The organism is Fictibacillus fluitans, from assembly GCF_030418125.1.
Classification (GTDB): domain Bacteria; phylum Bacillota; class Bacilli; order Bacillales; family Fictibacillaceae; genus Fictibacillus_C; species Fictibacillus_C fluitans.
In genome coordinates this window covers 57672-115342 of sequence record NZ_JAUHTR010000011.1, presented here as the reverse complement: position 1 = coordinate 115342, position 57671 = coordinate 57672, and the positions used below count along the sequence as shown (strand labels likewise).

The window sequence follows — 57671 nt, the reverse complement described above, 5'->3', positions numbered from 1 at the left end:
GCATCTGCAGCTCTTCAACGACCGCCTTTTGTTCGGGGAACTGCTGCATGATGTACTGGTACTCACTGTGCGCCGCTTTTTTGTTGCCGAGTCCTTCAAACGCTGCGGCGATCTGCAGTAAAATGTCCAGGCTCATGGATCCGGGCGGCACGGAAGGTTTTTTCGAAGCCATATACCTTTTATGGCTGTTCATGACGAAGCTTTTCACACTATCGGGAAATGCTTCATACCACTGGGAAAAAGACGGGCATTCTTGCAAGCTATTACTCTTCCAGGCTTGTTCGAACAGCGCCTCACCCTTTTCACCCAGTGTCTTTCCGACAACATCTTTAAGCTTTTTGTAGCGTTCACTCTCACTTTGCATCTCATATGTATCAAAATAACTGAAGTCATCGGCTTTCAGGCTACGTACCTCATCCTCATGCCAGGAGACCATTTCTGCGATCAATACCGCTCCGGCAAAACGGTCGGCTTCCTTTGACCAGATACCGTCCTTCACATAGTTGGCGGCATACCCGGGCGATCCTCCCGGCAGAGCTTTTGGCTCGTCCAGTTCCGGTGCGTACAGCTCCTCGATATCAATCAGTTCAATATCGGCAAAAATGGGCCGGGCACTTTCCTGCAGAAACGGCAGCATCACATTGCTTGACGACAAATCGCAGTGCGCCACCCCAGCCCCCTCCAGCTTTTTTAAAAGGAAAGCCATCATGCAGGCGATGCGGAGACAGGTATCCTTGGACAATGCCTGCTCTTCCATCAGAATATCGGCCCAGGTAGGGCCATCAATCCATGGCATGATCAAGGCGTAACTCAAATCGCCATACTGGCTGACCAATCTAGCATGCTCCTCTTCCTCGATGACCGAGCGCAGGCAGGCAGAGAGCCCGTAAAAGGACGAATAGTTTTTAAGCTGTTCGGAAAGCCGGACTTGATTCTTATTTTTAAAACGGTCCCTGAACACCTTCAGCGCCGCTTTAGTTCTCGTATTCTCTTCTTTAATCTGGTAGACCGTACCCTGGCGCCCTTCCTGTCCGTAAGGAATATCAATTCCCACGACGGCGGGGTGCTTGGGAAACGTATATCTCCTTCCAAACAGGCGAATGCTTTCGCCAACTTCCGGCTGAAAACTCATAATGCCAAACTCCTATCCCTGAGACCATCAGGCTATTGAATTGCCAATGCCGGCAATCATAAACCATGAATCTAGTACTTCATGTATTATTTTACAAAACCCCGGTCCAATAATACACACCTATTTAACGCGTCAGGCAGACCCGCTTATTCCATCGATGGTAAAGCCGAGCAAAAGAAAGAAGATGAATGACACGACAATCATGGCAAGCCTGGCGACAAAGCCGTTCCAGTTGTACACGAAGGCCGCAATATAATAGGCCGGCCCGAACAAAAGGGTGGCTGCAATCGAGACGATGACCGTATAGTCGTTCTCCACACAGCTTTCAAACATCCGTTTAATCCCCCGGAAGCTGAAAATGAAGAGTATGCTGTAAATCAGATTGGCAGTAAGGATAAGTACAAGTACAAATAGCAGTGTAAACAATAGCATCACCTGGTTTATTTATTTACTGCACCAATTCATTACCGGAATTCCATGGTGCTTTGCCTGGCCGCCCTTTTCTGTTCAAGCGGCTCAAGCGCCTGTTCAAAGGCTTCTTTATCCAGAAGTGTCTGATACGTGGGAATGATCACAGGGTTCTTCCGGTGCCGTTTAATCGTAAATCCCTGGATAAGATACGTCCTGACATCTGATGGATTCAAACCATACCGGATATCCTTCACCTCTTCAAAAGGAATGAACAGATCCTTCACCAGAATGCCCTGTTCATTATAGGAAAGGAAGATGGTTTTTCTTGGCTTGCACATAAAAAATAAAAACAGAACAGTCATGATGAGAAAAAACACAAGGGCAATTACGAGGAACGAAGTCCACAGGAGATGAATGAACCGACTCCCATTCCCCCAATCACTGAAAAGAAAAGCGGCGGCCGCCATGGAACACAAAAGAAGGCCTGCAAGCACTTTAAGGAGCAGCGATTTTCTCTGATAGGTTACATGAGTCCATTCCATTTCTCCATCTCCCTGAAGCCCGCTCACTATTCCAGGATTCCTTGATGAAAATATTCTATCGTAATGATGGGCTGCTCCTCATCATGTGTCATCAGCCATGTGTGCTGGCTGCCTTTTAAATACAAATAACTTTTGACACCTTCGTTTTGCTTGTGCTCATTAAATGAAATCATAAAAATGCTTCCAAGAATTCCTTTGCTTGCTGCAAAATCCTTCGCAAGGGCGTTTACCTCATTGTCACTGTCGGATCGCTGCGCCAGCAAGCCTCTTACCCCATCCGCATCTTCTCTTTGGGCATGCTCCAGGATCCGGTCAAATTCCTCTTCGGGAAGCGGGAGCTGGAACAGCGGATTTTCGGTGGGGCGAAAATCAATAAAATCCAAAAGCTCACTTCGCCAGTCAGAAACAGCCTGCAGCTCGTGGGCGAGACCTCCGTAATTGGTTACATGCTTTAAGGTTTGGTTTCCATTGAAATAAAATGCCTGAACCGTCTCCTGTTCATTTTCAATCCAGCTGCTTCTGATAATGCGTCTGCTTTCCGACATGTGATGGAGCAGCTCTTCATATGCTGTGTTTAACTCTCCCTGATTGGGTGCGGTGAGGTGGATGAGGTTCTTGGAAAGGAGCCCGTTGGCAGCGGCATCTAGCCGGACGGAAAACAGCTCCTCCTGTTCTTCGCTGTATAACTGGTCACGGAGCTGTTTGGCTTCGTCCATTTTTTCAGACATAATAAATGAAAAAATCAATTCCTCAGCAGATAGTTGATATACCATGGTTCCTCTCCCTTATCAGAGCCAGCCAAAGACTTTGTCTTTGATGCCGTCCTTAATGTTATTGAACGTTTCTCTCGTTTTCACGGCAGCCTTGCCGGCAAAATCCGATGTATATTTCGCAGCCCAGCCTCCTACAGCATCACCGACCGCAGCTCCGATAAATCCTCCGGCAACGGTACCGATCGGTCCAAGAAGAGAACCTGCCGCCGCCCCGATATAGGCCCCGGCAAGAGCACCGCCGGTTCGCATCGCTACGCGGTTCGTCGCTTCCCCAACCGATCTTGCGTTTTCGACCTGAAGCTTTTCACCGGAATATTTCTTTTCATTTTCGGCAAAAGCCGCTTTCGTGGAGGAGATCTCGCTAATCGTTGTGCCTGTGAGGGTAAGCAATGCATTTCCTTTGGCGAACTTGGAAATGAACGTGCCTTTCTTGATGACCATGTCAGCACCTGTGCTCTTGAATGTTTTTTTCTTCAGCAATTCAGGCAGCGAACGGGCCTGGCTTTTGATCACTTTTGCTTTTATTTTATTTGGGAATCCTCCGTTGACCGATAATGTCTTGGCGTTTAACCGCTGGGCTTTCATCGTACGGTTAAACTTTTGAATGCGTTCCCGCAGCCATCCCGGACCGATTTTCCCTTTAAGAAACTTGCTGACTTTGCGGTTGTATTTGAAGATATAGTGATTTCCCTTTTTGGAGGTGGTGATTTGAAGCAATTTGCTGTAATGGGCTGCCGAAGCAATCCCCAGATTTTTAGCCAAATCCTTGTAATTGATGGTGAATGCATATTTATCCGCATTCTCCACATCACGCGCCTCATCCTCCAGCTCTTCCTGAAGATGGGACAATGAGGTGATAACCTGGTCAACCTGGCTTTTGGCATATTGATAGGTGTCAAGGAATGAATAGTTGGTCAGCCGCGCACCCGATGAGTTAATTAAGGATATCGCTCCGGATACGGATCCGGCTGAGTTGGAAATCGCTTGATTCGCAGTACTTTTTTCATTCTCAATCTTTTTCGAAAACTCCCGTAAACGATCGGGATTTACAAGCATGGCCGCTGCTCCTCTCACTTTCTTTTCTTCTATTTATCCGGTTCCGGTATCACTTTCCCCGGAATGCTGTTTACCTGATTGGCCAATTCCCCGAGCAGGCTCGCCGCATTGCTGATTTGCATTTTGCTTTCTTCAAGGGTCTGAATAAACTTCTGCTTTCTCTTGCTGTCCCACTCATTGCTTGTGCCCTGCAGATATTGGTTCAGGTTATGTGAAATCTTGGCAACCCTCTCGCTGTCCTCTCGTATGGACTGCGCCAGACGGCTGATGGCATATGCATCAATCTGTGGTTTGTTCATGTTTATCCTCCATCCCATCCAAATGACTGTCTAGGAAACTCCGAAAATAAAAGACCAGCCAAAGAATTGACTAGTCTTTCTGGTTTGCTTGAAATCAACAGATTCCTTATTGTGCGTCGACTGTGCGGAATCGGGTTGCGATCTGGCGAAGCTCTTGGTCGATGTTGTCAAGTAACTGTACATAAGCCTCCATATGGCGGCGGGATTGTTCGAATTGGTCGAAGAAGCGTTTTTTCGTTGCTCCATCCCATTTCCCTTCAAGTGATTGAAGTGCCTGGTAAAGCTGTTGTGTTTGCTGGCGGCTGTTGTCGGATCCGCTTCTGAATTTTTGTGCGATAGCTTCTAGTTCTTCTGGTGTTACGAGGATTCTTACTGACATTCCTTTCATCTCCCTTTTTCCATTATGAGGCAAATATACAATACATTTACCCAGTTAGATATATCTGAAACTCTTTTTCATCCTATTTACCTATGCAATTTGGTACACATGTACCTGCGCGGCTGCTCTACATTTCTAGAACTTGGTTTTTATCACGGACTATAGACTCCCATTGGCTCTGTTCTTGTTCGGTAATAAATGGAAGAGCCGCTTTAATCCTCGTATGTTTTCCTTTAATAATATATCCGTTACCCGCCGGCAGCTCCTTATCGGTCTCCGCATGCGGAAGGCGCATATTAAAGAAGTACAAATCGTTGCTTAATGTGGAGCCCAGCAGGAATCCGGCAAACTTCTTCTTGATGTTCATGAACCACGCATCATGCATATAGCTGTTCATGCTCGTAAGCGAGCCGGCCATGATAAAGTGAATGTTCTTCTGCCGTGCTTCCCTTGTCAGCTTTTCCAGGTGATCCTTAATTTCAAAATCCATGTTCATCTGCTGCATGAAGTTCTCAGCGTCATCCATCACAATGACAACCGGAGAGTAGGCATTTTCCTCCTGCCCGCTTCCCCATCCAAAGGAAAGACTGTCGGCCTTGCGCTCGTCCATTTTAGCGGTGATCTCGTTAAACAGTTCCTTCGCCTGCATAAAATCAGTGGCATACCCTTTAACATGCGGGAATCCGGCCATGCTCATGATTCCTTTGGACTGCGGCTCCATCTCAATCAAATAGAGATCGATCTCTTCGGCTCGGTACTGATACATCATCGACAAGGAGAGAGACTGAAGAAGCGATGTTTTGCCCGATTCCACACGCCCCGTTACAAACACATGGTCCGCGTCATCCAGATCCAGCGACTGAATATCAAGATCTTCCACATCAACACCGTATGGCAAAAGCCTGGTATCGGCAGGCGGGAATTCATCAAGCAGCCGGTTGAGCGAAATTTCAGCCGGCAGCATCTGGATCGGCTTGGCACGCTCGTTCTGTGCCGCCTCCATCATCTTTCCGGACAGCTCGCGGATAAAGGACACTTTCTCAAGCTCGCTGCCTCCGTTATAAGGAAGCATTGCCTGAAAAATGTGCGGCGGATTGTGGCCTTTCACAAAGCCCCGGCCCTCCGGCAAATTCACCGCTTCAAAGTTCGGCCGGCCGGCCGCATAGTAATAGTCGGTCGGATCTGCCAGCTCAAACGCCACCATGGATGTGAAATTGCTTCGGTAGCGCTCGTACATGTCATTGGTCTGGTTCGCCGTCACAAATACGAGGATGCCGTAAGTAGCCCCTTCACGCAGGATCGTTTCAAGCTTTTCATTTTCAAACTCAAAGGTAGACCGGAACCGGTGATAGCCATCAATGCAGAGCAGCAGCACCGGCAGCGATTTTTTCGTAATACTGCGATACGTTTCCAGGGAGCTGACGCCTTCATTGGAAAAGAGTTCTTTGCGCACCTGCAGTTCCTTCAGGAAATAACGGAACAGACGCTGCATTTTTTCGGTATCTTCTTCATGCACCACACCGCCCACCTGGGGAAAGCGGGAAAAGTCCTTCATTTGCCGGCTGAAGTCAATAATATAGGTGTACAGATCGTGCGGACCGTGATGATGGAACAGCGACAGCAATATCGACTGCAGGAACGTTGTTTTTCCGGTTCCCGGCATGCCAAATGCCATCAGGTGCCCTTCCTTCAAATCAATGTGCAGCGGATACTGATCCTGATTTTCCACGTCATCAATGATGCCGGCAACGGGTTCCATCCATTTGCCTTCTTCCTTCCATGTATCCTGAGTCCAGTGGTCCGTATCCACCAGACTTGTAATCGGCAGGCTTTCGGGCAGCGGCTGCAGCCAGGGACCAGGAAGCGGACGGACTCCGTTCCTTTCGGCTTCTTCCTTCATATGGCGGATTAGCACCTGAATTTGCTTTTCCGCGGTTATGCTTTCGGTTTTAATTTTCTTCTGCACTTCATCCGTGCCGTCCAGCTTCACTTCGGAAATGGTCACGATGTTGTTTTCTTCATCGCTTTCCGGATAATAGCCGGCGCCGCTCCACGCGGACTGGAAGTATTCGAGCACTTCATTGTTGCCGACCTGAAAATACGCGCGGCCCGGCACATTGATGCTCGAGGCGTTCGGTATCTTGATCATCTCGCGGCTGTCATTGTCATCCTGTACACGAAGGCAGACACGGAACCGCGAGTTGCTCCAGATTTTATCGTCGACCACTCCGGCCGGCTTTTGGGTGGCCAGCAAAAGATGGACCCCAAGCGTACGCCCGATTGCGGCAATGGAAATAAGCTCGTCCATAAATTCCGGCTGGTCCTTTTTCAGCTGGGCAAATTCATCAATAATAATGAACAGGTGAGGCAGAGGTTCTTTCGTCTTCCACTCCGATTTGAAGTATTCATCAATATGCTGGATGTTGCCCGCGCGGTTGAACAGCTTCTGGCGCCGTTCAAGCTCGGCACGAAGCGATATTTTCGCCCGGTTGATTAAGTTCGGATCCTCGAGGTTGGTAATGGTTGCCACCACGTGCGGAAGCCCTTGGAACGTGTTCGACATCCCGCCGCCTTTATAGTCGATCAGCATGAACGCCATGTCATGCGGATGGTAGGTGGCCGCAAGCGAAAGGATCATCGACTGGATGACCTCACTCTTCCCGGATCCCGTTGTACCCGCCATCAATCCATGCGGTCCATGCCCTTTTTTATCGATTTTGTCATGAATGTTCAAATAAACCGGTTTGCGTCCTTCCCTTACCCCGATCGGAACCGGCAGGGTGTCAGGATAGCGGTTTTCTTTCCATTTGTTGATCACATCAAGTTCTTCCACCCGTTTCACACCATACATATCGAGGAAGGAAAGCACCTTGGGAATTACGCCGGCAGAAGACTGCTTCACCCGGAGAGGGGCAATCATCCGTGACATGTTCTGCGCTTCAAGGAGCGAGAAATGATCAATGGCAATTTTTTCAGAGCCTGTAAAATAGACAACTTCATCCTGATCATTCGAGAATGTCTCGTAAAGCTGGGCGACACCATCCCGCACCTCCACAATGAGCTCGCACTCCATCGGAAGAGCTTCCTTCGTTGGCGCCAGCAGCACGGCCGACGCTCCGATCGCATCCCCCTGCTTTAAAATAAGAGGCAGGAGGGAATCATCCTCCAGCAGCGCCAGGCTTGGCAAAAAGAACACATACTCCGGCACGTGGATCACGTCATTGCCGTCTTTCCCCTCCTGCTCGAGCCTCCGGATATTGAGCTTGCTGTAAAGCCGTTCAAACAGCTTTTGGGTCATAAGCTTTCCTTCTGCCACATAGCGGCGTTCGCGGTCATCATTCCATACGTGCGGAAGCCACTTCATCCAGTCCCACTGCTCACTCTCGTTTTCCGTATAGGCGGTTACGAGCTTCACCTCTTCCGGTGACTGATGTGTAACGAGCTGAAGCGCCAGCACGCGGGCCATCTCAAGGATATCTCCGCGATCCCCGACAAGTCCCACCACACGCTTTTCCTGCAGCGGTATGGAGACCGGCACATTCTGAAGCTCCCGGTATTCGTTCTGCAGCTTTTGCGCTTCCGCAATCAATGGGTTCACATCATACCCATCCTGTGCGGGCACCTCAATCTCCATTTGAAAAGGGCGGGATCCGAGGCCAAGCCTCAAATCCATAAAGTCTTCTGAGTTATACGCCCGTTCCCACAGTGAGCTTTTTCTGTCGGCAATCCTGCGCACACAATCCTGGGGATTCGGATCCTTATCCCGCAAAAACTGGGACTGCCTGCTTTTTAAATCTTCAATTTCGGCATGATGCTTCTTGATCTGTTCATAATATTCGTTGTGCAGCTGCTCCACTTCGATACGGTACTTTTTCTTTTTCCTGAAATGGATGATGATCGTCGCAATGTATGAGCCAAGCATCGGAATGCTCATCGCCATCATAAAAATGGCATAGCTCGCGCTGTTGTACATCGTTTTCGAGATGTAGTACATGATCCCGACCGTAGCGAGTGTCAGAAAAATCGGTATAATCATGGACTCGATTGAAAACGTCGGTTCACTCGGTTCTGCTTTCGGACGGTGGACGACCAATCTTCCTGACGGCATCGCCAGCTTCAGCCGCGGTGCCCGTTTAAAATACGGCGATTTTCTCATGCGGTCCCCTCCTATTCAATAATCTTCCATGCGTAGCCGCTTTCGGCCTGTACCTGGGCCTGATCCTCTTCTGTATAATCATCGGCAATAAAATCATCTTCTTTCGGCAATGACGACTGCCCCTCGCGGCAGAACCTCATAAATGCTCCGTCCCAGATGCCTGCATCGCTCAATGATTTCTTTTTCTCCAGCCGAAACCAGTTCTTTTGATTAAACGAATATTCGAGGTCATAGGGCTCTTCTCCCCAGCCCCGTTCAAATCCGAGCCACTCGTGAAGCGCCCCGGCCACTTTTTTACTTTCCAGATGATTGGGCAGGCGCAAATCCCGCTCCTGGTCATTATGTATAAACGTTAAAATAATGTCTTCCATACTTCTTCCTCCCTACCAGGCGATATCCAAAAAGGAAAGATCATCACTTAACGGAGATTGCAGCGACTTTTTCACAAGAATCTGCAGCTGATTGGTCGCAGGCAGCTTTTTCAAGCCGTCGATTGCCGAAAATCCGTCCGAATAGACCGCAACCCGCCGGATGTTATGCTGCATGCTTCCTGTTACGACTTGAATCTCCCCGCCAATAATGCCGTCTTTGGTCGACCAGCGCTTTTTCGTGTCCGGCGTGATGTCCGGATTGGAAATCTCTTCAGCCTCACCCCAGAGCCTGAGCCGCAAATCTCCAGAGGAAGCGAGGAAAACCCGTGCCTCACGCGTAATATGATCGGTCATGTCGATCCGTCCACACAAAAACATCGTCTCGCTGCCTTTTGTCCGCTTCTCCTCAAGCACTTCCCTCAGGATCGGCGGCATGGAACCCGGCAGCCGGTGCCTTCTGATCGCATCAGTCCCTTTGGCTGTCAGCTCCCCGAGGTGTTCTGTCAGTTTTTCTTTGATAAAGGACTCATCCTTTAACTCTTCAGCCGTCTGGCTTCCCAGCCATTGAAGCAGCTCTTCGGATAAAAAGCGTGCCGCCAAATCTCCGCAAAAGGACAGGCTGACCCCGTCGCACACGGCAAACACAAGGCTTCTATCCTTCACTTCAAACGCGAGGAAATCCTGCCCGAAATCGTCCGCTTCCTGTGTTTCATTGGCTCGCGCATAGCCGTATCGAATGGAAAAAGGATCACGGTACAAAGAAGATACCGGTGTTTCTTTCTTTTGGTCACTGTAGAACGTGTACATGAATTCACCTCAAACATGTTGGATTTTTTATCGTACAGGTGTGGCAGCAGACATTTGGAAGCCAAGCGAAACGAGGTCAGCATTCGTGCCCGGCAGCATCATCAGCGCTCCCGGTTCAATTTTATAGCCGGTTTCAATCATCATTTCACGGTAGCTTTCCGGCAGCGGGCTCGACAAACGCTTCAGCTTGTTGCCGTAGTCTTCGTCCAGCACGGTTTCATACATAATGCCCGGCCATTTTTTCGAATTCTCGATAGGCCTGGACAGAATTTCATCCGAGATAAAAATGTTTTCGACCAGCACTTTGCCATCCGACACGGAAAGATTCATGATCCGCTGCACGATCGGCTCTGGGTCCTCCCCTGTATACGCACCATCGGTCATATGGCAAATTAAAGGCGCAGGGCAATCCTTCATCTTATCGAGTTCCTGAAGCAGAATTTTTTCAGCAGCCGAAAATGCCTTGGCCGTATTCGTCAGGCGCTGGGTCTGCACATTATCAAGCGGCTTCATGCGGGCAAGCTCATCAATGCTCTTGATGCCGCCCAGCACATCAAAAACGTTGTCGCTGTACGCCAGGATCGATACTTTATAACGCGGGCTCAGCCGGCTTCCTTTTGTTGACCGGAAGACCATCTGCCGGATCGCCGAATTCAGCGCGCTCGTCACGACATCGATCCGTCTTTTTTCCTGGCCGTTCCCCGCATCCACCAGCTGGTTCATCGAGGCACTGATGTCGAGCAAGTACATAATATACGCAGGTGTCTGTTGTGTTGCTTGAAGGCGATAATCCATTTATTTTCGGTCCCCTAGTTTAAAAGATTTAGTTAGTCCTACACTACATTGTAAGGAAAAAGGCAGTAAAAGTGTAGGTCGGATAAGCAATTCAGCTTACTATGTGACTATTTCCCTATTTCCTGCTTTTTACTGCAGGATTTTCCAGAAGAATTTTGCGTTTTGGCGGTGTTGTGGTGTGTTTAGTTGCGGTACGGGGACATTTAGTTGCGGTTCGACAAGAAATAGTTGCGGCTCAGCGGATTTTACTTGCGGTTCGACACGATTTAGTTGCGCTTCGACAAGAAATACTTGCATATCACGTCATTTTCATAATCGCTATCACTCCGCAAAACAAAAAAGCCCGGACAACTGTCCGGGCTTCTTAATCATCTATCTACTCCACCAGGAAGGCAAAGTAACAAACAAAGATAACAAACAATACATACATGATCGGATGAATTTCTTTGGCGCGCCCTTTCACGAGCATCGTTACCGGGTACATCACAAACCCGAGCGCGATTCCTGTGGCAATGGAGTAAGTGAGCGGCATGGCGATGATCGTCAGGAATGCCGGTACGGCGATCTCAAGCTTTTCCCACTGGATTTTGCCAAGCACACCGACCATGAGTACACCGACTACAATCAAGGCCGGGGCGGTTACCGCCGGAGTTACCACTACTAATAGCGGCGAGAAGAACAACGCTAATAATAGGAACAAACCTGTTACGACAGAGGTAAAACCTGTACGGCCCCCTGCTGCAACACCGGAGGCTGACTCAATGTAAGCCGTAGTGGAAGATGTACCAAGTGTTGCACCAACCACGATCGCTGAGGAATCCGCCAGCAATGCTCGTCCCGCACGCGGAAGCTTGTTTTCTTTCATGATGCCTGCCTGGCTCGCTACCGCCATGATCGTTCCTGCAGTATCAAAGAAATCAACGAAGAAGAATGTTAATACAACGACGATGAGATGCGGCGTAAAAACTTTATCGAAGTTCGTGAACGCTTCGCCAAATGTTGGCGCCAGGCTCGGAACAGAACCGACAATTTTGGAAGGCGCGTCAATCAGGCCGAACATCATGCCGACAACAGCCGTGATGACCATTCCGTAAAAAATACCGCCGCGCACACCGCGGACAACCATCAAAATCGTTACAATGAATCCAAAAATCGCAAGCAGTGTATCCGGTTTGGTCAGATGGCCAAGACCTACAAATGTTGCTTCATTGGAGACAACAATTCCTGCACTCTTCAAACCGATAAAAGCAATAAACAAACCGATTCCGCACGCGGTTGCGTATTTCAGCTCAACCGGAATCGCGTTAATGATCGTTTCACGAATCTTAAAAATGGTAATCGCAATAAAGATAATTCCGGATAACAAAACCCCCGAAAGAGCGGTCTGCCAGGGAATCCCCATGCCAAGCACAACGGAAAACGTAAAGAACGCGTTCAGTCCCATTCCCGGTGCAAGCGCGATCGGGTATTTGGCCACGAGGCCCATGAATAACGTACCGTAAGCCGCAGCAAGAGCTGTTGCGGTAAACACGGCACCCTTGTCCATGCCTGTTTCGCCCAATACGGACGGGTTAATAAAAAGTATATAGGCCATGGACAGGAACGTTGTCAGTCCTGCGATAAATTCTTTGCGGTACGTGGTACCGTGTTTGTCGAAGTCGAAGTAATTCTTCATGTTCATCCCCCTGATTTCTCTAAATATGAAAAGATTGTTTTCGTACCACTGATGTGTTTGAAAGCAGTTGATTTACGTTCCAGGGTGCTCGCTTTCCGCGGGCGGGCGTGAGCCTTACCGGCGTAAACGCCTACTTCCTCGTCGCAAGCTCCTGCGGGGTCTCACCTGACCCGCTTTTCCCGCATGAGTCTCGCCCCTTGCACTCCAACCAACTGAACAAACGAAGAACATGGAAGTATGCAACAATCTTCTATAAAAGCCTATAAAAACAAAAAAGCTCAAGGCGCGTTTCTGCCTTGAGCTAACATACAAAGGGAACGGAAAAAGATATGACAAACCTGCTGCAGCTGCTGCAAATCACATATACAATTCCATGTACCTTCGTAGTCAGGCCATTTACGGCAGCCTGGTAGAAACTTTTGGGCCATATTCCCAAATTTATACGAATGACTTAAGCATCACGGTAAAAGCGGTCTAAAGCTTTGTTCCTGTGACTTTTATACTGTTTACATGGAAATTATACAAATATCTACACGTTTCGTCAATCTATTTCCGAATATTTTTATGGTAAGTTTATCTAACGTTCGTATTTTACTCTTATTCCCACTCGATAGTTGCCGGCGGCTTGGACGTAATGTCATACACCACGCGGTTGATGTGATCCACTTCGTTTACGATGCGGGTGGAAATTTTCTCAAGCACTTCATACGGAATGCGCGCCCAGTCGGATGTCATTCCGTCAATGGATGTTACGGCACGGATACCGATTGTGTAATCGTATGTTCTCATGTCACCCATCACACCGACACTGCGGATGTCCGGAAGAACGGTAAAGTATTGCCATACATCACGCTCAAGACCTGCTTTGGCGATCTCATCACGCAAAATAAAGTCGGATTCACGCACGATTTCAAGCTTCTCATCCGTAATTTCCCCAAGCACACGAATGCCAAGACCCGGTCCCGGGAATGGCTGGCGCCAAACGATGGCATCAGGAATTCCAAGCTCTGTTCCCACTTTTCGGACTTCGTCTTTAAAGAGGGTATTTAATGGCTCGATCAATGTAAACTGCATATCTTCAGGAAGCCCGCCAACGTTATGGTGAGATTTGATCGTTTGTGCCGTAGCTGTTCCGCTTTCCACAATATCAGTGTACAGCGTGCCTTGAGCAAGATAGTCCACACCTTTAAGTTTGCTTGCTTCTTCATCAAATACATAAATGAATTCATTGCCAATGATTTTACGTTTTTTCTCAGGGTCGGAAACACCTTTCAGCTTGCCAAGGAAACGGTCCTGGGCATCGACCTTGATCACATTCATGTGGAAACCTTCGCTGAACGTTTTCATGACACTGTCCGCTTCCCCTTTTCGGAGAAGGCCATGGTCCACAAAAATACAAGTCAGCTGGTCACCGATCGCTTTATGAATCAGCACGGCAACAACAGAAGAATCCACTCCGCCGGAAAGCGCGCAAAGAACACGCTTGTCACCGACAATATCACGGATCTTTTGAAGCTCGTCCTCAATCCAGTTTTCCATCGTCCAGTTGCCCTCGCACTCACAGATCGAGAAGATGAAGTTGCGAAGCAGTTCGTTGCCATATTCACTGTGGCGCACTTCCGGATGGAACTGCACTCCGTAAAGACGGCGGGAAACATCGCTCATCCCGGCTACAGGGCATGATACGCTTGTTACATCGGTAACGAACCCTTGCGGCGGCGCAAGAACAAGGTCGCTGTGGCTCATCCACACGACTTGCTGTTCCGGAAGGTCCTCGTACAGCTTGGACTCATTTACAATCGTAATTTCTGCTTTTCCGTACTCACGGTGATTGGCTCGTTCAACTTTTCCGCCAAAGTGGTGGCTCATCAGCTGCATGCCATAGCAGATCCCAAGAACCGGAATCCCAAGGTCAAAAATGGCTTCATCCGCGGATGGCGAGTTTTCCGCATAAACGCTGTTCGGCCCGCCGGAGAAAATGATTCCCTTCGGATTAAGCTTTTTGATCTCTTCTGCAGTGGTTGTGTGCGGAAGCAGTTCGCTGTAAACGCCAAGATCACGAATACGTCTTGCGATCAGCTGATTGTATTGGCCCCCAAAATCTAAAACGACAATCATCTCACTGGCTAAATTCATTCTGTCAGTCACCCCATCTATTGATCTTTCCGTAGTATTTGCAACAATTACCCCCGCATATCCTTTTGCTATAAAAAAACCGGAATTCCGACTCTGTTTTTTTATAGCAAAAAAAACAAAGGCAGAATTCCGGTTTATGCATCAAGAACCCTGCCTTCATAGTCAGGCCATTTACGGCAGCCCGGTAGAGACTCTCGATCCTTATTATCGAGGATATACGAAGGTGAATCATATATACGGCTTAATATCTTAAGCACATTCTAACAATGGCATGTCGGGCGGTCAACCCCGCAGGCTTTTAATTAAATTTTCCCACAATTTACGGTTGGTATCGTTCCAGTAATCCCTGCTGTCCCGCCTTCCGTATTGCAGCGATTCATACGCGGAAGTGAGCATCTTCATGTCTTTTGTATCCAGTGACCGGTCCACATAGGCGGCATATTCCCTCAGTGTGAAAGCCGGGTCGCGCTTTAAGCCGTACAGCTGAGCCAAATACAATAGGCGGTGATAGGCCTCTGCGAAGGTACCCTCGCCCTTTTCCCTTCGGAACTTCCAGATGTAATACTGACGCAGCCATTTCTTCCGGAATAAAGCGACGGAAAGCACAGCTGCCAACACAATGATCAGCGTTACAAAACCGGCAATGTTCAGCCCGGAGTCGCTTTTCTTTGCCGCTTTATCGGCACTCTTCTCTTTTTGTTCCGGTTTAATTTCGTTCTTCTTCTTGTCTTTTGGAGCAGCAGGAGCAGCAGGAGCGGCAGCGCTTTGAATTTCTTCTTCAAATGTACTCGGATTGGAGAAACCGCGCGTTGGTTCGAACGGCACCCATCCTACACCTGAAAAATATACTTCCGGCCAGGAGTGGGCATTGGCATTGGTGATTTTGTACGTTTTGTAGTCTTTATTTGTTTCCTGGTATTCACCGTACGTGAATCCTTTCACCCAGCGGGCCGGAATGCCGACCGACCTCAGCATCACCACCATGGCGGATGAAAAGTTGTCGCAGTAGCCTTTTTGGGCCTTGAACAAAAATTGGTCCACATAATCCTCATTCTTTTTCGGCGCCCGGACATTGACCGTATCATAGCCGAAGTTATTGAGAGCAAAATAATTCTCCACGGCTTTGGCTTTGTCGTACGGATTATCGAGCTTCGAGGTCACCCTGGAGGCGAGCTGCTTCACGCGTTTTGGCAGTTTCGTCGGCAGCTGCAGGTAAAGGCCCGAAACATATCTTGGATAGTCTCCCCCGCTCTCGCGAAGCTTCTTCTCATCATACTGAGGCAGTTCATAATCCATCTGGTAGCTTTTCAGCTCGGTTGTGCGGTTCTGGCTGAATGTATTGATTTTCCCGGTCTGGGGATGCATCAGAAAATTCACATCATCCCGGGCGCGGAGCGAAGTAATCACACCTGGCGATACGATGAATGGATACCGTTTGGTCATCTTAATGGAGGCTTTTTGCTTTTCCATCTCAGCACCGCCCGGCTCAATCAGGTTGGAGCCCAATGCGTTGTATTCAACATTTTCCCGGTCCAGGAACAACGGTTCATCCCGCTCGGAGGTCTCCCACCCTTTGCCTGTATACGTATCCTTCGTTTCCACCCGCCAGTAATGGCGCTCTTTCACTTTGGCCGTAAACACTTCCTCGTAGTTGAACTTGAACGGGCCGCCGAGCCGGCTGTCATTGGTATCGTAGCCGATGCGGCCAAACGAGTTGCCATCTCCCGGAACGTCTTCTCCCGAGCTGGAAAGTGCAGAAAGAAACGGGACTGGATCCGGCCATTGCGGAGACGCCTTTGGAGCGAGCAATCCGAGTGTGGACGACAAGGCGATCACAACGGTCAGCGGCACCATCCACATTACCGGAAACCGGCCTTTCATCAAGGAAAAGCCTTCCTTCTCCACAATCTTCATGATCCGCAGAATTCCCACAAGGATGAGCCCGATAAATACCGTTCGGACAATCGCCACCTTCGCATCATACGGAGTGAACGTATCAAGCACCGTTATATAGAAAACCGTCATAAACAAGAAAAGGAAAATTCGCTTGGTCTGCATGAGCCAGTAATTCATGAGATAGCTTACAAGCCAGAGCAAAATCAGGAACAGCAGTGACCGGGTAACCGAGGACAAATCGGTCCAGTTCCGGCTCCAGATCATCGCTATGTTGGCCTGGATATCTCCCAGCAGATGCGGAACCCATTGAAAGGAAAGAAACAGATCCGGATAGTAGAGAGAATGGAGTGCATACATAAGGGCAACGAATTTGACCGGAAACGAGATCCACCATGGCCATTGGAAATAGGTGACCAAAAACAAAAACGCGGTAAATACCACAAAGACGTGGGTGTCTTCGGTTGACGAAATCTGGTTCAGCGGCCGTAGCCATTCCCAGAGCAGCATGAAACCCAGAATATAAAGCACAAGAGAGTAAAGAGAATACGATCGTTCTACTTTATATGCTTGCACGATTGGCACCTGCCTTTAACGCCTCATTGAAATAAGGCCCGTAAATGGCTGTGGCCGGGATTAAACCATTGTTTAACCGGTGGATATAGGTTAATTCCTGCGGATGGAGCCTGTCGTTCGGCGACATGTAAAAGAAAACCACGTTCGCCTGGCGGGCCGAAACCATTTCCAGTGTCTTCAGCATGACATCATCCAGCAGCGGGGATATAACCACAACCGTCCGGCTCTCCAGCCGGCCTTCCGTAAATTCATGGCGGAGCCATTCATAAAAAGGCTCCTTTAGACGGGGCTGGACCCCTGCCAGCTCGTGAAAAATCCGCCATTCATGGTCGGTGCCGGAATTCATCGGCACCCTTTGCTTGATTCGGCTGCTGTGAAGGCCGAGTGATGCCCCTTTTTGCACCGTATAATGGGTGATGGAAGCCGCAAATGATACCGCCTTTTCAAACAGCAAACCATTATCTTTATAGCTCGCCGCAGACTGGTCGAGCACGATGACATAATCGTTATTCCGCTGGTGTTCAAACACTTTTGTGACCAGCTTGTTGGAGCGCGCGCTTGCCTTCCAATGCAGCCAGGACAGCCGGTCCCCCTGCACATAATCCCTGACGCTCACGCTTGACGTATAATCGGTCATTGAATTTCTGCCGGACTTTTGAACGCCGTTTTGGAGATGTTTATCCATATCCAGGTGCTCAATCTCCTGATAGCGGGGATAAATAAAAACCTGGTCGCTCAGCCGGACCTTTATTTCCTTTTGGACAAAACCGAATACATCACCAGTGCGAAGCGAAACGCTGTTCAGCTCATATACGCCTCTCGGCACCGGCTTGATCCGGTACAGGTAGACCAGCTTCTTCTTAAACAACGGAAAAAACAGGACACGGGAATGAATCTGGTCCTCCTCCCCGTCATGCAAAGCTTCATTATATAAAGGAGAGGGAATTTCATCGTGAATGATGAGGTAGAACAGCGGAAACGGCGTCTTGCGTTTCAACTCAATCGTTACCACCAGTTCCTCTCCGGCCATCATAAGATCCTTGTTCAGCGTGCGGGTGATTTCAATCTTATGAAGCGGATAGAATACCATGGTGACTGTATAGGCAACGAAAGGAAGCATGCTGTAAAACAAAAACCAGCTTACAAACCCTCCCTGGAACATGGCGTATGAAAAAAGCAGTCCAAGCAGGATCATGATGCCGGCCAGACCAAGTGGAGTTTTGTACTTGCTGCCCAATTTCCACGCTAACCGTTTCATCTGGCGTGCTGGCCTTTCTGGATGGGTACAGGAACACGGTTTAGCAGGTCCATTACAACAGACTCCGCTGATTCTCCTTCAAAGCGCGCTTCCGGTTTTAAAAGGATCCGGTGAGTCAGTACGTACGGCGCAAGATATTTCACATCGTCCGGTACTACAAAATCCCGGTCCATAATAAATGCGAGCGCCTGGGAAGCCTTCATGAGCGCAAGGGATCCCCGCGGGCTTGCTCCCAGGTAAATAGAACGGTGGTTCCGCGTACGGGTGACAAGATCAATAATGTATTTTTTAACGGTATCGTCCACATAGACTTCCGTTACTTTTTGTTTCATCTCCTGCAGCTGCACGTTGGTAACAACGGGCTTCAGGGTATCAATGGGATGATCATGAATCATCAGGCTGAGTATGGACATTTCTTCGTCTGGAGTGGGATAGCCCATGTTGAGTTTCAGGAGAAAACGGTCCAACTGGGCTTCTGGGAGCGGGTAGGTTCCTTCATATTCAATCGGGTTCTGGGTTGCCATCACAAAGAAAGGATTGGGAAGGATATGTGTGTGGCCATCGATGGTAACACTTTTTTCTTCCATGGATTCAAGCAGCGCGGACTGGGTTTTTGGTGAGGTACGGTTTATTTCATCGGCCAGAATTACATTGCCCATCAACGGGCCGGGCCGGAATTCGAAATTCATTTCTTTCTGATTAAAAATGGAAACACCGGTAATATCTGAAGGCAGCAGATCCGGGGTAAACTGAATCCGGTTGAACTGCAAACCGAGGGATTTCGCGATTGCACGCACCATCATCGTCTTGCCGACGCCTGGTACGTCTTCAAGCAACACATGTCCGCCTGCAAGCAGGGCAACAAGGCTGAGCTCGGAAATTTGCTTCTTTCCTACAATTACGTGCTCTATATTCTTAATTACCGCATCAAGTTCAGAACGATAACTGTCATACCTGGCTTTATTGACACTCATTAGAATCCCCCTTCATAATCGGCTACTAGTGGGCATACCATACTCTGGATATTCCCGTACTTTCTGCCTTATAACCCTCATCCCCCAAATTCAGCCTAGGCGATCGGACCTATATTTATAAATTCGGAGACCCTTGTCTTTTCTCCTTTTTTTCGACAAAAAAATTACAAAGGCATCAACCCCAACAAAAAAAGCCGCAGGGAAATCCCCGGCGACTTGTGTTCGGCATCGTGAATGTTTACTTTTTAGCCGATGACTCTATGAAATATTTTACACCGGCCACTGTACCAATGCCAAGTAATGCGTACTTTAATCCCACCAGTGTAGCGTGAGGCGATACGCCTGATTCCCAGAACGAATACAGCACGCCAAGCACAATGGCAACGATCGGAATATAACGGTTTGAAACTCTGGATGTCTGACGGATGGCATACAAAATGACGGCTAACCCAACATACGGAGCGAATTCATTGATGTCCATAGGAGAGCCTCCTTAAAAGTGGAAGATATTTATTTTATTATATTGGTACACTTTCTTTCGTATGACTCTAATCGTTCTTCAAAGGAATTAGCAATGTTATGCATAGATGGCAATGTAAACAACTAGGAGTTTATTCTCTTGTTATATAAAGCCTCCTCCCATTACCATAGAAATATTGTTTTATAAGGAAAGGATGCATGAAATGCCCGAGTTCCTTCTGATTATTTTCATTTTTTTAATTTTAATTGGTACTAGTTCGATACTAAACGTGCTTCTAAAGATGACAGCAAAGAAATATTGGTTCATTTCAGTATTACTAAGTGCTGGTCTTTCGGTTATGATTTTCGCACTATTAAGCTCATAAACCCGGAAATCCTCCGTGTTATTTTGTTTGAATTTGTCTGTAAGGACAAAAAGCTGTAGATATTTCTCGGGAAATGATGAACGAAAATAGCGTAAGAGCATTAAACTTGTGATTTATTTTCATAGGCGTAATATGTTTACCGTATACGTCAAGGAGGCACACCGATGAAACAACTTTCACGAGCACAAACCGCCTTTCTGCTTATGTTCCTTGTGATTTTATGGGGAATCAATTGGCCGTTATCCAAGATGGCACTTAACTACACACCTCCCCTTTTATTTGCAGGAATCAGAACAATATTGGGCGGACTTATCTTACTTATTTTCGCACTTCCACGGTTGAAGAAGCTTCGTTTTAAAGAAACATGGCACTTTTATTCTATTTCCGCATTTTTCAACATCATCCTTTTTTACGGACTCCAAACGTTAGGACTCGGGTACGCCCCGGCCGGATTATTCTCGGCCATTGTTTTCATTGAGCCCGTGCTGCTTGGAATCTTTTGCTGGCTATGGCTCGGGGAATCAATGTACGGGTTAAAAATAATCGGGTTGTTCCTCGGCTTTGCGGGTGTGGCGATCATCAGCGCCAGCGGGTTTACAGGAGATATTTCCGCAATCGGCATTTTGCTCGCGCTTGGTTCCGCTATCGGCTGGGGGCTTGGCACCGTTTATGTGAAAAAGACTGGTGACCGTGTCGACGCCATCTGGATGGTTACCATACAGCTGCTAATCGGGGGAATCTTCCTTTTAGCAGCAGGCACTGAGTTTGAAAGCTGGTCAATGATCAAATGGGAAACACCCTTTATTATTAATCTGGTTTTCATCTCTACCTTTGTCATTGCCTTTGGCTGGCTTGCCTTCTTTACGCTGGTCGGTTCGGGTGAAGCGAGCAAGGTTGGATCCTTTACCTTCCTGATCCCCCTCATTGCTATCCTTTGCAGTTCGTTTCTGCTGCATGAAAGCATCACCCTTAATTTGGTCGTTGGGTTGTTGTTTATCGTGGTAAGCATCATGTTTGTGAATATGAAGCTTAAATCGAAGACGCTGGATTCTAGTGTTTAATAGTACTAAAAGGCTGTTTCCTTTATGGGAGCAGCTTTTTTTTTTATCCACACACTCCCTTTGCAGATTGGTTTACCCTTTTATCGAACAGAATCACCAATTTAATAATTGGGTAAATTATGTATCAGCGTAAATCTTTTCATACTGGCGAAGTATATGTTGGACATACATACAGAAACCCCGCCTTCACGAGAAAGGAGGGCACATATGAAAACCATTCGGGGCCGACTGCTGCTGATGCTCGTTCTTTTTATTCTTATTCCTTATTTCTTAACCGTCGTCATCCTCTATGGCGTCACCAAAAATAGCGTGGAGCGGCACGAGCTGCAAAACAGCCGGGCGCAAATGCAGAAAAACGCAGAGGAACTTCAGCAGTACTTTGGTGATCTGGTGGACCTGCCGTATATCCTATACCGCAATCCTGATTTATTCAGGATTTTTCAGCACGGGTTCAAGGATTCCATTTACCTGGATCAGTCCTCCATGGAAAAAAGCCTGGAGACCTTTTACCTGATGCGAAAGGAAATCCGCCAGCTCCGGTTTTACATCGCAAGAGATCAGGAGTCGTTCACCGTTTACAACGCAATTGTCAGTACACGCAAACACCGGCCGAACGTTCTGAAAGAAAAACCTGTTCAACATCTGCTTTACTCCAGGCAAAAGTACATCATAGAACCGCCACACCCACTGAAAAACTACAATAATGTAGCCATTGTTCCTCAATCAGATAACACTAAAGTACTGACCATTCACCATAAGATTACAGACATCCTTTCGGGTCAGTTCCTCGGCATCATGACGATGGACATCAATCCTGGCACTTACTCAGGCATCATTGAAAAAGTGGAACAGAAAAATGGCGCGTCTGTTCTGCTGGTTGATGACCACAATCATGTGATGTACGGAAACAACCGGTCCCTCTTTGGCAAACAGGTACCTGCTTCCTTAAAAAGAGAGATGAATGCCCCGCAATCGAAGGAAAACATCGTCTTGTCTCAAAGTCTGTCAGGACCGCTCGACGGGTGGAAACTGGTCAAAATTACGCCAGGCGATGTCTTATTTTCCAATGTCAGAAAGACAGCTTACACCAACATTTTGATCGGCCTTGGTGTGGGTCTGCTCGGGCTGATCATGATCGGCTTCATCTCCTATCGGATCACCCGTCCGATCCAGGAGCTTAGCGACAAAGTCCGGTCCATTGAAGGCGGAAAAATGAATGTGCCCTTCGATACGAGCAGAAAAGACGAGATCGGCCATTTGGAGACGCACATTGAGGAAATGATGCACCGGATCAACCTTCACATCGACCGTGAATACAAGCTTGAAATTGAAAACCGGAAAAACCAGCTCAGCGCACTTAAATCCCAGGTTAATCCGCATTTTCTCTTCAATGCGCTCCAATCCATCGGGGCTGTTGCCCTCCGGTCCAAAACACCACGAGTGTATCAGCTGCTGACGTCTCTCTCGAAAATGATGAGATATTCCATTCAGGCTAACCAATGGGTTATGGTGAAGGATGAAGTGGCCTATATCAAGGCATATCTAACCCTGCAGCAGGAGCGGTTCGGCCGCTCGCTGAACTATTCGATTGAGCTTGGTGACGAGATCATGCAGACGACCATTCCAAGCATGATTCTTCAGCCGCTCGTGGAGAACTTTTTTAAACATGGGTACGAAAAAACGCATCAGGCCCACCTTTCCATTTATGGGACACTTGAGAAAGAGTTTTTATATCTCTTTGTAGAAAACAACGGACCCAGCATGGGTGATGAAGCCCTTCAGGAGTTAAAAGAGAACATCTACGTCTCCCCTGCTGATGGAGATTATTCAAATGAACATATCGGGCTGAAAAATATATACGACCGGCTTCTGTTAAATTACGGACCAGGCGCTAATCTGGAGATCGATACCCTGCTAGAAAAAGGGTTCCTGGTGAAACTATCTATTCCCCTTACAGAATCAACGGAGGGAGAGGAGGATGGCCATGAAAGTACTTATCGCTGATGATGAATTTAATGTACGGGACGTGATTCGCCATTTGGGGCAATGGGAAGCCAATGGGGTGACCCAGCTATTGGAAGCAAGCAATGGAGATGATGCGCGGCATATCATTGAAACCGCTCAGCCGGAACTAATCTTTACGGATATTAAAATGCCCGGCATGAACGGGATCGAGCTCATCGAATGGCTGAACACCATTTCCTATCCCGGAAAAGTGGTGATGATAACCGGGTATGACGATTACGCGTTTATGCGAAAAGCCATCCAAAATAACAGCTTCGATTATTTGCTGAAGCCGATAGAAGAAGAATCATTTAACGCCACTCTTGAAAGGGCGGCCAATGCCTGGAAAGAAGAACAGCAGAATCTTCTTTTCACCGAGGATGCCAAACGGCTACGGCTTAACCAGGTAATCACAGCCGCCTGTCAGGGGGAACCGGCCGAGCTGGAATTGGCTGCACCTTTCCTTCCTGAAGCGGAAACCTATGAGGTTACCCTTCTTTCGTTCTATCAGATGCACCAGCCTGACGCTCACCTTCATGATTTGGCGGATCACCTTTTGGAAGGACGGCTCGGCTATGCCTTCAAGCTTCAGCATCAGCATAACTCCGGATTGGTGATCACAGTGCCCGGAGAGTGGCTTGCGGCTGAGGAATGGCTCTTCCACCACCTGGACATTCCCGTCCGGCTGGTAAGCGGGAAAATCAAATCACTGGACGACCTCCCCCTCCTTTTTCCCAAACTGCAAAAGGAAATGGAGGAACAGAATTTCCGTTCCATCCAGCGGCTTGATGAACTGGAAGCTTCCCGCCGCATGCAGGACATTATTTCTTACGTTGACCATTACTATATGGAAGACATTACACTGGAGAATCTTGCGAACCGCTTCTTTTTCAGCCGGGAACATATCTCGAGGAAGTTCAAGCAGGAAACCGGAATGCCGCTGTCCAAGTACCTGACCCGGTTAAAAACGGAACAGGCCAAATACTGGCTGCGGGAAACAGATGAAAGCATCTACTCGATTTCCTCCATGCTTGGATATCAGGATGAAAAGTACTTTTCCAAACTGTTCAAAAAGGTCGTCGGTGTCACGCCGTTCGAGTATCGGAACAGCGAAAGACAGGAGTAGGATCATGAAAAAGCTTGCTTTAATTCTGTTGACCGGAGTAATCAGCCTTTCGCTCGTGAGCTGCCAGAATCCCGACGACCGGGAAACGAAAAAGACGCCGCCACCAAAGCAGGACATCACCCTGACGGTCCGAAATCCGAAGGTGGAGATTTCCACGCAGTTCGAGCAAATGGCCAAAGCCTATGAAAAGAAAAATCCCCATGTGAACATCGTGATACATACGGTAGGCGGTGCAGCGGATACATTATCTGACCTGAAGGCAGAGATGGCCAGCGGCAAAGCGCCCGATATTTTTACCAACACGGGCTTTGAAAATGCGAAGCTGTGGAGAAAATACCTGGAGGATTTGTCCGATCAGCCTTGGGTAAAAGATGCCTATGGTGATGCTCTTACGCCGGTCACATTGAACGGTAAAATTTACGGGATGCCGATGAATCTCGAAGGCTACGGGTTGATTTACAACAAAGAGCTATTCCGAAAAGCCAGCATTACCCGTGAGCCGCGAACATTGAGCGAACTGACCGCTGACGCCAAAAAACTGAAAAAAGCGGGCGTTACCCCATTTGCGACCGGTTATTATGAGGACTGGAAACTTGGTGTCCACCTGTTGAATATCGCGTTTGCCATGCAAAAAGATCCGGATGCATTTATCCAGCGTTTGAATAATGGAACCGCACGCATTGACCAAAACCCGGCATTTAATGATGTGCTGGATTTTCTGGACCTTACCTTGAAATATGGGACGGCAAATCCGCTGACGACCGACTATACGGCGGAAGTGAACAGTTTTGCCAACGGAAAAGCAGGCATTATCCTTCAAGGAAACTGGATTCAGCCCATGATCAATGGGATCGCACCCGCCATGAAACCGGGATTGATGCCGATCCCGATTAATGAAGAACCTTCCAATGAATCCATTGTGGTAAGTGTTCCGAATTATTGGGTGGTAAATAAGCAGGCTTCCCCCGAAGAGAAAAAAGAGGCTAAAAAGTTTTTGAACTGGATGGTCTCGTCCACCAAGGGAAAAGCCTACATGACGGAAAAGTTCAAATTTATTCCTGCCTTCAAAACGATTAAGCCTGAGAACCCCGGTCCGCTGGCCGACGAAATCATGCAGCACTATAAGGAAGGAAAAACCCTCTCTTCCAACTGGTTTCATTTTCCCGTCGGCGTCCGGGATGAATTTGGCGCCGCCATGAAAATGTATGTTGGGAAAAAACTGACCCGGGAGCAGCTTCTTCATGAATTCCAGAAGTCCTGGGAACGCTCGATATCGCAATAACACGTTAAGCCTCCAAAAGGGGGCTTTTTTTGATCCTCATTTTTCCTATATCAATATAAGACGAAATCCACGTCAATATGTGCCATATCCAAGCCTGGCGCCCCTGCCCTATAATTCAATGTGTAATAAACAAGGTTCACCTGCCGCACGGTTATGACAGGTTTACCGCAAAAAAACATTATAGGAGGAAACAAAATGAAAATTCAAAAGCTGGCCGTAAAGGCTTCAGCCATATCCATGAGCGCCTTCATCCTTTTTGGAGCAGGCGGGCCAGAGGCTTTCGCAGAAACAGCAACAAAAGACTATAAAGAAACGTACGGAACATCGCAGATTACCCGCTCCGACATGAAAGGCATGATTTCGCAGCATGGAGATGACAAGTTCGAAGTTCCGAAATTCGATGCATCCACCATCAAGAACATCCCTTCTGCCCAGAAATATGACAAGGACGGCAACCTGATCAAAATGGACGTTTGGGATACCTGGCCGCTGCAGAACGCTGACGGAACCGTTGCGAACTACAAAGGCTACAACATCGTATTCGGACTCGCCGGTGACCCGAAGAACGCCAATGACACGTTCATCTACATGTTCTATAAAAAAGCAGGTGACAATGGCATCGATGCCTGGAAAAATGCCGGCCGGGTGTTTGATGACAACGACAAGTTCAAAGCGAATGATCCTTACTTAAAGCATCAGTCTGAAGAATGGTCCGGCTCTGCCACCTTCACGTCGGATGGCGAAATCCGCCTGTTTTATACCAATCGTGAACCGTTCACACCTGAATCTAAGCATTACGGCAAGCAAACGCTGACTACCGCACAAGTTAACGTGTCTGAAAAAGACAGCAGCACCCTCGACATCGATGGTGTACAAGACTACAAGTCCATCTTTGAGGGCGGAGACAGCAAAATGTATCAAACGGTTGAAAAAGCATTTGGCGGCGGTGACTACAACGACAACCATACGCTAAGAGATCCGCATTATGTAGAAGACAATGGCCGCAAATATCTTGTATTTGAAGCAAATACCGGCACTGAAACCGGTTACCAGGGCGAAAATCAGCTTTACAACCAGGCTTACTACGGTAAGAGCAATGCTTTCTTCCAGACTGAAAAGAACAGCCTGCTTCAAAGCCCTAAAAAGGATCTGGCCGAAAAAGCAAACGGCGCCATCGGCATCATTGAGATCAATGATGATTACACGGTGAAAAAAGTAATGAAGCCACTGATCGTTTCCAATACCGTAACCGATGAAATCGAACGTGCCAACGTATTTGAAAAAGACGGCAAATGGTACCTTTTCACAAGCGCACGCGGTTCCAAGATGACGATTGACGGAATTGATAATGAAGACATTTACATGCTCGGCTATGTTGCCAACTCCCTGGACGGCCCGTTCAAGCCGTTGAACAAAACAGGCATCGTGCTGCATCAGGACCTTGATCCTAACGATATAACATGGAACTACGCGCATTATGTAATTCCTCAAAAGAACAGCGACAATACGGTCGTCACAAGCTATATGACCAACCGCGGGTTCTTTGAAGACCACAAGTCCACTTTTGCGCCAAGCTTCAAGCTGAAGATCAAAGGACCGAATACCTCGGTTGTTAAAAACAGCATCCTGAACCAGGGTCAGCTGACCGATTAACCTACATTTAAAAAGAAAATGTCCGTACCCCGGCATTTTCTTTTTTTATATCATGGAAAGGAAGGTGAATGGACATGAAGGTAAAAGGAAACAAGAAGCTGCTGTGGGCGGTTACCGCTCTCATTTTACTCAGTGTATTGGGCTTTGGCCTTTACCAGCTGATGCAGCAGCCAACTGACAACACGCCAGAGAAAAAGGAAGATATGCCATCCTACCGGGCAGCGTACCATTTCACTGCACCGGACCATTGGAAAAACGACCCGCAGCGGCCGATTTATGCTGACGGGAAATATCATTATTACTATCTCTATAACAAGGACTATCCAAAAGGCAACGGAACCGAATGGCGCCATGCCGCCTCGGAGGATTTGGTTCACTGGAAGGACGAGGGCGTCGCCATTCCAAAGTACACGAACGAGAATGGTGACCCCTGGTCCGGATCGGTTGTCATTGATAAGGAAAACACGGCCGGCTTTGGCAAAAACGCGTGGATCGCCGTCCTTACCCAGCCTTCAAAAGACGGCGGCAAGCAGGAGCAGTTCCTGTGGTATAGCAGAGACAACGGAATAACCTTTAAATCTTACAGTGACAAACCCGTCTTGGCCAACCCTGGCACAAAGGATTTCCGCGATCCGAAAATCATTCGGGACGAGCAGCACGACAAATGGGTCATGACCATGGCTGAAGGAAACAAGATCGGTTTTTACGAATCAAACAACCTGAAGGACTGGAAGTATACCAGCAGCTTTTCCACCGATAATCTTGGTGTTCTTGAATGTCCGGATCTATATATGATGCGTGCTGATGACGGAACCATGAAATGGATGCTTGGCTTCAGCGCCAACGGCTCAGCAATAGGCGAACCGAACACGTACGCCTACTGGACCGGCAGCTTTGACGGAAGCACCTTTACCCCTGACCAGGAAAAACCGCAATGGCTGGATCACGGCTTTGATTGGTATGGCGGTGTTACGTTTAAGAACGGCGCAGCGAACGATCCATACGAAAAGCGCTATGCGTTTGCCTGGATGAACAACTGGGCGTATCCGCATAACACCCCAACCGTAAAAGAAGGCTTTAACGGCATGGATTCCGTCACCCGGAAGATCGAGCTTAAAACTGGAGATGACAGTTCCTATTATTTGGCCTCCGAGCCCGTAAAAGCACTTGAACAGTTAAAAGGTAAAACCAAAACCTATGATGAAATTGAAGTGGATGGCACCAAAACATTGGATGTGAAAGCTGATGTTTATCAACTTGAGACCGATATCAGCTGGGACGAGGCTAAAAATATTGGCGTAAAACTTCGTGAATCTCATGATAAGAAGCATCATATCGATGTGGGAATTAATGCAGCAGACCAGTATTCTTATGTGAACCGGTCATTTACAGACCATCCCGATAAAGAGAACAAATTTACCGAGAGCAAGGCACCGTTTGATGGAGAGAAGAAAAAGGTTCATCTGAAAATATTAGTGGATAAAACGAGTATCGAAGTGTTTGTGGATGATGGAAAGACGGTACATTCGAATTTGGTTTATCCAAGATTTGAGGATGAAGGGATTTCATTGTTTTCTGATGGAGGGAAATCAACTTTCCACAACATCAAAATCAGTCATTTGAAAGAGAATCGATAAAACAGAAGCGTCTTATTATGTGTCCATTATCGGATTTCTTAAAGCATATTCAGGCTCAAAACCCCCTATACAGAAGGATTGAACAGAGTCCTCCCTTCACTTATTTTGGTTAATTTCCAAATATGTTTGCAATTCCTGCAAATTCTTGTTATGATGGTTATAGATTATTTTTGTTCGGTGTAGAAAATTAATACCTAGAGCAGGGATAGTAATATATTGTGTGGCAACGCACTAGGAGGCAACATACATGGAAACAGGTACAGTAAAATGGTTTAACGCAGAAAAAGGTTTTGGATTCATCGAACGCGAAGAAGGAGACGATGTATTCGTACATTTCTCTGCTATCCAATCTGATGGCTTCAAATCTTTAGACGAAGGCCAAAAAGTAACTTTCGACGTTGAGCAAGGTGCTCGTGGAGCTCAAGCTGCTAACGTTCAAAAAGCATAAATTGCATTTAAACAGGATCTTGATTAATCAAGATCCTGTTTTTTTATGGTTAAAATTCATAACGACGCAAAAAGCCCCGCTCCAAACTGGAGCGGGGCTTTTTACAAGTAATAAATCGTGTTCTTCACAGGATAGTAACAGTATACCATACTATTTGAAAATAGCAGTGAAATAATCGGTTAACCCTTACATTTTTATTATGACACCACATTCAGGCTCAGCAGCAGCTCTTTCATAGCTTTTAACTCACTTGTGCTATAGATTGGCTCTTTCGTTGCCTGCAGTTCCAAATATCTCTTTAATTCTTCCTGAGAACTGATAAAAGGAGGATTACGTTCACTCGAATTCGTGACAAAACTGGTTAAACGGTTGTTTTGATCCTGCGGATAGCCAAAGTACAGGATTCCCTGCACCCACTGGCACGGTAAGTTTTCACGGTTTAAAAAGTGATGCAGGCTCCCTGCCGTGATTTTCACTTGCTGATCCAGGTTTCCATCTCCGTACCGTGTGATTTTCAGGGTGCTTTCCCGTTCCGAAGTAGTGTCAGGCTCACTCACCCCTTTTACGACAATGGTACGTTCATCTGTGTCTTTTAAGTCTCCAAACAATTTATCCAGTATGAAAGAAAACTCCTTGGCCGTTCTCTTGGAAATACCATGCAGCACATCTCCTGCCCAATATTTGGTCTCAATCATATAGATGCCTGTTCTCATTAAAACCAAATGATCAATTTGCCTGGAGTTGAACCCTGCCATGGTTGTATTCGTGGTATGAGGTATAAACACATTTCCCATGATGAACATATCATCGTAATTCAGCATGCCCCTCTCCACAAATTCTTCCTTCACCATGCCGAGAAACGTATGGGTAAGAATCTCACCTTTATCCCGTTTATAACGCAGCAAATGATTGATGTAGTTGTTTTTTTGCAGCAGCTTTTCTTCAAACAATTGTTTAAGGGCTACTTGTTCTTCCGCAGCCTTTGCCAATTCCCTGTTTTTCTCCTGCAGAAGTTTTTCCTCGGTGATTTCCAGCGTGGCTGCCGTCTGAAGCTGTATTTCTTCGATTTCCGTTATCTTTTCTCTTTTTATCTTTTTCAATTGTTTTTGATGAAGAGCCTTTGCATCCTTTTGCCGTTTATAAAGAAAGATGCAGAGCACCGCTAACACAACAACTAAAATGGACAGTGTAATTACCATTTTAACAAGCTCCTTATGGGAAAATTAAACCGATGCTGCTTTCGTTAATGGTTACTACCATTCTATCGCTGTCCAAGTTGATGTAAATACTCATAAAGGCCTGATTTGATTTTATTTGCAAAATTCCTGAACCATTTCTGCTTTTAGTTCTTCAATTGGAAAGTTCTCCGGATACGTGGAGATCATCAGCATAATCCCTTGAAGGGTAGATGAAAAATATAAGGATCTTTTCCTCGGTTTTTCCACACCCATTTTTTCAAACATTTCACACTGAAGCTCAAACTGTCTGGCGCTCTCCCCGATCAGTATTCTGCTGTAATTCGATAAAACCTGATCCGATTCCGGCTGTGTCTGCAGATGAAGATAAAACCGGTAAACGTCTGGATGCTGATGAACATTATCAAGCGCACCTTCAATGATATGTCGGAGCTGATCAACGGGTTTATCAATGGCAGCCGCCTCTTCCATCACTTGAATCAGTTCACCTACTCTCGTTTTGACCATTGTCGCAAGCAGGTCTTCCTTTCCTTTAAAATAATTGTACAAAAGACCTTTTGAGACTTCCGCTTGTTTCGCTACATCGTCGATAGAAGTCGCATGATATCCCTTTTTGATAAATAGCTCCATCGCGGCCAATCGGATTTTCTCTTTTGTTATCATTCGTATACGTTCGTTCTCTTGCTGGGTCCGCGGCATTTCTTACTCCTCCAAAAATTCAGTGATATAACGGCTTACCTCGTCAGGATGTGTTAGCGTCAGCATATGGTCTGCTTCGGGTATGTGAGTAAAGCTGATATTTTGTACCCTGTTAAAACATTGCGCGACTTGTTTATTGTCATAAAGCTCTTGTTCTCCCATGATAAACAAGGTCTTAGCATTAATCTCCTCCAGCCTTTCTATAGCTGGAGGTTCTGGCCAGACAGATTCAAATGTTCCCCACTCCCCTATTTTATTGAAGTGATGTCTGGACATTTCTACTAGCAGCTCCTTTTGAGGACTCGATAAAATAATGCGATAGGAAGGTGCATCCAGAGAGAGCTCCAGCATTTTCTCCTTGTCTGGATAAAAGGAACTGATTTTCTGCATCCACTGTGTGAATTCCTCTGAATACTGATAGCCGGACAATGAGGGGGCTATCAATACGAGTTGAGCTACCCTTTCCGGATGCTCCAGTGTAAAATCTGTTGCGAGCTGGCCGCCTATGGAATGGCCAATGAGGACAGCCTTCTCCAAATCCAGATGATGGAACAGATTAAGCAAGTCTTCAACATAATTGGCTGGCTGCATTGGTGAAGGAGATTTTCCGGCACCTCGCCCATCAACCGTTACCACCTTATACCGCTTAGCTAAAAGAGGTGCGATAAACGTCCAATCCCGTAAATCTGCACCTCCGCTGTGAAGAAGAACGATCGGTTTCCCACTGCCGCTCACCTCATAATAAAGGTCCATCAGAATACCCTCCATCCTCTTATTGAATTTCCTGTTGATTCCATTTTATTATTGAATGAATGTTCAGTCAATAATAAAACAGACTTTTCTCCTTTTACTCCTTGATGCTGACGTTACGTCATTTTATATACTGGTAGTAACTCGGAGATACGTTTGGAGGTTTTGGGATGAAACAGAGTGATATGATTATGTATGGATGTGTTATTATCGGCGCTGGTGTTGGATTACTGATCGATCAAGCCTTTCCGGGAGTACTGATTGGCCTGGGGGCAGGTTACCTTCTGCAACAGGCGAAGATCAAAAATAAGTGACAGAAATGCAGGTGATCACATGATTCATATTCACAGAGCAGCTGAACTGACAGGTGTCACTGTCAGAACCCTCCGTTACTACGACAAGATCGGGCTTTTGGCGCCTGCATCGAAAACAGAGGGCGGCCACCGATTATACACGAACGACGACATTAAATGTATGCAACAGATTCAATTTTTAAAAAGGATTGGGTTCTCATTGGAAGAGATCAAAAAGATGCTCAACTCCGAAGATTGGGATTGGACGGAAAGTATAAAAGATCAATTAGCCTATGTCCTGAAAGAACAGGAGCAGCTGAAGCAAATGGAGTCTTCTTTAAGGGAGCTTGTTCACGGCATCGCTATAGAAGGTGAAGAGGGCTGGATGGCCGCCATTGCGAAAATCATGCATTTATCCAGTAAGGACACCAGATTAAAACAAGATTCCCTGAACTCTGTCTTTCAACCCAGGGAGAAAAAACTGTTGGAAAAGGTCCCGTCCATGGCAAGTGAAGATCCAGATTCTCTGGAATGGATTGCGCTGATCGGCCAGTTAAAGCGTCATATGGGCGCCGGCCCGCAAGCGCCACGGATACAGCACATTATAAGAAGAATGGATGAAAAACGACTGGAGAACTTTGAAGGAGAGGACGAATTTATTGATCAGCTATGGGAAATCAGGATGTCACCTGCTCTTTCTGAAAAAATGAATTTATACCCGATGGATCAGGATGTACTGAAATTTATGGAAGAAGCCTACCGGATTTACATTTTGCGGGGTGAGAATGGATGAGTATGGAGCAGCTGCTCCTCATTGGTGGCCTGGCCCTTTTGGATACGCTTAGCCCCGCTATACTCGGAGTAACAATCTACCTGCTTTTAACTGACTCCAGAAGATACGTCCAGAGGTTACTGGTTTATTTAGCCACGGTAGCTATCTTTTATTTTACAGTCGGTGCGTTTCTAATGCTGGGACTGGGTGTTTTACTGGAGAATGTTTCCGGGATCCTTCAAAACCGGATGATCAGCTGGAACATCTTGATTATGGGCGGCATCCTGTTTACCGCAAGCTTTTACATGCCGTCTAAAAAGAACAATGAACGCCCTCTACCTCCATCCAACAGCATCCTTTCCATGGTTGCGCTCGGGTTTACCACATCTCTAATTGAGGTTGGAACCGCCTTTCCTTATTTCACAGCCATCGGCCTGATGACCGCTGAGAACCTGCCATGGTTGGAATGGGCTTTGACCTTAGGCGGATACAACCTGGTGATGGTCCTTCCATCCCTCTTGCTGCTCCTCTTCTATTCAACATTCGGCCAATGGATGACTAAGCCGCTGCATTCCCTCCGGAGTAAAATGGTAAGGCATACTGACACTGCGCTTTCCTGGGTCATGTGCATTATTGGCCTTTTATTGATCTTCAGCAGTTTGGATTACTTGTAGCTCTCTGGCACGGTCTTTTGGCTAGAAGAGCCCTTTGATTTTTTCCAATGGGAGGGGCTTTTACCCTGTACAGTTCACGGCTTGGTTTAAGTCTTTGAAAAAGCAGTTGATAATGTTATCTCAAAAAAAATAAGCCACCCCTAGGGAGGCAGACATCATTAACTCGTTTGATACAAAAAAATCAATTTATCTAGTTCCTGGCTTTTTTTAACTAAATCCTTGCTTGAGTAAACTTCACTTTTGTTTGCAATCAAGTATAGCGATTGACGAACGGTCTTTATTTCTTTCTTTAAATCTTCTTTAGTCAATTCCTTCTACTCTCCCATAAACGTTAAGATTAAGGTAATCTTATGTTACTGTTAAAAATTAGAAATATCAACTATTATTTCCCTATTATCGAAAATTGAAGTAAATCGCTTTCCTGTTCCATTCAAATAAAAAAGCTTGCAGACAAAAGACATTGTCCACAAGCGATAATTTTAACGTTTAGTTAAAAAGATTCGTTATGTAATACTGGAACTCAGTGCCCCAAATATTAAAATAGATCATTTTATTAAAGTACAGCATAACACCTAAAACCACCATTATACCTCCTCCAAATCTCATTAACTGTGAGGAATACTTAATAATGAATTTGGTTTTAGTAATAAAAAAGGCCATGATAATAAAAGGAATGCAAAATCCTAGAGAATAAGCGGTAATGTTCATGAACGTCTTGGCAGGATTCAATACATTGGCATACATAATAGCTGAGAAGATCGGCCCGATGCAGGGAGTCCATCCCGCTGCGAAAATCAGCCCCACCAATAGCGAGTTTAAATAATTTGAATTTTTCCCTCTTGCTTTAAACCTGAACTCCTTGAAAAGGAATTTGGGTTTAATAATCCCTACTAAAAACAGCCCCATCGCGACGATAAAAACCCCGCCAACCATACGGATTAAATCCTGGTAATTTATAAAAAGCTCTCCAATTTTACTAACAGAGAAACCCAGCGCGTAGTATATTATTGAAAACCCAATAGAAAAAAATAAAGAATGCAGGAGAATCTTTCTCTTAAATGTTAGACTTTGGTCACTTTTCAACTGTTGTACTGACATACCTGTAATATATGATAGAAACGAAGGGTATAGCGGCAAGCAACAAGGAGAAATAAATGCTAATAATCCTCCGGAAAACGCAAGTAAAAGTGTAACGTTTTGCATTGAAAAACCTCCTTTTCCCCCTTTTATTTAACCATATATCGTATAATATATCTATAAACTAATAATAATTACTGAAAAGGTGTTGAGCAGTTTGATTGCCAAAAAGAAAAAGAGAGAAATTTTTCGATTTGCTTTATTATTATTATTATTTGTCGCAGTAGGATTTGCTTTATATAAGCATTATAGTGATGATAACAAACAAACATTAATAGGCGAACCAGCACCAAATTTTAAATTGAAAAATATTAACGACAAAACGGTAGAGCTGCAGCAATCAAAAGGGAAAGTAACCCTGGTCAATTTCTGGGGATCATGGTGTGAACCCTGTAAAAGGGAAATGCCTTTACTTCAATCCATGTATTCTAAATATCACAATCGCGGATTTGAAATCCTTTCTGTAAACAGCCAAGAATCAAACCTTGCAGTCAAAAACTATGCACAAAAGTACCATTTATCTTTTCCTGTATTATTGGACTTAGAAAACCAAGCCGGAAGAGCTTATAACGTATATAAATTGCCTGCCAGTTTCTTAATCGATAGTAATGGAAAAGTTGTTGAAGGCTTTGAAGGGGAATTGAACAAAAAACAATTAGAAGGCTGGATACTCGAAGGATTGAAATAAAGTTTAAAAGTATAAGAGGTGACCTGGTATTATTGCGGGTCACCTCTTTTCTATTTACAGTAATCATTTATTCAGTTTTACTCTGCGAATCCATTATTGTCGAAATCATCTGCTCACAATTTGTAGATATTTCTCGGGAAATAGCTAAAATACCAGAACTTTTATTTTCGGAATATAGAAACCAGCTTGTCCCATCTCCCCTTACGCTGCTGGAGCGCTTCTTCCAACCGTTGATTGAAATCGGTTTGGGAGCTCCATTCCCTTTTTTGTTCGTCTCTCATTAATCGTATGTCTTGCTGCAATTGTTCGGTTTTTTGTTTTTCCTGATCCAGCAATCGTTCATAATGAACCGTTTGCTGTTCGGTTAGTTTTTGGATTTTGGCGTTCGTTTTTTGTGCTGCATTTCCAATGGTGGAACTGATAATATGATGATCTTGCTGGAGCCGGGAGATGGTAGTTTTAAGCTGGGACATGTCTTTGGTCAGCTGGACATTCATTTCACGGGTGGCGGCGAGTTCCTTGAATACAATCATTAAGGCTTCTTTAAGCTGATTGGGGTCATGGGGTAAGGTTTCGTATGTATCGCTTATTGCAATTTCTGTTTGATTGGATTCTTTTAATCTTTCCTGCTGCAGCTCCACAAGCTCTTTGGCTGTATCGTCCAGGGAATTGGGCGTATCGCGCAGCTCTATAAGCGCTTCGATATCAGATTGAACAAAGATCCGGCGATCGCCGTCCTTTAAAAACTCGTAGCCGTTCCGCTCCAAAACTTGTCCATACTTTCGCACAGTGGGAGTAGCAATCCCCACTGTTTCCGCGACTTCCTTGGAGGAGAAAGCACGTTCATTCGGTTGTATATCGCGTCGCATATCGGGCCTCCTTTTCTATTTAAAATGTCATTTATTATGTAAGTTTACGTATCACTTGTTATATCGCCAGGCGATACGCAAAACTAAAGCATTTTTTAAAAGGACATCTACCTATCCAATTATATCATTTCGTTAAATGGAATGGTTTTTTGAGGAGTCAGTATATCGCCAGGCGATACACAGCAATAATTTTTCTGTTTTTTGTTTCCTGCATTAAATCGCACCCACACTTCTCTTCGCCTGCTGCATTTTATGATAAAATTAATGCGGCTTCAACTTAAGGTGGACAGCCCTGTCTGCCTTCCAATTCAAATCAGGGCAGCTTAGGAGTGTTATTTTATTATGAACAAAAAAGATATTGCTCAAATTCGGAAACAATTTAAAAAAGAGAATGCTTCACTAAATATCTTTAGTATTTTCAACGTATATATCACGAAGGAATCAAGCGAAATCTATCATCACCAAAGCCAGCCGTTTGAAATGCTGGATCCCGAGCAGCAGGAATTGTTCCTGAATAACTTTAAAAAGATGCTTGGCGGCAATCTCGATGAGAAACTCTTTGAACTGAAGTTTAAGAGGAATGCTGAAAACAGCTCCCAGCTGATTTTGCACCAGGGACTGCTCAGCAGCGAAGTTGAGGACTGGAAAGAACGAATGCTCCAAATGGTCGCCAAGATGCTTGCAGACCGGCAATATGAGATGGATATTGTAATTACGTTCATTAAAGGGGAATACTTCAAGCCAACGAAACGCCGCGGGGCTGATGCTGAAGAGAGTTCAAACGATGCCGTTTACTCTCACCCTTTTATTTTGTGCAGCATCAACACAACGCAAGACCCTAAAAAAGAATTGCTGTTTGACTATGTGGAAAAAGAGTTCAAGTACAACTTTGTCCTGGATCCGGTCATTAACCTCAATTCACCCATCGCCGGGTTTTTGTTCCCATGTTTCACGGATAACGCGGCCGATGTGAACCACATCCTGTATTCGGCAGGAAAAGCGCATGAGCCTGATTATACTTTCATAGAGGAAGTTTTAAACGCTGAGGAAATGATGACAGCGCAGGATGATAAAGCGGTTTTTGAAGAAATCATCAAGCATGTAACCAGTGATCAATTGAATACCTCAACTCTCTCCAATGTGTATGAAGAAATTCACCGCATGATCGTGGATACTGAAGAGGAAGAACCGCCCAAACTGGACACGAAGGACGTAGAGCGCGTCCTCACCATGAGCGGGCTGGAGGATATCAGCACGGAAAAAGTAGAATTGGCCTTTAAAGACGTAATCGATGATCAAAATTATGAAATCAAAGCAAGCAGCGTCGTTCCAAAATACAATTCAAAATCTATTAAAATCAATACAAAAGTAGCCAACATTTCCATCAGCCCGCAGGATTTAAGGTACGTCAAACAAGTCAACCTTAGCGGCAAGCGCTACCTCATGATCGAAGTCGAAGAGGATACCGTTGTCGAGGGCTTTACCATGATTCCTGAGGCTTTTGCTGAAAAAGTGGAAGAATAATAGAAGAAAAGCTTCCCCTATTTCATTAGGAGAAGCTTTTTTCTATATCCCTATACCCTTTGATCAACCGGCAGAGGAGCATGCGGCGATACCAGGTTTTGGTCCCTTAGTTCATCCCAAAAGCCAGCAGGAATCTCTTCCGTGGATGCCGCGACATCCTCTTTAATATGCTCGGGCCGGGTTGATCCCGGGATAACAGCGGCTACTGCCGGATGTGCCATTGAAAATTGCAGGGCAGCTGCTTTGACGCTCACCCCGTGCTTTTCCGCGATCTGTTTGATTCGGCTGGCCTTTGAAGCTATTTCATCAGGGATATCTCCATAATCGAAATGACTTCCTCCAACCAATACGCCTGAGTTAAACGGAGCGCCGACGACGATTTTCATTTCTGTCTCGAGCGCCCGTGGCATTAACTTAAGCAATGCGTGTTCATGGTTTAAAAGTGTATAATGGGTTGCCTGCAGGCTGATGTCCGGCTGTGCTTCTTCCAGCTCCATGGCCAGTTCAATCGGTTCAGTCCGGTTAACACCTAGCCCCCACTTCTTGATGACTCCTTCTTCACGAAGGCGGGACAGTACGCGGAATGCTCCTTTTCGTGCGATATCAAACTGTGTGACCCACTCGTCTCCATGATAGTCCGGCGATACATCATGCACATACACAAAGTCCAAACGGTCTGTCTTTAAACGCTCAAGACTTTGCTCAACGGATCTCTTCACCGCATCCTCACTGTAATCGGTTATGACTTTATTTTTGCGGCCATATTGAAACATGCCTTCTTTTTCTTCCGTTTCATCTTCAATCACACGGCCCACCTTCGTTGACAGGAAAAAGTCATCGCGGTTGTGCTGGGATAAAAATTCCCCTACGCGCAATTCAGATAATCCCGCTCCATATAAAGGGGCAGTATCAAAATAACGGATGCCCAGATCCCATGCGGTTTCGAGTGTTTGTCTCGCTTCGTCATCCGGAACGTCCCTGAACATATTTCCAAGCGGAGCCGTCCCAATTCCCAATTTTCCTTTGATCAAATCCATAGTTATTGCCTCCTATCCAAATAGTGGTTTTTTTCGGCACTGCTAAGACCATTCCTTTTCTTTTTGCACTTAAAACACAAAAAGCCGCCCAATTAGCCAGGGACGGCTTTGGTAACTTTCTTTCTTGGTTGAAGGTTCTCTAATTGTTTTGTAAAATTTCCCCGCTATAAAAAGCTGGCCGTTCCTGAAGAGTAACCGGTTCCTTTTCTCCCGTTTTCTGTGCCTTCACACAGGCATCAGAGGTTACTGCTGCAATATAGCCATCCCAAGACGTTGGTCCCTGGGGCTCACCGGACCTGGCAATGGAATCAATAAAGTCCTGAATCTCCACATTATAGGCATCCATAAAGCGGTATTTCCAATCATTTAAAATATTGGTGCTCAGCTGTTCATTTACTCGCATAACGACACTTGGGAACTCCGGCAGTTTGGCAATGCCCTCTTCACCAACAACTTCGCACTGGATGTCATAGCCATATTTACAGTTTACGAACACTTCCACATTCATGACGATTCCGCCGTTCGTTTCGAATGTAAACAGCTGTGGATCCTGCAGCTTATCGTGCGCGTTTCTGGTTTTTCGCGGAAAGGTCACTTGAACCGTTTTATAGTCATCATTTACCAACCAGTGAAGCACATCGATTTCATGAATCAATGTATCTTGTACAGCGGATTCCGTAAGGTAATTTTCACCTGCTGCCTGATTGCGATGTGCGGCATGAATCATCAACGGCTCACCAATTTCATTATTTTCAATGACTTGTTTCAATTGGATATATCCGCTATCATATCTGCGCATAAATCCCACTTGAACGAGTTTCTTTCCCTGCTTCATTTCTGCTTCAACAATTCGCCTGCAGCCTGCAGCGGTTGTTGCCAACGGTTTTTCGCAAAATACATATTTACCGGCATCCACAGCAGCTACTACTGTTGCTTCATGGGCAGGGCCCCAACTGGTAACCAGCACAGCATCCACATTCTCATCCGCAATCAGTGACTTATCGTCAGGATGGATGACAGCATCCAATTGATACGTTTCTACCGTTTGTTTAGCCGATTCCTGGTTCACATCTGTTACCGCAACAATCTTTCCCCCGGATAGTTTATTGGTAATCCGATTAATGTGCTCCCTGCCAATAGCCCCTGTTCCTACTACACCAAATCTTAAGGTCACGTGAAATCTGCCTCCTTATAGGGTTTAACCAATAGTGCAAGAATAGTAAAAATTGAATTTGCAAACCTTTTTACGGCTCTACTAATAACATGTTTAAAGGAAGCAACTCTTTATCTACATACTTACGCGCTTTTAACGCGTATTCCAACGGATGTGCAATGGAGGGATCCTGCTCCGCTTCAATAACGATCCATCCCGAATAATCAGATTCAAGCAGCTTGTTATATATTTTTGTAAAATCAATGCAGCCATCACCTGGCACGGTAAACATTCCTGCTAAAAAGGATTGTAAGAATGACCTTCCAGCTTGCTGGCAGTGGTCTTTGACCGTTTGGCGTAAATCTTTAAAATGAACATGTTTGATGCGGTCCAAATGCTTATTCAGCAGCGTCATAAACTCTCCGTCAGATACATAGATGTGGCCGGTATCATAAAGTAAGTGAACGAGATTGGGATCCGTGTTTTCCATTAACCTGTCCACTTCCGCAAGGGTCTGGACACCTGTTCCCATGTGATGGTGATACACGAGTTTCAAATCATATTCCTCTGCAATTTTCCCCAGCTCATTTAGCCCCTGGCATAATTGTTCCCATTCTTCATCTGTGAAGCTGGGTTTCTCAGTAAAAACATTCTTCTCTGTACCTTGAATGCTGTACGTTTGCTCGGATACAACAGCAACAGCCGCTTTAACTTCCTTTAGATACTCACAATGTTTATGAAAAGCTTGTGTCGCCGCTTCAAGGCCATCACGAATGATATAGCTGCTGAACCACTGTCCGGCGATTCGCAGATTGCGAAGCTGAAGTTCCTTGTTTAAAACGTGGGCTTCCGGGAAAAAACCGCCAACCTCTGTTCCTTCAAACCCGGCCACTACAATATCACTTAGTAAGTGGGACAACGTATTTTCTGCACCAATTTCAGGAATGTCGTCATTCCGCCAGCCGATAGGAGCGATTCCCCATGAGATTCTCTGGTTTCCCATAGCAATGCCTTCTTTCTGCTTAGAATGCGTTTTCATTTCACTTTAACAAAATAAGTACTTTATGCTCGGCTTCTTTCCCCGGTGTTAGGATGATGCTTTGTTGTCCTGGGAGCGGTTGATTTTCGTTTCGGGACGCTCGCTTTCCGTGGGCGGGCGCTGAGCCTCCTCGTCGCAAGCTCCTGCGGGGTCTCATCTGTCCCGCTTTTCCCACTGGAGTCTCGCACCCTACACTTCAATCAACTTATCAATGATCCAAAAACCTTTTAGAATTAGTACTGCTTAGCAAGCTCCAATTTCTGCTTTCGTGCATTGAAGGCTTTTTGGATGCTGTCTTTGTGGGAGACTTCGGCTACGCCGACATTCCACCAGCTTTCGTAGCCGTCGGTCATGGTTTTTGGCAAAACTTTGATGTCAATGAGTGTTGATACCTGCTGCTGCTTAGCATCTTCCAGAGCAGCCTTCAGCCCCTCTACTGTGTTGACACTGTATGTCTTTGCGCCGTATCCCTCGGCCACTTTTGCATAATCGATGTTTAAAATTTCATTAGTATGTGTTCTGAATTCGGTGTGGAAACTGTCACTTCCGTTCTCCATCTGCAGGTTATTGATGCAGCCCCATCCGGAGTTATCAAAAAGGAGAATGTTTACTTTTTGGTTGTATTGAATGGCGGTGATCAATTCTGAGTGCATCAACAGGAAGCTGCCGTCACCGACCAGGGAATATACTTCTTGGTTCGGAGAGGCCAGTTTAGCTCCAAGTGCACCGGATACTTCATACCCCATGCAGGAATAGCCGTATTCCACGTTATACGTATTTTCTACGGCCGGATTCCAAATCCGCTGTACATCGCCCGGAAGAGATCCGGCTGAAGTGATGATGACGCTGTCAGGCGCAACCGTCTCATTCACAGCCAATAATGCGGTTGTTTGGGCAAGCTCGGTATTCAGGGCGTCCGCATATTCATTAAGTACATCCTGTGTAAAATTGTTCTTCACTTCCGGCTTGAAATTTTCACGGGTGAAGGTGACCTCGCTGAGGCGCTTTCGCTCGGTCAGCCATTCTTCCTTAAGCTCGGCGATTTCCCTGCCAAACTCCGTTTCATAGCCTTCCAATAAAGGCGCCAATTGTTCAAGGGTCAATTTTGCATCGGCTACAACCTGGAACGCATCCAGCTTATACGCCTGCAGGCGGCTGACGTTAATGTTCAAAAACTTGCTTTTTTCAAAGTTGAACGCCGTTTTTGAAGACGTGGCGAAATCGGTGTATCTTGTGCCGATCCCGATAATCAAATCGGATTCCCGTGCTGCTTTATTGGCCGCAAGGGTACCTGTGACTCCCATCCCGCCGAGATTATTTCTAAAGTTTGACTCTACCGTGGCTTTACCCGCTTGTGTTTCTACGAGGGGGATATTGTGTTTTTCAGACAGCTGGATCAGAATATCTTTGGCCTGCGAATATTTCGCTCCTCCGCCCACAAGAATGACCGGCTTTTTGCTCTCTTTAATCAGCTTTGCCGCTCCCTGAAGCTCACGTTCCACAGGAGCTCTGCGGTCCAAATAGTGAACGCGCTTATCAAAGAATTTCTCGTCATAATCGTACGCTTCGCCCTCCACATCCTGCGCGATACAGATGGTTGCAGGACCCGCTTTTCCGGGATCCGTCATGACTTCAAAGGCACGAAGCAGGCTGGACATTAATTGCTCCGGCCGGGTAATGCGGTCCCAATACCTTGAAACCGGCTTTAATGCATCGTTCGTGGTCACTGCCGCGCTGTATTCCTGTTCCACCTGCTGCAGCACGGGATCCGGCTGGCGGGTGGCGAACGTATCTGCCGGCAAAAGCAAAACAGGAATATTGTTGGCAAGAGCTGTTGCGGCAGCAGTTGCCAGGTTCGCGGAACCAGGTCCTACAGAAGTAGTCACCGCATAAATTTTCTGGCGAAGCATTTGTTTGCTGTAGGCCATGGCGGCAAGAGCCATGCCCTGTTCATTTTTTCCCTGAATGACTTTCAGGTGTCCAGCGTCCTGCTCCAATGCCTGGCCGATACCGAGCACGTTTCCATGCCCGAAAATCGCAAATACACCTTCCACGAAAGGAAATTCCTGTCCGTCAATATGGATATATTGCTGGTTTAAAAATTTAATTAACGCTTGAGCGGTTGTTAATCTCAATTTCCCCATGTCCATCAAACCCCTAACGTAATTGATCTGCTGTTTCTGTTCGTTCTGCAATCAACTGTTCGATTTCCTCAACGGTTGGCATTGCTTCTGAAGAACTGTGCTTGCTCACCACAATCGCTGCAGATGCACTGCCGTATTTTAGTGCTGTTTCAATCCCCTTGCCCGAGATTAAGGCGTATAAGAAGGCGGACGCATAGGAATCGCCTGCTCCGAATGTTTTCAGCACTTTCGTTAAATACGCCTGTCCTCTGAATGTTTCACCATTTTTTGTGTAGGCGTAGGAGCCTTCGACGCCATGCTTGATGACAACCAGCTCCGGAGAATAATTAAACAACTGTTTAATCGTTGTTTCGTTATTGCCTTCCGTTACGTTTTCCATGACATCAAATTCATCACGTGTTCCCACCACAACATCGGACTGCTGGGCCACCAATGTATAATAAACAGATGTTTCTTCAAGGGATTGCCACGTATATCCGCGATAGTCCAGTTCAAAGATAACCTTCACATCATTTTTTCTCGCCAATTGAACCGCTTTCAAAACTGCTTCACGGGAAGGGCTTTTCGCAAGGGCAGTCCCGGATACCAACAGTACTTTTGCCTTTTTAATATAGTCCTCTGATACTTCAGACGGCTCCAGATAAAGATCCGCTACATCATCACGGTACATAAGAATGCTGCATTCTTCCGGACTCTTAATCTCTGTAAATGCGAGACCCGTCTTATGGCCTTCTTCATCCACCACTATATTAGTAGTGTCAACACCAAGGCTGCGCATATATTGTTCAATAAAACGTCCATGCTGATCATCGGCAAGCTTGCCGATAAATCCAGCTTTTAGCCCAAGCTTGGAAGATCCGATGGCGATATTCGCGGGCGATCCACCAACGTACTTCTTGAACGTCATCGTTTCTTCCATCGGCCGGTTATACTCCACTGCGTTCAAATCGATGCAGGCACGGCCAATTGCTATAAGATCAAATTCCCGATCGGAATTAAATTGAATGTTCATCTCTGCCACAGCTCCTCTTATTTACGGTTTAAAATCCACTCATGGGCCGGTTCGTTATGGAACTTCCAGGTTCGCGTTGGCCCTGCCATCACATTCAAGTAATACGATTCATAACCATCAGGCACCCCGACTGGATGGTAGCCGGCCGGCACGACGACAACATCTCCATTCTCTGCAGCCATCGTTTCATCAATCGAGCGGTCATCGGTATATACACGCTGGAACACAAATCCCTGTCTTGGATTCATTTCATGGTAGTACGTTTCTTCTAAAAAGGATTCATGTGGCAAATTGTCCTGGTCGTGTTTATGCGGAGGATAACTGGACCAGTTTCCGCTTTCCGTGTAAACCTCTACAACCAAAAGGCTGTTTGCGCATGGATCGGAATCCGGCAGGATATTATGCACCAGGCGTTTATTGCTGTATTTTCCGCGGTTTTCTATGCCATTGTCGTCTGCCTTTATGAGTTTTGTCGGCAAGGACTTGCTCGAATGCGAGTAGCAAAGAACAACACGGGCCTGTGTGACAGCCGTTACTTCAAACGAACGGTCATTGGATACATAGACGCTGTCGGTCGGTTTCTTTTCAAAAACGCTTTCTCTCGTACCCAGATTTTCAAAAACCTGTTCGGAGTCAGAAACACTTATTTTTCCGGTTAAGGCAACAATGCAGCATTCTGTATTGCTCAAGCTTTCCTTATATGAACGTCCCGGAGCAAGGTCTACGACTTTTACACCAACATACTCCAATTGAGAGTTTTCACTATTAACGTCTTGAACGACAGTGACTCCTTCTGATACCTCGTTTTGTTGTGGTTTACGAAGCAATTGGCTCACTTTGCCATCTCCTCCTGTCTATGTAAAACTATTATCCTGATGCAGGGGACATCAGGATAACAGCTGTCAATCAATCTTTTCCGTTAGCATTAGGTGTTACTCTGAATCTACTTAACAAATGAGTAAATTACTTATTTTTTGTTATCTATTGGTTATATTTTGGTTATATTTGTTTTCATGGTAATACTTAAAGCGCTTTTGGTCAATCGTTTTATCAGTTGATTTTGATAATTCAGACTAATTATACCGCTTGCTATCCGATTAAACAAAAAAAGCTCTTCCGCTTAGTGATGGAAAAGCTTTTCAGACAAAGGAATACTTATTAATCAGCAATAACAAATTGAATTCCATTCTCCTTTGCGTACTCCTGGTAATTTTCTTCTGGCAGTCTGTCTGTAACGATACAATCAATCTCGGCCAGCTTGCAGTAGGTCATTAATCCATATTTATCGAACTTGTTATGGTCGACCAATAGATAAACTTCTGAACTGCGGTTCACGACCGTTTTTTTCAACTCACTTTCATCCGGCGATGCATTGGTTACTCCATTTACCAGCGAGATTCCAGTGGAAGCCATAAATGCTTTCTTGATGTTGTAATCCCTCAATAATTCGATGTTTCGCGTGTTTACAAAAGAATTGGTTTTTCGGTCGACCATTCCCCCAATTGAGATTACATTTAAATTTTCATATGGAAGCGCCCGAACAATAAAATCAATGCTGTTTGTGAAAATGGTCAGGCTTTTTTCCTTTAAAAAATTAAACATTTCAATCGTTGTCGTTCCAGAATCCAGGAAGATAAAGTCACCATCCTCAATAAAATTCGAAGCCTTTTTAGAAATCAACACCTTTTCCTGAAGGTTCCGTACTTGCCGGTCCTGGAATGACTCCAGTTTTTTAGGAATGGCAGATACCCCGCCATACACTTTTTTCAGCTCGCCATGATCAACCAGTTCCTGCACATCACGCCTGATTGTATTTTTGGAAACATCAAATACGGTGACCAATTCATCCAAAGAAGCCGATTCGTGTTCCATGACATATTCTTTAATTTTTTTTATCCGTTTATCTTTAATCATATCATTCCACCTTAACTTGTCGCCTATACTTTTAACTGTTTACAAAACATCATACCATTATAAATACACATTACCAACAGTTACCCATGACTTCTCTATATTTTCCTGAAAAGGATAAATAAAAAGCCGCCAACGATATATTGGCGGCACTAATCTATTTAATTGTTAACAATTTGGAAAAGGCGGGATGCTCTGCGGGAAATGGAAGAAGTTCTCGGGGTCATACTTTGTCTTTACTTCCCGGAGTCTTTTAAAGTTCGAGCCCCAGTACTCTTTTCCATAGTTTCGGATAAATTCATCCGGAACATTAACATAGGAACCTTTTGTATAAGGGTTTAACATCCTGCGTACGGCTTCCACAGATGCCACATTTCTGGCTTCATCTGCTTTATCGGTCCAGCTGGACGTCCACTCTGTATAGAACAATGGATCGCGCCAATAGAAGGCCGTTGCATTTTTCGGTACTCTGCTTAGCTTGCCTCCCCAGTTAAAGAAGAAGAAGTTGGCTTCTGTTCCAGTCGCTTCTTCCAAAAACTTCTTCATCACTTTAATCGGTTCATCGGGCCAGAGGTGACATGCCCATGCGGACGAGAATTTTACACTTTGATCGGACCGGCCAGGAATAGGTTCGTCCGGGTCCAGGAAGTCAATCGCATCTGGATAGGGCACTGATTCGATTACGGTTTGAATTGGCGTACCCACACTGATTAGCGGTTCTAATAATTTGATCGCCTCGGATTTTGAACCGAGAAAAATTCCTTCCACATGAAGCAGACCGTTTATTTTGCTGGCGGCCTCCAGATAGCAGCCCAGTCGTTCATCTACAAACGGAGCCCAACGCTGCCAGGCTTTAAATACTATTTCCAGCTGCTCCCACGGCCAAATGATGTTAAAGACGGTTGCTGTCTTGGGGGCACGGTGAACCTTGAAGGTGTATTCGGTATTGTATCCAAAGTTACCGCCTCCGCCCCCTCTGGACGCCCATAGCAAATCCTCATGACGGCAATGGTTGGCCCGAATGATCCGGCCTTGTGCATCTACCGTTTTCAGACCCATTAAATTATCACTTACAAGACCAATGGACCGGGAAACCACGCCAAATCCGCCACCCATTGTAATTCCGCCAATACCAACTGTCGGACTGTCTCCAAACGGAGCCATAAAGCCTTGTCGTGCCAAGCCTTTTACAAGCGGCCCGACGTGAATGCCTGTCTGGACCGTTGCGATGGCATTTTCTTTATCCAGGTGTACTTTCTGCATGTCACTCACATCGATAACAATTCCTCCCTTAACCACGTTGAGGTTCTTATCAAGTGCATGACGCCCGCTTCTGACCCGGATCGGCACATTATGCTGCCTGGCCCATTTAATACCGTTGCTTACATCACGTGAATTTTGCGCAAAAACAAAAACCAGCGGATACGTATCAACATAAGGGTTCCAGTTCTTAATGGCTTCTGCATAGCCGGGGTCCCCCTTGAAGATCACCCGTCCGGTTAACCGTGCATATCCCATGAATTCACTCCTAATAAACAGATTTGTAGTCGTTTATCTATTGTATGAGGGGTGAGACAAGTCGGTTATGAATCAAATAACCATATTCGTGATGCAAGATATGTAAAAAAGGAGCATTTCTGCCCTTTTTTATCTATTGCAGCTGCAGCTGCTTTCTTAATGCTTCTTCTTCTTTTTGCAGATGCATTTACAAAAAGCAGCTTTTGCTTCTTCGGCTGCTGCTTCTGCAGCTGCCTTTTCAGCTTCTGCGCGAGCTCTTTCCAGTTCAGCCAAGGCTGCCCGGTTTTGTGCTGCTCTTAATTTTCTCTCTAAAGCTGCATTATCATCCATTGCACCAGCTACCCAGCCGTTTTGTCTTGAAGGAACCATTCTTCTTCCACCCATAATTCCCCAACCTCCATTAACTAGTTGAATCAATAGTTTGAGACCAATCACAGGAGGGGTGTTCCTTGATTGGTCCTGCTATTAATCTATGAAACAAATCTAGCAATGGTGTGGGATTATGGAGTACAAATTTAAAGCCGCCAAGTACATTTTGGCAGCTTTCAGCCTATTGTCTAATAGAGTTTAAGGTTTTTACATAATTGATGAAGGCAGGAAAGACCCTGCAGCTGCAGCAGATTCGTATGGTTCAGGAACTGTTCTATGTCTTGTATAATTTCTTTTACACCCTGCGGGTCCTTCTCTCTTAACTCTTTTATAGCCCTTTTTATTTTAATAGTCTCTTCCGAATACACCCCATTTTGGATGGCCTTCATGAGCAGAATTTTACTATATTGGAAGAGGTCAAAATATCGATAGTTGTTTTCTTCCCCCCTCGCCGAGGAAATATAGCCTTCTGTTTCCCAATACCTCAGCGTAGAATTCGATACTCCTGTCTTTTCGGCAACTTCCCCAACCCTGAATGTCCGATCCACGGTGGATCGATCTTGTATATCTATTAGGAGAGAACCGATCTGTTCTAACGTTGTTTTTACATGGTGATTCTCCACCTGTGCCTTATTCACTCTCCAGAGAGCTCCATGTATATCTTTCTTTTGAATATCCAATAGAACCCGTCTCGTCAGATCCATTCCAAAAGCGGGAGACATGGCAACAATACATTCAAAATAGGCTACATGTTCTTCTGTATAGACCCGGTAGCCGCTTTCCGTTCGTTCAGTGGGAGGAACGAATCCCCTCTCTTCATATCCCCGTATCGTACTTGTGCTTATCTTGAGCTGTCTCGCTATGTCAACAGGCCGTAAATGTCCCATTCTTCCCCCTTTAATCCAGTTTAATCGTAATTCTATTATAAACTTTATACCCATGATTACCTGATACAATGGCACATCCTTTTTAAAACCTTACAATTGGCTTTAATGTTATACCATGAAACTGTAATCTGAAAAATGTTTACGGAGGAATTTAAATGAAGAAAGTAAAATCAGAAATGACCATTCATGAATTAGGCAGGGTGGCATGTGAGTATCTTCATGGAAACTGGAGATCCGTTCTTGATGAAAATAAAGAGGAGCTCATCAGGCTATTTCCTGAATACGAGGACGCCACATACGGTATGTATCTGGATAAGCTTATACCTCCCCTATGGAAGGAGTTTCAACGTTGTGGTTTTACGACAGCAGAGGAGAAAAAAGAAGGTGATTTTGTGATCGCTGACTGTCTGCATTTCAGCAACTCACTTGAAAAAGCAAAATGGGGTACGCCCCAGCACGAGATCAGGGTATTTTGGATTGTGGTGAAAAATGAAAGAAGTGAAAAGATCGGCACCCTGCTCTTTGAATTATCTCATTCTCATTTGAAATTCGATCTTCCTGCCGCTCCTCAGTTTTTTGTTTTTGAAGGCACGGAACGCCGCTCGATTGTTGAAAGGATTCGTGAGTTAAGAGAAGGTTAAGAAACCGCCTGCATCAGATCATGTTTTGACGGACGCTTGAGATGTAAGGGCAAGAATAACGCCAGTTCCGTTTTTTCATCATCTGACGCGCCGTTGCCGTAGGTGTATTAAATTGTGCTTGTACACCTGTAAAAATCAGGTGAGTACCAATCCATTATTTCTTATTTAACGATCTCCAATATATTGATTCTGTATTATTTGTCTTTAGCTAATAAAGCGAAAACCCATCATGAATAAACGCTTTCAGAAAAATGCTACAATAGAAACAAATAGATTGAAGAAAGGAACAGTACGATGTTCGAATTATTTCTTCCCATGCTCGAGCGGCTTGGCATCATCGTGACGGTTGCTTTCATCATCACACGGTTTCGTTTTTTTCGGCAACTGATTGACCGGAAGACCCTGAACCTCCAGCAGCAAGTGATGGCAGTAATGTTCTTTGGGCTGTTCGGCATTATCGGAACATACACCGGGCTTACGTATGATACATCCTCTTTGGAATACGGAAGATGGGCACTCGGTGTCGGTGATACCGAAGCCATTGCCAATTCAAGAGTTATAGGGATTGTCGCTGCAGGCTTATTGGGCGGTTACAGGATCGGAATCGGTGCCGGACTTATCGCCGGTCTCCATCGTTTTTCGCTTGGGGGATTCACCGGATTTGCTTGTGGCATCTCTGCCGTTGTCGCCGGTGTTCTTGCGGGGTTTTTTCATAAAAAAGACAAGCCGCTCAAGCTGAAGACAGCTTTGTTGATCGGTGGGCTTGCTGAAATGGTTCAGATGGCCATTATCTTAGTGATCTCCAGACCCTTTTCCCGTGCCTGGGAACTGGTCCAGGAAATCGGCTTACCGATGATTGTCGCAAATGGCGTAGGCTCTGCTCTTTTTTTGCTGATCATCAGAAACGTTTTAAACGAAGAAGAAAAAACAGGTGCGCTTTATGCACAGAAAGCGTTAAAGCTCGCAGAGTCGACCATTGCTTACTTAAGAAAAGGATTGACAACAGACTCTGCGCAAAGAACCTGCCAGATTATTTATGATGAAGTAGACGTAAGCGCTATTTCCATGACCGATAAAGAAAAAATTCTCGCTCATGTCGGACAGGCAGATGACCATCACCAACCGGGAGAAAGCATTCAGACTCACGCCACCAGGGAAGTCATCCAACAAGGCAAACTGATTGTCGCCAAACATGACGACATCAATTGCAGCCAGCCCAACTGTCCTCTTGGAGCAGCAGTAATCGCCCCGTTAAAAAGAAGGCAGGAAGTGGTGGGAACCCTTAAGTTTTATGTACAGTCAGAAAAGGAAGTATCCAACGTCCTTCTTGAGCTCATACAGGGTCTTAGTGCTCTGCTGGGTCAGCAGCTTGAAATAGCGGAAGCGGAAAAAGCGCAGGAACTGGCAAGGGAAGCCGAGGTAAAAGTACTGCAGGCGCAAGTTAATCCGCATTTTTTGTTCAATTCTCTGAATGTCATCGTTTCCCTGACACGTACAGAACCGCAGCGGGCCCGCTCTCTCCTCATTGCTTTATCAAAGTTTTTCCGGCAAAACCTTGGCGCAACAACGAAAACGTGGACTTCACTGAATGAGGAATTGAAGCATGTCCAAGCCTACCTGCTGATTGAAGAAACACGTTTTGTGGATAAATTAAAGGTAAACTATGTGATTGATGACTCTGCACTTTCTGTGAAAATCGCTCCCCTAACTCTGCAGCCGATTGTAGAGAATTGTATTAAGCATGGAATCAAGGATCAGGAAGCGGACTGTGAAATCAGGGTCCTAATACGGGATTTGGGTGAGATGGTAAAGATCACGGTCAAAGATAATGGCAGTGGAATCACACCCGAACGATTGGCCACTCTTGGTGAAAATGAGGTTCCCTCAGATAAAGGAACCGGGCTTGGCCTTATGAACGTAAATAAACGGTTAGAACATATGCATGGAGGGAAATCGAAACTCCACATCGAAAGTTCGCCTGATAAAGGCACGACCATTTCATTTCTTATCCCGAAAAGAGAGGAGACAACTGCATGAAGGGTCCTATAAAAGCGCTGATTGTAGATGATGAACGCTTCAGCCGGGAAGAGCTGATCTATTTACTCAAAGCCTATGAATCGATAGACATTGTTGGAGAAGCCGATTCCGGAGATGAAGCCCTCATGAAAGCGATCCAGCTGCAGCCCGATGTGATCTTCTTGGATGTGGAAATGCCAAGAATGGATGGCATGCAGGTTGCCCGATCTCTTCAGGAATTAAAAAAGGTGCCTGCCATCGTTTTTGGCACCGCTTATCCTGATTTTGCGGTGGAAGCTTTTCGACATGAAGCTGTTGACTATTTGCTAAAACCATTTGAAGAAGAACAGCTCGGCGATGCCATCGCCCGCTTGGAGAAAAAGCTAATGCCAACAGAACCAATCCCTTCACGTGAATCGAAACCTTCCAAGCTGGCTGTTGAGAAAGATGAAGAAATCCATTATCTCGACCCCGCGAATATCCTGTACGTATATCGGGATGACCGGCTAACCAAGATTGTCGGAAAAGATCATGTTTACGAAACAAAATGGGCATTAAAAGAAGTGGAAGAACGCCTGAGAGAATTTCCGTTCTTCCGTATTCATAAGAGCTATCTGGTAAATCTTGATTATGTGGCCCGTTTGATCCCCTGGTTCAATGGCGCCTATGAGCTGGAGCTCAGAGGCAGCAAAGACAAGCTCTCCGTGAGCCGCAACTATGTGAAAGAGCTAAGAAAACAGCTTGAGTTGTAAACCGTTCTTTTTTAAGGGCGGTTTTTTTGCATGTTAGGCCGAAAATTCGACATGTTAGACATGAATCCGACATATGAAAGCGTTCTCCTCATATGATAGTTGTAAGCGATTACAAAGATAGAGGAGGAATCTGCATTGATTACGTTTCTTGTGAGTATTGTCCTTTTAGTCCTCGGTTATTTTACGTACGGTAAATATATTGAAAAAACGTTCGGTGTGAACCCAGAACGTCAGACACCTGCCTATACACATGCTGATGGTGTCGACTACCTGCCAATGGGAGAAAAGAAAAATGCATTAATCCAATTATTGAATATTGCAGGGGTTGGCCCCATTTTCGGTCCGATTCTTGGTGCCCTTTACGGGCCTGTAGCCTTTTTATGGATTGTACTTGGCTGTATTTTTGCCGGCGCAGTTCATGACTATCTGACCGGTATGATTTCGATCCGCAACCGTGGAGCCCACCTGCCTGAGCTTGCCGGTAAATTTTTAGGAAAAGTAATGAAGCATGTCGTGAACGCCTTTTCCATTTTGCTGCTTGTGCTCGTAGGTACGGTATTTGTAACAGCACCTGCTGATCTGCTTCACAATATGACCAGCAGCTGGCTGAGCATGCCGATTATTTTAGCCGCTATTTTTGCTTATTATTTGCTGGCTACCATTCTTCCGATTGATAAAATCATCGGCCGGTTCTATCCGATTTTCGGAGCACTCCTCGTCATCAGCGCGGTTGGTGTCGGAGCCGCTCTCGTCTTCACAGGAGCGCCCATTCCGGAGATTTCCCTTGCGAACATGCATCCGGACAAGGCTCCGATTTTCCCGCTCTTGTTCTTAACGATTTCCTGCGGAGCACTCTCAGGCTTTCATGCGACGCAAACACCGATTATCTCCAGAACGACCCAGACAGAAAAACAAGGCCGCCGCATCTTCTACGGCATGATGATCGCAGAGGGAATTATCGCCATGATTTGGGCAGCGGCTGCTATGAGCTTGTTCCACGGATCTGCCGGATTAAATGAAGTGCTTGCGAACGGTGGTCCTGCCGCTGTCGTGAGTGAAGTGTCCACTTCCATGCTCGGAGCCATTGGAGGAACACTTGCTGTTCTTGGAGTAATCATCCTGCCTATAACTTCGGGAGATACCGCTTTCCGCAGCGCCCGTATGATTATTGCCGACTATATAAAGGTTTCCCAAAAGAAAATCGCCAGCCGGATCTGGATTGCCATTCCACTGTTTGTGATTTCCTTTGTGCTGACACGAGTTGACTTCACGCTGCTTTGGAGATATTTCTCCTGGGCGAATCAGTCCACCGCGGTCATTGCACTATGGGTCGGAGCCATGTACTTGTTCCTGGCCAGAAAAAATTACTATATCGCTGTCATTCCAGCCATATTTATGACCATGGCCACCTTCACTTATATTTTAAACGCACCGATTGGATTCGGTTTGCCGGTGAATGTGTCCTATATCTTCTCTGCCATTATTACAGTTGCGATCGTTGCCGTATTCTTTGTCGCAGCTCGCCGTGGCTTGAGCCAGAACCTTCCGCTTGACGATGAACTGAAACCAACAGCCTGATCGAATATATCAAAAATGAAAATCACCCGTCAGCCGAAGTGCTGGCGGGTGATTTTATTCTTACTGCTGGAAACGGCCACGCTGACGAAGCAATTCGCGGTTCAGGTTGGGGTTCTTTTCAAAAGCTGCACGTCCATGCAGCCAGAATTGGTTATTCAGGACCACCAGATCACCAACCGGCAGCTTCAGTTCAATTAAGCCCGGATCATTTTCCATGGATTCCGAGAGGTCTTTCAGATAAGCCGCTTTATCAATGGTTTCCGGATATGCAAATTGATCAATGAAACAAATACAAGGTTTGTTATTGTGGTTAACGAATGTTTTCCTTTGAACCTGCTGGCTGACGTTTTTACTCGCTGGAGCTTTATACGTGAACGGGTGGGAGGCAAGGGGATGGTTATAGAACTTATCCAGTTCCTTCCAATCATCCAGATGGAGCAGCCGCGATTCACCGCCAACCGCGTGCTCTTCCTTCATCTTCATCATTAACAGCCAATCAGTGGCTTCATCTACAAACGTCCCGTCGGTATGAAGTGTAAAAAGACGGTAGGGCTGGCGCAAATAGGAATCACTCGTGTCGTTATTCTTCACAGTAAAACGCGCGTAGTAATTCCCTGACATTGAATCAAAGTTTGGGGTCCCCACCAGGTGCGAGATGGCCGTTGAAAATTTCACAAAGTCATCCAGGTCCTCTGCCTGATCTTGCATACCAATGGTAAATCCGCCCGTTCCGCGGTCGTGAAGAATACCGTTTAGCACCTCCAGCAGACTGCCAGTGGTTAATTGATTCAAGTGGTCCGCCACTATATGGCGCATGTACGGAATATACTCCAGCTGCTGCAGGGAAACCTCACTTGTTAATGCTAAAAATTGCTTTATCACTTCAGGGGTAAATTCGATATGATACAACCTGTCACTTTGTTCATGAATTCTGACCTCGTATGCGTCCGCTTTACCGGCAAACACTGGTGTTTCCTTTGATTTAATCAAACCCATCATCTTTTCCTCCCCGAATTTTATAATAAAAACAACAGTTGGATTAAATGATCACCTTTGATAAATGGGATGGTACTGGAATTCTGCTCACTACTTCCTTGCCAATTTCAATAGAGGCCGTCGCTGCCGGGGATGGCGCATTACAAACATGAATGGTTTGTTTCCCGGCTATGATGTGAAAATCATCAACAAGCTTTCCATCCGATGTTAACGCTTGGGCACGAACACCCGCTGGTGCTGGAACGAGGTCACTTTCCTGAATCTCTGGAATAAGCGTTTGAAGGCTTTCTACAAATCTGGCTTTGCTGAAGGAACGGGCCATCTCGTTCATTCCTTCCTTCATGTACCGGCTTGCCAATTTCCAAAACCCGCTGTACCCCATCACTTCCGCAAAGTCCTTTACCGAGAAATCCGTCTTCCGATATCCTTCCCGCTTAAAACTGAGAACTGCATTCGGTCCTGCCTCCACTTCTCCTCCGATCATTCTTGTGAAATGAACGCCAAGAAACGGAAAATCAGGATTTGGGACGGGATAGATCAAATTTTTTACAAGATGCCTTTTTTCCGGCTTTAATTTATAGTACTCACCCCGAAACGGAACAATCTTCATGTCCGTTTTATACCCTGAAGCCATTGCGACGCGGTCACTGTGGAGCCCTGCGCAATTGATCATCAGCCGGGCTCTGAAGGTGCCCTTATCCGTTTCCACCATTACCTCATCCTTTGCTTCGGTAACTTTTTCAACCTTTGTACCCAGCTGGATGGTTCCTCCGTGATTTTGAATGATTTCAGCAAACTTCTCGCTCACTTGCTTGTAATTGACGATACCGGCAACAGGAACATGGATGGCAGCCAGACCATTGACATGAGGTTCAATTTCCATCAATTCATCCTGATCGATAAGACGCGTTTTCAGCTGGTTTTCTGTACTTCGTTCATAAAGGTTGTTTAGGAGATTTAGTTCTTCCTTTTTTGTGGCCACAATCACTTTTCCGCAAATATCATGCTCAATGTTGTGTTTTTTGCAGAAGGCGGTCATCGACTGACTGCCTTCCCGGGCAAATTGAGCCTTGAAGCTGCCGGGTTTATAATAGATGCCCGAATGAATGACCCCGCTGTTATGTCCGGTCTGATGGAGGGCAACCTGTGGTTCCTTTTCAATAAGGAGAACCTTTGCATGTTCAAAACGTTCATACAGAGCCATTCCAACAGAAAGGCCGACAATACCTCCCCCTACAATGATAAAATCGTACATGGCAGATCCCCCCTTCAGAATGAGTTCTCAATGTTCATCATTCCGCAGTCGGAATTTCGATCGTCAACAAGGGCGGGTATTGCTGAGATCCGAAAATATCTCCATCTCCCGGATCACCGCTCGGGCGGTCACGCAAAATAGTAAACTTGATCGCATTTGCAGGATCGTAGTGAACAAAGTCTGTTATTTTTTCTTCAGGCACCTGATATAAGACAGAGATAGATTCTTTGGTAATCACTCCGCTTTGACGCACAAGTTCATACTTTTCCTTTTCTTTAAAAATGATGTCAAATGTTATTTTGTCAGTTCCCGCGTTCTTGGACCGAATGGTTTTTGCCAGTTCGTGCAATAATTTGGTTCCCATTTTACCTCTCCTTTTCTATTAAACTTCCAAAAGTGTTCCGACCTCTTCCACATGAACATCAAATAATTCAAGAGGATCTTTTACAGGAATCACATGATTCATCGTCCAGCTGTAGGAAGGCCTGGCGTAGATGACATCGTCGATTAAAAAGGATGCCGTCCCCGCTGTTCCCTTGACTTCAGGAAGTCTGGCGTAGAAAATCTGCCGGGTGGCAAATAACGTTAACGCCTCTGCAGTTTCCTTTGATTGAGCAATACCTTCAACCACAATTCCGAGTTCGTGTGATTTGATCTCTTTAACTGGTTCAAGAGCACCCATTACGCCATCCTTGCCAAACGTTCTAAAATTAAGGTGATATTCTTCGCCTGCAAATTCGGACTCCACTTGCTCTTTGGCGAGCTTAAGCACTTCGTCAATATGCTGAATCGTGTACGGATCCCGGACACCGGCAATGCCGATGAATTTTTCCCCCACTTTCCCCGCACCTTCCAGCTTCACCTTCGTGTCGCCTTCAATTGGTACATACCTGGACCCCGTGATTCGGCATGTCTTTTCGTCGTATTGTTCATAATGGCAATCTGTCATATCGAGCATTCCGCCTGCAAAGAATTCAAAAAACGGATTGGAACGCTCGTACATGGCATGTCCAGCCACGGAAGCAATTGTGCAGCTCTGATCCGGATGCATCGCCGTTACTTTCACATCCTCATGCGTAATGGTGCCGATGATACTTTCCTTCGCACCATATGGCTCTGCACAGAAGGACGCGCATTCTAAAACTTTTCCTAAATAGTAGGCATTCGCCTCTGAAAATCCTTCACGGATAGCGGGAGCTGCAAAGATGGCACAATCACTTGATCGTCCTCCGATAATTACATCAGCTCCCATATCAAGAGCTTTGACAAACGGATGGATGCCGGCTACCGCAACAACACGTTCCGTCCGGTCAAGGTCTTCCTGTGATAGAGAAGCGCGCCCGTCGAGTCCTTCAATATCTACATCACTAGTAAGCTGATTTTTTACATATGTCTTGTCTACCTCGGAATAAAAATAGGCGAGTTTAAATGGCGGCAAGTCGTGTTCCTTTGCCAGATCCTTAATGATCTGC

The 57671-nt window shown here is 45.9% G+C and carries 53 protein-coding genes and 2 riboswitches (2 of these 55 cut by a window edge); of the genes, 16 read left to right on the top strand and 37 right to left on the bottom strand.

From position 1 onward, the window contains the following. From QYB97_RS18520 to QYB97_RS18440, 17 genes are all read right to left on the bottom strand, one after another. A protein-coding gene (locus tag QYB97_RS18520; protein ID WP_301167505.1) for a tetratricopeptide repeat protein crosses the window boundary here: on the bottom strand, positions 1–1132 show its beginning. Its footprint begins 1508 nt before the window's first position; the window shows 1132 of its 2640 coding nt (coding positions 1–1132); its start codon is at positions 1130–1132; its stop codon lies off the left edge, out of view. Positions 1133–1264: 132 nt separating this feature from the next. Then, positions 1265–1558 (bottom strand): hypothetical protein, encoded by a 294-nt coding sequence (locus tag QYB97_RS18515; protein ID WP_301167504.1) that lies wholly within the window; start codon positions 1556–1558, stop codon positions 1265–1267. 38 nt (positions 1559–1596) lie between these two features. After that, on the bottom strand, positions 1597–2085 hold the full coding sequence (locus QYB97_RS18510; RefSeq protein WP_301167503.1) for a DUF5381 family protein: 489 nt from the start codon (positions 2083–2085) through the stop codon (positions 1597–1599). 26 nt (positions 2086–2111) lie between these two features. Next, entirely contained in the window at positions 2112–2858 is a 747-nt protein-coding gene (locus QYB97_RS18505) for a hypothetical protein (RefSeq protein WP_301167502.1), read from the bottom strand. A 15-nt stretch (positions 2859–2873) separates the two neighbouring features. Next, the gene (locus tag QYB97_RS18500; protein ID WP_301167501.1) at positions 2874–3914 is read right to left on the bottom strand and encodes a hypothetical protein; all 1041 of its coding nucleotides are present in this window, start codon (positions 3912–3914) and stop codon (positions 2874–2876) included. A 29-nt stretch (positions 3915–3943) separates the two neighbouring features. After that, a complete protein-coding gene (locus tag QYB97_RS18495) occupies positions 3944–4213 on the bottom strand; it encodes a hypothetical protein (RefSeq protein ID WP_301167500.1) in 270 nt (89 codons plus the stop codon). Between the two features lie 106 nt (positions 4214–4319). Next, positions 4320–4592, bottom strand: a complete 273-nt coding sequence (locus QYB97_RS18490; protein ID WP_061975586.1) for a WXG100 family type VII secretion target — start codon at positions 4590–4592, stop codon at positions 4320–4322. Between the two features lie 127 nt (positions 4593–4719). Then, positions 4720–8748, bottom strand: a complete 4029-nt coding sequence (gene essC, locus QYB97_RS18485) for a type VII secretion protein EssC (protein WP_301167499.1) — start codon at positions 8746–8748, stop codon at positions 4720–4722. Between the two features lie 11 nt (positions 8749–8759). Then, on the bottom strand, positions 8760–9119 hold the full coding sequence (locus QYB97_RS18480; RefSeq protein WP_301167498.1) for a hypothetical protein: 360 nt from the start codon (positions 9117–9119) through the stop codon (positions 8760–8762). 12 nt (positions 9120–9131) lie between these two features. Beyond that, positions 9132–9926: a hypothetical protein gene (locus QYB97_RS18475; RefSeq protein ID WP_301167497.1), complete on the bottom strand. Its 795-nt coding sequence runs from the start codon at positions 9924–9926 to the stop codon at positions 9132–9134. Positions 9927–9953: 27 nt separating this feature from the next. After that, on the bottom strand, positions 9954–10721 hold the full coding sequence (locus tag QYB97_RS18470; protein WP_301167496.1) for a vWA domain-containing protein: 768 nt from the start codon (positions 10719–10721) through the stop codon (positions 9954–9956). Positions 10722–11097: 376 nt separating this feature from the next. Further along, entirely contained in the window at positions 11098–12396 is a 1299-nt protein-coding gene (locus QYB97_RS18465) for an NCS2 family permease (RefSeq protein WP_301167495.1), read from the bottom strand. A gap of 364 nt (positions 12397–12760) precedes the next feature. Beyond that, a riboswitch (purine riboswitch) is annotated at positions 12761–12862 on the bottom strand. A gap of 131 nt (positions 12863–12993) precedes the next feature. After that, the gene (gene guaA, locus QYB97_RS18460) at positions 12994–14532 is read right to left on the bottom strand and encodes a glutamine-hydrolyzing GMP synthase (RefSeq protein WP_301167494.1); all 1539 of its coding nucleotides are present in this window, start codon (positions 14530–14532) and stop codon (positions 12994–12996) included. A 139-nt stretch (positions 14533–14671) separates the two neighbouring features. Then, positions 14672–14773, bottom strand: a riboswitch (purine riboswitch). Positions 14774–14814: 41 nt separating this feature from the next. Continuing rightward, the gene (locus QYB97_RS18455) at positions 14815–17001 is read right to left on the bottom strand and encodes a transglutaminase TgpA family protein (RefSeq protein ID WP_301167493.1); all 2187 of its coding nucleotides are present in this window, start codon (positions 16999–17001) and stop codon (positions 14815–14817) included. Next, positions 16988–18259 carry a DUF58 domain-containing protein gene (locus QYB97_RS18450; RefSeq protein ID WP_301167492.1) on the bottom strand — a complete coding sequence of 424 codons (1272 nt, stop codon included), beginning with the start codon at positions 18257–18259 and terminating at the stop codon, positions 16988–16990. The genes QYB97_RS18455 and QYB97_RS18450 overlap by 14 nt, the downstream gene beginning before the upstream one ends. Then, entirely contained in the window at positions 18256–19233 is a 978-nt protein-coding gene (locus QYB97_RS18445; protein ID WP_301167491.1) for an AAA family ATPase, read from the bottom strand. Before QYB97_RS18445 ends, QYB97_RS18450 begins: the two co-directional genes overlap by 4 nt. Before the next feature lie 238 nt (positions 19234–19471). Next, positions 19472–19714, bottom strand: a complete 243-nt coding sequence (locus tag QYB97_RS18440) for a phage holin family protein (RefSeq protein ID WP_301167490.1) — start codon at positions 19712–19714, stop codon at positions 19472–19474. A gap of 528 nt (positions 19715–20242) precedes the next feature. Here QYB97_RS18440 and QYB97_RS18435 point away from each other — a divergent pair. The 7 genes from QYB97_RS18435 (at position 20243) to cspC (ending at position 29289) form a co-directional block, all read left to right on the top strand. After that, complete coding sequence (locus tag QYB97_RS18435; RefSeq protein WP_301167489.1) at positions 20243–21139, top strand: DMT family transporter; 897 nt, start codon at positions 20243–20245, stop codon at positions 21137–21139. A gap of 207 nt (positions 21140–21346) precedes the next feature. After that, positions 21347–23143, top strand: coding sequence for a sensor histidine kinase (locus QYB97_RS18430; protein WP_301167488.1), 1797 nt, complete (start codon positions 21347–21349; stop codon positions 23141–23143). Continuing rightward, a complete protein-coding gene (locus QYB97_RS18425; RefSeq protein ID WP_301167487.1) occupies positions 23124–24269 on the top strand; it encodes a response regulator in 1146 nt (381 codons plus the stop codon). The genes QYB97_RS18430 and QYB97_RS18425 overlap by 20 nt, the downstream gene beginning before the upstream one ends. Positions 24270–24273: 4 nt before the next feature. After that, positions 24274–25551: an ABC transporter substrate-binding protein gene (locus tag QYB97_RS18420; RefSeq protein WP_301167486.1), complete on the top strand. Its 1278-nt coding sequence runs from the start codon at positions 24274–24276 to the stop codon at positions 25549–25551. 195 nt (positions 25552–25746) lie between these two features. Next, entirely contained in the window at positions 25747–27204 is a 1458-nt protein-coding gene (locus QYB97_RS18415; protein ID WP_301167485.1) for a glycoside hydrolase family 68 protein, read from the top strand. A gap of 74 nt (positions 27205–27278) precedes the next feature. Then, positions 27279–28841, top strand: a complete 1563-nt coding sequence (locus tag QYB97_RS18410; protein ID WP_301167484.1) for a glycoside hydrolase family 32 protein — start codon at positions 27279–27281, stop codon at positions 28839–28841. A 247-nt stretch (positions 28842–29088) separates the two neighbouring features. Then, positions 29089–29289: a cold shock protein CspC gene (gene cspC / locus QYB97_RS18405; RefSeq protein ID WP_283892153.1), complete on the top strand. Its 201-nt coding sequence runs from the start codon at positions 29089–29091 to the stop codon at positions 29287–29289. A gap of 197 nt (positions 29290–29486) precedes the next feature. Here cspC and QYB97_RS18400 read toward each other — a convergent pair whose 3' ends face one another. The 3 genes from QYB97_RS18400 to QYB97_RS18390 all read right to left on the bottom strand — a co-directional run bounded on the left by QYB97_RS18400 (position 29487) and on the right by QYB97_RS18390 (position 31937). Then, complete coding sequence (locus tag QYB97_RS18400; RefSeq protein ID WP_301167483.1) at positions 29487–30488, bottom strand: nuclease-related domain-containing protein; 1002 nt, start codon at positions 30486–30488, stop codon at positions 29487–29489. Between the two features lie 111 nt (positions 30489–30599). Continuing rightward, positions 30600–31184: a TetR/AcrR family transcriptional regulator gene (locus tag QYB97_RS18395; RefSeq protein ID WP_301167482.1), complete on the bottom strand. Its 585-nt coding sequence runs from the start codon at positions 31182–31184 to the stop codon at positions 30600–30602. Between the two features lie 3 nt (positions 31185–31187). Continuing rightward, positions 31188–31937 (bottom strand): alpha/beta fold hydrolase, encoded by a 750-nt coding sequence (locus QYB97_RS18390; RefSeq protein ID WP_301167481.1) that lies wholly within the window; start codon positions 31935–31937, stop codon positions 31188–31190. Positions 31938–32104: 167 nt separating this feature from the next. On the opposite strand from QYB97_RS18390, the gene QYB97_RS18385 reads away from it, so the two are divergent. Genes QYB97_RS18385 through QYB97_RS18375 form a run of 3 tightly spaced genes read left to right on the top strand, consistent with a single transcriptional unit; the run spans position 32105 to position 33673 of the window. Continuing rightward, a complete protein-coding gene (locus QYB97_RS18385) occupies positions 32105–32248 on the top strand; it encodes a hypothetical protein (RefSeq protein WP_301167480.1) in 144 nt (47 codons plus the stop codon). A 19-nt stretch (positions 32249–32267) separates the two neighbouring features. After that, positions 32268–33020 carry a MerR family transcriptional regulator gene (locus QYB97_RS18380; RefSeq protein ID WP_301167479.1) on the top strand — a complete coding sequence of 251 codons (753 nt, stop codon included), beginning with the start codon at positions 32268–32270 and terminating at the stop codon, positions 33018–33020. Then, entirely contained in the window at positions 33017–33673 is a 657-nt protein-coding gene (locus tag QYB97_RS18375; protein WP_301167478.1) for a GAP family protein, read from the top strand. The genes QYB97_RS18380 and QYB97_RS18375 overlap by 4 nt, the downstream gene beginning before the upstream one ends. Before the next feature lie 158 nt (positions 33674–33831). Here the strand turns inward: QYB97_RS18375 and QYB97_RS25240 are convergent, their stop codons facing one another. Together QYB97_RS25240 and QYB97_RS18370 are read right to left on the bottom strand one after the other, a co-directional pair. Further along, on the bottom strand, positions 33832–33981 hold the full coding sequence (locus tag QYB97_RS25240) for a Spo0E family sporulation regulatory protein-aspartic acid phosphatase (RefSeq protein ID WP_356948194.1): 150 nt from the start codon (positions 33979–33981) through the stop codon (positions 33832–33834). 178 nt (positions 33982–34159) lie between these two features. Beyond that, entirely contained in the window at positions 34160–34876 is a 717-nt protein-coding gene (locus QYB97_RS18370; RefSeq protein ID WP_301167477.1) for a cytochrome c biogenesis CcdA family protein, read from the bottom strand. A 91-nt stretch (positions 34877–34967) separates the two neighbouring features. Here QYB97_RS18370 and resA point away from each other — a divergent pair, with 91 nt between their 5' ends. Beyond that, complete coding sequence (gene resA, locus QYB97_RS18365; RefSeq protein WP_301167476.1) at positions 34968–35498, top strand: thiol-disulfide oxidoreductase ResA; 531 nt, start codon at positions 34968–34970, stop codon at positions 35496–35498. A gap of 161 nt (positions 35499–35659) precedes the next feature. On the opposite strand, the gene QYB97_RS18360 is transcribed toward resA, so the two are convergent. Then, on the bottom strand, positions 35660–36367 hold the full coding sequence (locus tag QYB97_RS18360; RefSeq protein WP_301167475.1) for a hypothetical protein: 708 nt from the start codon (positions 36365–36367) through the stop codon (positions 35660–35662). A 342-nt stretch (positions 36368–36709) separates the two neighbouring features. On the opposite strand from QYB97_RS18360, the gene QYB97_RS18355 reads away from it, so the two are divergent. Then, positions 36710–37891 carry a DUF4317 domain-containing protein gene (locus tag QYB97_RS18355; protein ID WP_301167474.1) on the top strand — a complete coding sequence of 394 codons (1182 nt, stop codon included), beginning with the start codon at positions 36710–36712 and terminating at the stop codon, positions 37889–37891. A 50-nt stretch (positions 37892–37941) separates the two neighbouring features. Here QYB97_RS18355 and QYB97_RS18350 read toward each other — a convergent pair whose 3' ends face one another. From QYB97_RS18350 to QYB97_RS18305, 10 genes are all read right to left on the bottom strand, one after another. Next, positions 37942–38928, bottom strand: a complete 987-nt coding sequence (locus QYB97_RS18350) for an aldo/keto reductase (protein ID WP_301167473.1) — start codon at positions 38926–38928, stop codon at positions 37942–37944. Between the two features lie 139 nt (positions 38929–39067). Continuing rightward, positions 39068–40102, bottom strand: a complete 1035-nt coding sequence (iolG, locus tag QYB97_RS18345; RefSeq protein ID WP_301167472.1) for a bifunctional inositol 2-dehydrogenase/D-chiro-inositol 1-dehydrogenase — start codon at positions 40100–40102, stop codon at positions 39068–39070. A 70-nt stretch (positions 40103–40172) separates the two neighbouring features. Further along, positions 40173–41084 (bottom strand): myo-inosose-2 dehydratase, encoded by a 912-nt coding sequence (gene iolE / locus QYB97_RS18340; protein ID WP_301167471.1) that lies wholly within the window; start codon positions 41082–41084, stop codon positions 40173–40175. A 269-nt stretch (positions 41085–41353) separates the two neighbouring features. Then, positions 41354–43264: a 3D-(3,5/4)-trihydroxycyclohexane-1,2-dione acylhydrolase (decyclizing) gene (iolD, locus tag QYB97_RS18335; protein WP_301167470.1), complete on the bottom strand. Its 1911-nt coding sequence runs from the start codon at positions 43262–43264 to the stop codon at positions 41354–41356. Between the two features lie 13 nt (positions 43265–43277). Continuing rightward, on the bottom strand, positions 43278–44276 hold the full coding sequence (iolC, locus tag QYB97_RS18330) for a 5-dehydro-2-deoxygluconokinase (RefSeq protein WP_301167469.1): 999 nt from the start codon (positions 44274–44276) through the stop codon (positions 43278–43280). Between the two features lie 17 nt (positions 44277–44293). After that, positions 44294–45112 carry a 5-deoxy-glucuronate isomerase gene (gene iolB, locus QYB97_RS18325; RefSeq protein ID WP_301167468.1) on the bottom strand — a complete coding sequence of 273 codons (819 nt, stop codon included), beginning with the start codon at positions 45110–45112 and terminating at the stop codon, positions 44294–44296. Between the two features lie 322 nt (positions 45113–45434). Continuing rightward, on the bottom strand, positions 45435–46190 hold the full coding sequence (locus QYB97_RS18320; protein ID WP_301167467.1) for a DeoR/GlpR family DNA-binding transcription regulator: 756 nt from the start codon (positions 46188–46190) through the stop codon (positions 45435–45437). 165 nt (positions 46191–46355) lie between these two features. Beyond that, complete coding sequence (locus QYB97_RS18315; protein ID WP_301167466.1) at positions 46356–47705, bottom strand: FAD-binding oxidoreductase; 1350 nt, start codon at positions 47703–47705, stop codon at positions 46356–46358. Positions 47706–47861: 156 nt separating this feature from the next. Further along, entirely contained in the window at positions 47862–48140 is a 279-nt protein-coding gene (locus tag QYB97_RS18310; RefSeq protein ID WP_301167465.1) for a hypothetical protein, read from the bottom strand. Between the two features lie 122 nt (positions 48141–48262). Further along, entirely contained in the window at positions 48263–48961 is a 699-nt protein-coding gene (locus QYB97_RS18305) for a MerR family DNA-binding transcriptional regulator (protein ID WP_301167464.1), read from the bottom strand. A 155-nt stretch (positions 48962–49116) separates the two neighbouring features. Between QYB97_RS18305 and QYB97_RS18300 the strand changes: the two genes are divergently transcribed. From QYB97_RS18300 to QYB97_RS18285, 4 genes are all read left to right on the top strand, one after another. Further along, complete coding sequence (locus tag QYB97_RS18300; RefSeq protein ID WP_301167463.1) at positions 49117–49602, top strand: DUF6022 family protein; 486 nt, start codon at positions 49117–49119, stop codon at positions 49600–49602. A gap of 294 nt (positions 49603–49896) precedes the next feature. Further along, on the top strand, positions 49897–51639 hold the full coding sequence (locus QYB97_RS18295) for a sensor histidine kinase (protein WP_301167462.1): 1743 nt from the start codon (positions 49897–49899) through the stop codon (positions 51637–51639). After that, positions 51636–52370, top strand: coding sequence for a LytR/AlgR family response regulator transcription factor (locus QYB97_RS18290; protein WP_301167461.1), 735 nt, complete (start codon positions 51636–51638; stop codon positions 52368–52370). Before QYB97_RS18295 ends, QYB97_RS18290 begins: the two co-directional genes overlap by 4 nt. Before the next feature lie 135 nt (positions 52371–52505). Beyond that, positions 52506–53948 carry a carbon starvation CstA family protein gene (locus QYB97_RS18285; protein ID WP_301167460.1) on the top strand — a complete coding sequence of 481 codons (1443 nt, stop codon included), beginning with the start codon at positions 52506–52508 and terminating at the stop codon, positions 53946–53948. Positions 53949–54008: 60 nt separating this feature from the next. On the opposite strand, the gene glaH is transcribed toward QYB97_RS18285, so the two are convergent. The 4 genes in view from glaH to QYB97_RS18265 are tightly spaced (at most 43 nt apart) and all read right to left on the bottom strand, a layout consistent with a single transcriptional unit that may run on beyond the window. Continuing rightward, on the bottom strand, positions 54009–54944 hold the full coding sequence (gene glaH, locus QYB97_RS18280) for a glutarate dioxygenase GlaH (protein ID WP_301167513.1): 936 nt from the start codon (positions 54942–54944) through the stop codon (positions 54009–54011). Between the two features lie 43 nt (positions 54945–54987). Further along, positions 54988–56199, bottom strand: coding sequence for an L-2-hydroxyglutarate oxidase (gene lhgO / locus QYB97_RS18275; protein ID WP_301167459.1), 1212 nt, complete (start codon positions 56197–56199; stop codon positions 54988–54990). Positions 56200–56236: 37 nt separating this feature from the next. After that, positions 56237–56563 carry a DUF4387 domain-containing protein gene (locus tag QYB97_RS18270; protein ID WP_301167458.1) on the bottom strand — a complete coding sequence of 109 codons (327 nt, stop codon included), beginning with the start codon at positions 56561–56563 and terminating at the stop codon, positions 56237–56239. A gap of 18 nt (positions 56564–56581) precedes the next feature. Continuing rightward, positions 56582–57671: the 3' portion of an acyclic terpene utilization AtuA family protein gene (locus QYB97_RS18265; RefSeq protein ID WP_301167457.1), read on the bottom strand. The gene runs 290 nt beyond the window's last position; the window shows 1090 of its 1380 coding nt (coding positions 291–1380); its start codon lies off the right edge, out of view; the stop codon is at positions 56582–56584.

What these genes read in the sequence shown, in the direction of transcription:
- QYB97_RS18390 (WP_301167481.1), bottom strand. Translation starts at nt 31,937, where the DNA reads ATGGACCTTTATTATGAGGTGAGCGGCAGTGGGAAACCGATCGTTCTT.
- cspC (WP_283892153.1), top strand. Translation starts at nt 29,089, where the DNA reads ATGGAAACAGGTACAGTAAAATGGTTTAACGCAGAAAAAGGTTTTGGA.
- glaH (WP_301167513.1), bottom strand. Translation starts at nt 54,944, where the DNA reads ATGGGTTTGATTAAATCAAAGGAAACACCAGTGTTTGCCGGTAAAGCG.
- QYB97_RS18380 (WP_301167479.1), top strand. Translation starts at nt 32,268, where the DNA reads ATGATTCATATTCACAGAGCAGCTGAACTGACAGGTGTCACTGTCAGA.
- QYB97_RS18425 (WP_301167487.1), top strand. Translation starts at nt 23,124, where the DNA reads ATGAAAGTACTTATCGCTGATGATGAATTTAATGTACGGGACGTGATT.
- lhgO (WP_301167459.1), bottom strand. Translation starts at nt 56,199, where the DNA reads ATGTACGATTTTATCATTGTAGGGGGAGGTATTGTCGGCCTTTCTGTT.
- QYB97_RS18400 (WP_301167483.1), bottom strand. Translation starts at nt 30,488, where the DNA reads ATGGTAATTACACTGTCCATTTTAGTTGTTGTGTTAGCGGTGCTCTGC.
- QYB97_RS18385 (WP_301167480.1), top strand. Translation starts at nt 32,105, where the DNA reads ATGAAACAGAGTGATATGATTATGTATGGATGTGTTATTATCGGCGCT.
- QYB97_RS18305 (WP_301167464.1), bottom strand. Translation starts at nt 48,961, where the DNA reads ATGGGACATTTACGGCCTGTTGACATAGCGAGACAGCTCAAGATAAGC.
- QYB97_RS18320 (WP_301167467.1), bottom strand. Translation starts at nt 46,190, where the DNA reads ATGATTAAAGATAAACGGATAAAAAAAATTAAAGAATATGTCATGGAA.
- QYB97_RS18470 (WP_301167496.1), bottom strand. Translation starts at nt 10,721, where the DNA reads ATGGATTATCGCCTTCAAGCAACACAACAGACACCTGCGTATATTATG.
- QYB97_RS18500 (WP_301167501.1), bottom strand. Translation starts at nt 3,914, where the DNA reads ATGCTTGTAAATCCCGATCGTTTACGGGAGTTTTCGAAAAAGATTGAG.
- QYB97_RS18510 (WP_301167503.1), bottom strand. Translation starts at nt 2,085, where the DNA reads ATGGAATGGACTCATGTAACCTATCAGAGAAAATCGCTGCTCCTTAAA.
- QYB97_RS18490 (WP_061975586.1), bottom strand. Translation starts at nt 4,592, where the DNA reads ATGTCAGTAAGAATCCTCGTAACACCAGAAGAACTAGAAGCTATCGCA.
- iolC (WP_301167469.1), bottom strand. Translation starts at nt 44,276, where the DNA reads ATGAACATTCAATTTAATTCCGATCGGGAATTTGATCTTATAGCAATT.
- QYB97_RS18445 (WP_301167491.1), bottom strand. Translation starts at nt 19,233, where the DNA reads ATGAGTGTCAATAAAGCCAGGTATGACAGTTATCGTTCTGAACTTGAT.
- QYB97_RS18450 (WP_301167492.1), bottom strand. Translation starts at nt 18,259, where the DNA reads ATGAAACGGTTAGCGTGGAAATTGGGCAGCAAGTACAAAACTCCACTT.
- QYB97_RS18410 (WP_301167484.1), top strand. Translation starts at nt 27,279, where the DNA reads ATGAAGGTAAAAGGAAACAAGAAGCTGCTGTGGGCGGTTACCGCTCTC.
- QYB97_RS18300 (WP_301167463.1), top strand. Translation starts at nt 49,117, where the DNA reads ATGAAGAAAGTAAAATCAGAAATGACCATTCATGAATTAGGCAGGGTG.
- iolE (WP_301167471.1), bottom strand. Translation starts at nt 41,084, where the DNA reads ATGGGAAACCAGAGAATCTCATGGGGAATCGCTCCTATCGGCTGGCGG.
- QYB97_RS18465 (WP_301167495.1), bottom strand. Translation starts at nt 12,396, where the DNA reads ATGAAGAATTACTTCGACTTCGACAAACACGGTACCACGTACCGCAAA.
- QYB97_RS18440 (WP_301167490.1), bottom strand. Translation starts at nt 19,714, where the DNA reads ATGGACATCAATGAATTCGCTCCGTATGTTGGGTTAGCCGTCATTTTG.
- QYB97_RS18475 (WP_301167497.1), bottom strand. Translation starts at nt 9,926, where the DNA reads ATGTACACGTTCTACAGTGACCAAAAGAAAGAAACACCGGTATCTTCT.
- QYB97_RS18495 (WP_301167500.1), bottom strand. Translation starts at nt 4,213, where the DNA reads ATGAACAAACCACAGATTGATGCATATGCCATCAGCCGTCTGGCGCAG.
- essC (WP_301167499.1), bottom strand. Translation starts at nt 8,748, where the DNA reads ATGAGAAAATCGCCGTATTTTAAACGGGCACCGCGGCTGAAGCTGGCG.
- QYB97_RS18315 (WP_301167466.1), bottom strand. Translation starts at nt 47,705, where the DNA reads ATGGGATATGCACGGTTAACCGGACGGGTGATCTTCAAGGGGGACCCC.
- QYB97_RS18375 (WP_301167478.1), top strand. Translation starts at nt 33,017, where the DNA reads ATGAGTATGGAGCAGCTGCTCCTCATTGGTGGCCTGGCCCTTTTGGAT.
- QYB97_RS18355 (WP_301167474.1), top strand. Translation starts at nt 36,710, where the DNA reads ATGAACAAAAAAGATATTGCTCAAATTCGGAAACAATTTAAAAAAGAG.
- QYB97_RS18290 (WP_301167461.1), top strand. Translation starts at nt 51,636, where the DNA reads ATGAAGGGTCCTATAAAAGCGCTGATTGTAGATGATGAACGCTTCAGC.
- QYB97_RS18430 (WP_301167488.1), top strand. Translation starts at nt 21,347, where the DNA reads ATGAAAACCATTCGGGGCCGACTGCTGCTGATGCTCGTTCTTTTTATT.
- guaA (WP_301167494.1), bottom strand. Translation starts at nt 14,532, where the DNA reads ATGAATTTAGCCAGTGAGATGATTGTCGTTTTAGATTTTGGGGGCCAA.
- QYB97_RS18295 (WP_301167462.1), top strand. Translation starts at nt 49,897, where the DNA reads ATGTTCGAATTATTTCTTCCCATGCTCGAGCGGCTTGGCATCATCGTG.
- QYB97_RS18350 (WP_301167473.1), bottom strand. Translation starts at nt 38,928, where the DNA reads ATGGATTTGATCAAAGGAAAATTGGGAATTGGGACGGCTCCGCTTGGA.
- QYB97_RS18420 (WP_301167486.1), top strand. Translation starts at nt 24,274, where the DNA reads ATGAAAAAGCTTGCTTTAATTCTGTTGACCGGAGTAATCAGCCTTTCG.
- QYB97_RS18270 (WP_301167458.1), bottom strand. Translation starts at nt 56,563, where the DNA reads ATGGGAACCAAATTATTGCACGAACTGGCAAAAACCATTCGGTCCAAG.
- iolD (WP_301167470.1), bottom strand. Translation starts at nt 43,264, where the DNA reads ATGGGGAAATTGAGATTAACAACCGCTCAAGCGTTAATTAAATTTTTA.
- QYB97_RS18395 (WP_301167482.1), bottom strand. Translation starts at nt 31,184, where the DNA reads ATGCCGCGGACCCAGCAAGAGAACGAACGTATACGAATGATAACAAAA.
- QYB97_RS18360 (WP_301167475.1), bottom strand. Translation starts at nt 36,367, where the DNA reads ATGCGACGCGATATACAACCGAATGAACGTGCTTTCTCCTCCAAGGAA.
- QYB97_RS18415 (WP_301167485.1), top strand. Translation starts at nt 25,747, where the DNA reads ATGAAAATTCAAAAGCTGGCCGTAAAGGCTTCAGCCATATCCATGAGC.
- QYB97_RS18480 (WP_301167498.1), bottom strand. Translation starts at nt 9,119, where the DNA reads ATGGAAGACATTATTTTAACGTTTATACATAATGACCAGGAGCGGGAT.
- QYB97_RS18435 (WP_301167489.1), top strand. Translation starts at nt 20,243, where the DNA reads ATGAAACAACTTTCACGAGCACAAACCGCCTTTCTGCTTATGTTCCTT.
- QYB97_RS18505 (WP_301167502.1), bottom strand. Translation starts at nt 2,858, where the DNA reads ATGGTATATCAACTATCTGCTGAGGAATTGATTTTTTCATTTATTATG.
- QYB97_RS18370 (WP_301167477.1), bottom strand. Translation starts at nt 34,876, where the DNA reads ATGCAAAACGTTACACTTTTACTTGCGTTTTCCGGAGGATTATTAGCA.